Source organism: Nonomuraea zeae (genome assembly GCF_005889725.1).
Taxonomy (GTDB): Bacteria; Actinomycetota; Actinomycetes; order Streptosporangiales; family Streptosporangiaceae; genus Nonomuraea; species Nonomuraea zeae.
In genome coordinates this window covers 1-51,688 of the sequence record NZ_VCKX01000054.1, presented here as the reverse complement: position 1 = coordinate 51,688, position 51,688 = coordinate 1, and the positions used below count along the sequence as shown (strand labels likewise).

Here is a 51,688-nt window from a genome sequence, read left to right as displayed (position 1 = left end):
GAACTCGGCCAGCGCGCTCTCCAGCGGCGTCGCCCGCAGCTTGCCCGCCGTCTCCCTGGCCAGCTCCCACTCGACCTGCGCCGCGCCGCGCTCGCCGGCCGCCAGCAGCGCCTCGGACAGCCGCCAGCGGGCGCGCGCCTCCTCGTAGACGAACCCGAAACCGAACGCCGTCACCACCCGCCGCCACAGGTCCACGTCGAGCCGCCCGTGGACGCGATGCCACTCCGCCTCGGCCCGCAACGCCCAGGCCACCCCCTCGGGCCCCAGGTGGCCGCGCTCGCCGGTGGGCCCGGAGTCGACCGCGAGGCGGGCACGGGCCATCAGCTCGTCGGCGCCCTTGGTGGTGCCCAGCTCGGCCAGCGCCCACAGCCCGACGGAGACCAGCCGCAGCGTGCTCGCATCGCCCTCGACCAGCGGCGCCATGGCCGCGTGGACGTGGTCGAGCGCCGCCGCCGGATCGCCGTGCCACAGCGCGTGCTCGGCGGCGAGGCCCCTGGACATGTAGACGGCCAGCTCGTCGGACCAGAACGGCCGCAGCCAGCTCAGCCGCGCCCCCACCGCGGGCAGGTCGCGCCCCACCTCGATGAACAGCGCGAACGACGACAGGATCGCCTCGGGCAGCGTGCCCACCCGCGCCCCGAACCCGGCCGCGACCACCTCCGCCTCATCCCACTCGCCCGCGACGTAGTGGACAAGGAAGCGCAGGAACCGCAGGTCGGTGCCGTAGGTGCTCCAGTTGAGCCCCGTCTCGACGGCCAGCTTGATGCCTTCGTCGGCCACCTCGGCCGCCTGGGCGAGCAGGCCCTGCTCGTAGTGGATCCGGGCGTGGTGGAAGCGGGCCCGCAGGTCCATGGCCAGGTCGCCGGTGCCCTCGGCGGAGGCGGTCTCGACCAGCTCGTGGGCTCTGTGCACGTCGCCCCGGTGCTCGACGTAGGTGGCCAGCGTGAGCAGCGCGCCCACCTCGGCGTCCTTGGCCCCGGCCGCGCGGGCTGTCTCCAGCGCCCTGGCGGTGAGGTCTTCCACCTCGTGGTGCCGGGCGCTCCACAGCAGCGTGCGGGCCTGGGTGGCCAGGGCGCGGGCCAGCGCGGGCTCGTCAGGCGCGGTCTCGACCGCGCGCTGCGCCGCCGCCATCGCCCCGGCCGGGTCGTCGGCCTCCCAGAGGTAGTAGGCGAGCCGCTCGTCGACCTCGGACGCCTGCGGCAGAGCGCGGAGCTGGGTGATCGCACGGTGGTTGTCGCCGCTGTCGGCCGCCATGACGGCGCTGCGGAAGGCCAGCTCCGCCCGGCTCTCCCCGGCCCGCTCGGCCGCGTCGGGCACCCGCTCCCACAGGCTGAGCGCCTGGTCGTAGTGGCTGTGGGCCTCGGCGGGCGCGCCGAGCCGCTCGGCCAGCCGGCCCGCCTGCGCGGAGGCCGTCAGCGCCCCCGCCAGGTCGTGGCCGGCGAGATAGTGGTGGGCCAGCTCGGCCGGAGCGGTGAGCAGGCGGGCGAACGCGGCGTGCAGGCGGGTGCGCTCACCGGGCAGCAGGTCGGTGTAGACCGCCTCCTGAAGGAGCGCGTGGCGGAAGGCGTAGCCGTAGCCGTCGACCCTGAGCAGGCCGCGCGAGACGATCTCCCTGACCGCCTCCTCGAACTCCGCCAGCGGCAGCCCCGACACCTCGCGCAGCAGCTCGTCCTCCACCCTGCGCCCCGCCACGGCGGCGGCGCGCAGCACCCGCTGCCCCGCCTCGGACAGGACCTCGACCCTGGACATGAGCAGGCTGGCCAGCCCGTCGGGCAGGCTGTCGCCCTCGGCCATGGCCGCGAACAGCTCTTCCGCGTAGAAGGGGTTGCCGTCGGCGCGGGACACGATGAGGCCGAGCTCCTGAGCGTCGACCCGCCCCAACGTGGCGATGTAGTCGGACATGTCGCCGGAGTCCAGTGGCCCCAGCTCCACGTTCGTCACCGTGGGCAGGCGCTTCAGCTCGGCCAGCACCGAGCGCAGCGGATGGCGGCGGTGCAGGTCGTCGGTGCGGTAGGTGCCGACCACGCAGACCCGCTCGGTCTGCACCATGCGGCTGAGGAAGACCAGCAGGTCGCGGGTGGACCGGTCGGCCCAGTGCAGGTCCTCGATCACGAACAGCACCGGCTGCACGTCGGCGAGCAGCCCGAGCAGCGAGCCGAAGAGCCGCTGCTGGGTCAGGCCGGTGGACGGGGCGCTCTCCGTGCCGGGCAGCAGCTGGCCCAGCATGGGATGGGCGGCGGCGGCCTCGCGCACGGCGGGCTCCGCGCCCCGCAGCGCGTCGGCCAGCGGCAGGTAGGGCAGCGCGTCACCGAGCTCGGCGCACTGGCCGACCATCACGTTGAAGCCGCGCTCGCGCGCCTCGGAGACCAGCTCCGTGGTCAGCCGGGTCTTGCCGATCCCGGCATCCCCGCCGACGAGCGCCACCCCGGCCGTGCCCTCGGCGGCGGAGCGGAGCACCCGCACGAGTCTGGCCAGCTCAGCAGAGCGCCCGACGAGAAGACCGTTCACGCAGGAAACTATGCCACGCTCCACCGACATCCGATTGGTCCGGGAAATTGACCCACTATTGGCCTTCTTCGACATACCAAAGCCATTTTACGCTGCTGATTCATGATTCCTCCAATGACTTTCGCCTGGTTCGTGACCGCCTCGCTGGCGTTGGTGCTGATCCCGGGCCCGAACCACCTCTACATCACCGCCAGAGGGCTGGCCCAGGGGCGGGCGGCCGGTCTGGCCAGCGCGTTCGGCGTGGAGGCCGGCACGCTCGTGCACATCGCGGCCGCCGCCGCGGGCCTGTCGTACGTGATCTCGACCTCGGCGACGCTGTTCGCGGTCGTGAAGTGGGCGGGCGTCGCGTACCTCGTCTATCTGGGGATCCGGGCCTTCACCGGCAAACAGGAGGACGGGGTGGCGCCCCCGCCGCAGCCGCTGCGCAAGGTCTTCCTCGAAGGCGTGCTCGTCAACGTGCTGAACCCCAAGGTGGCGCTGTTCTTCCTGGCGTTCCTGCCGCAGTTCGTGGACCCGGGTGCGGGCTCGCCCGCACTCCAGGTGGTGCTGTTCGGCTTGACGCTGCTGCTCCTGGGCCTGGCCTCGGACATCGTGTACGCGCTCACCGCCGGCGCCCTCGCCACCCGCCTCGTCAGGAAGGTCAGAACCCTGCGGTACGTCAGCGGCGTCGTCTACCTGGGTCTCGGCGTGGCCACGGCGTTCGCCGGGAGAAAATGAGCCTTATGGCGCCGAGGAAGCAGCAGGAGATCTTCGATGCGACGCTTCGGCTGGTCGCGGAGAAGGGCTACGACGGCCTGACCGTCGAGGGGGTCGCCGAGCGCTCGGGCGTCAACAAGACGACGATCTACCGCTGGTGGCCCTCGAAGGCCGCGCTGCTCGGAGCGGCGCTGGTGGAGGCCGACGTGCTGGGCTTCGAGCCGCCCGACACGGGCAGCCTGCGCGGCGACCTGGTGGAGCTGGTCGAAGGTATCCAGCGGCTGCTCACCGAGCCGCCGAGCAGCGACATCGCCGTGGCCGCGCTCGGCGCCGCCGTCCGCCATCCCGAGCTGGACGCGCACCGCTTCTTCGCCGACAGGTTCGCGCGGGAGCGGGAGATCTTCGATCGCGCGGTACGCCGGGGCGAGCTCAAGGCGTCGGCCGACCCGATGCTGATCGTCGATCTGCTGGCCGGGGCGGTCTGGATGCGGACGGTGTTCAGGGGCCTGCGCCTGACGGACGACTTCGCCGCCGAGGCCGTCGCCGCGCTCCTCGACGGCATCTGACCCGCCGCCTACCAGCCGCTCCTCGACGGCATCCGACCCGCCTCCGATCGGCCGCCTTGCGTCGGCGTTCAGAGGCCGGCGTTCAGGGGGTCTCGGACAGTGCTTCCGGGATGCGTTCCAGCACCGGGTGGGGCACCAGCCCGTAGGCGTAGAAGTCGACCGCCAGCGCCCCCGCGGCCTTGGCCGCCCGTACCTTGGCGACCAGCCGGTCGATGGAGTCGCTGTCGGGATAGCCGGGCCGCAGCACCGCCCTGACCTCGCGGTCCTTGCCCACGGACCGCAGGTAGGCCCCCACGTCGTCGGCCACCCTGGCCGCGTCACGCGCGTAGGCCAGCACCCCGAAGGCGGGCACGAGGTCCCCCAGCGCCACCAGGTCGACCCCGAGCTGCCAGGCGTCGTGCGCGGCCAGCCCGGGCGTCGGCAGCCCGTCGGTGTAGCCCTTGACCGCCCCGGTCGAGTCGATGAACACCAGCTTGGAGCCCTCTTCGGCCACCGCCGAAGCCACCTCGGACACCAGCGTGGTCACGGTCTCCGAGCGCGCCCGCGCGTAGGCCACGACGTCCGGCCCCGCGTACGCGGTCAGCGCCGCCCTGGTCACCTCTCCCTGCGCGGCCGGGTCGCCGTCGAACACGCCGCCCACGATCCGCGCGCACTCGTCGCGCGCGAGCTCGGCGTCCACGCCCAGGTCGGTCGCCCGGCGCATGCAGTAGTCGCAGAAGCAGAGCCCGAACAGGTAGGCGTCCATCGGCCCGAGCGGCACGAACGAGCGCTGCGGCTTGAGCGGCCTGAAGTGCAGCGACTCCGCCACGACACTGTCGACCCCGAGCCTGGCCACCGCCCTGGCCAGCGCGACCGCGTAGTCGCGCACGTCCGGATGGGCGGGGCACAGGTCGGTGAGCGAGCCGCGGTCGCCGAAGCAGTCGCGTACGGTCACGTCCGGATGCTCGGTGCCGATCGTCGCGTTGCGCAGGAAGACCGTCCATCCGTGGAGCTTCATGGACCGCTTCGCACAAGCTTCGCGGAGCCCGTCGAGAGCGGTCGGATAGCCGGGCACCGGTGACAGCCGGAGCCCGGCGAACAGGTCGGGCGGCGGGGTGAAGTGCGCCCCGTCGTGGCGGACGGTCAGCCGGGACAGCCCGTGCGGGGTGACGTCTCGGGAGGCGTGGTGCACGGCGCCGACGGTGACGCCGGACACGCCGTACCCGCTGATCCTGTCGAGCACCCGCTCGACGCCCTCACCGCGCAGGTCCTCGGCGAAGACGTACACCGAACTGTCCACAGCCTGACCTTAAGCGCTCTTGTGCGCGACGAAGTCGATCTCCACCAGGATGTTCATCAGCTCGGAGCCCACGGTGGTGCGCACCGGGTAAGGCTGGTTGAAATAGCTCTTGTACACCTCGTTGTACGCGGCGAAGTCCCGCTGGAGGTGCTGCAGGTGCACCGTGGACTTGACCACGTCGTCGAACCCGAGGCCGTGCGCGGCGAGGATGGCGCCGAGGTTGCGCATGACCTGGTGCGTCTGGGTGGCCACGTCGTCACCGACGATCTCGCCGGTGTGCGGGTCGAGCGGCCCCATGCCCGAGGTGTAGACGAAGTCGCCCACCACGAGACCCTGCGAGTACGCGCCGACCGGAGCGGCGCCCTCGGTGGTCCTGAGCTCCTTTTTCACGAAATCTCCCTAGAAATTGGTGGTTATCGTGCCTACGACACGGTAGTCCCGGTCCACCAGCGGCAGCACGCGCCACTTGTCGAAAGCGGTGCAGGGATGGGAGATGCCGAATGCGAGCAGGTCACCAGGCCTGAGCCCGTCGGCGCGCACGACGGTGTGCTGGTCCTGCATCTTCGTGATCGTCACGCCGTCGCGCCGCGGGATCGGCAGCCCCTCGTCGTAGGGGGCGTCCCGCTTGCCGATGCCGACGACCGCCAGCCCCGGCTCGGGCGTGGACAGCACATGCCCCCACACCTCCAGCGCGGGCCGCAGCTCGCCCTCGATCCGGTTGAACGGCGTCCGCTCGCGGTAGTAGCCGTCGTCGTGGGTGACGTAGGCGCCGCTGCGCAGCAGGATCCTGGCCTGGGTGGCGACGAGCTCCCTGCCGATCACGTCGAACCACTGGCTGCCGCCGACGGTCAGAATGGGGCTCTTGACCCGGACGTACTCGACGGCCTCCTGCAACGCGCCCAGATAGCTCCTGACCTCTTCCGCGGTCTTCAGCGCGCCCTCGTAGCCGGCGATCCCGGCGAGCTCGACCCCCGGCGTCTCCTGGGCGTAGGAGACGACCTTCAGCAGCTCGTCGAGCGTCCGGCAGCCGGCCCTGCCGCCTTCGTGCCCCAGCTCCGCCAGCACCCGGAACGGCCGCGGCCCGGCATGGCGGGCCAGGATGTCGATCCCGGCCTCGGAGTCGACGAAGCTCAGGAGCTCGAAGCCGGGGTCGCGGGCCAGCTCGCCGGCCGCCCAGGCGAGCCCGGCGGGATCGACGATCTGGTTGGCCACCATGATCCGACCCGCCCCGAACCCTCTGACCACCTCGGCCTGCCGGGTCGTGGCCACGGTGAGCCCCCAGGCACCCGCTTCGAGCTGGAGTGCGGAGATCTCGGCGGACATGTGGGTCTTGGCGTGCGGCGCCAGCTCCATGCCGTGATCGCGGACGAACGCCGCCATCGTCGCGACGTTGTGCTCCAGCGCGTCCCTGTGCACCACCATCAGCGGAAAGCCGAGCCCGCCGTCGAACACCGACTGGCCGAGAATCGCCTGCACAGCACCCCCCGTTTGTCCGCGTCCGACCTTATCTCAACCGATTGATGATCAAGATCGGAGTGCGCGCCCCGGAGTCGCGCCCGTCAGCTCTCCCCCGGCCAGCACCCGGACGCCCGACACGAACACGTCGTCGATCCCGGTCGCGAGCGTGCGCGGAGCCGCGTAGGTCGCCTGGTCGGCCACCGTGACGGGGTCGATCACCACCACGTCCGCCGCGAAGCCGCCCCTCAGCAGCCCCCGGTCCACCAGGCCGAAGCGCCGGGCCGGATGCGAGGCCAGGTGCACCGCCGCCTGCTCCCAGGTCCAGTCGAACAGCTCTCTGACGTGCCGGCCGAGGAACCTGGCGAATGCCCCGAAACCGCGCGGATGCGGATGCCCGCCCACGTAGATGCCGTCGGAGCCGCCGGTGTGGGAAGGGTGGCGGAGCATCCGGCGTACGGACTCCTCGCCCTCGGGGCCCTCGTCGGGACGGGCGGAGACGACGCCCGCCTCCAGGCGCGTCTCCGTCAGGAGGCGGCGGCAGAACTCGGCCGGCTCGACCCCCGCCCGCTCGGCCGCGGCCACCATGGTCAGGCCCTCGGCCCACGCCAGCCCGGGCGCGTGCGAGATGGTCAGGCGCGGCCACGTGCCGGCCAGCGTCGGCCACCAGTCGTCCAGCTCCCGCGAGGCGATCATCTCCAGCGCGAGGTCGGTCTCCGCGCCCGGCACCGACGGCGGCAGCACGATCATCGCCAGGATCGTGTTGCCGCGCAGGTAGGGGTAGGTGTCGAAGGTGAGGTCCACGCCCTTGCCGAGCGCGTCCTCGACCAGCGGCAGCAGCACGGGGGCCGGGCCGTGCAGATGCGAGACGTGCACGGCGGCGCCGGAGCGCTCGGCGATGTCCACGACCTCCGCCATGCCCACCTTGGCCTGGGCTCCGTAGGCCCGCATGTGGGTGACGTAGGGGAGGCCGCCGAGCGGCCGGCACAGCGCGGCCAGCTCCTCGGCGTCGGCGTAGCGGCCCGGCAGGTATTCGAGCCCGCTCGACAGCCCGACGGCACCCTCGGACAGCCCCCGCTCGACGTGCCGCAGCATGCCGGCGAGGTCGTCGCGCGCGGCCGCGTCGGGCGAGGGGCCCATGACGTCGTAGCGGATGGTGCCGTGGGGCAGCAGGTACGCCGTGTTCAGCGCCACCGCGCGGTCGTAGCCGTCGAGCAGCTCCCCCACGCTCACCGGACCGTCGGACGGCGTCTGACCGGCCGGGCTGGCTCCGTTGACGGCGGCGAAGTAGCGCGAGGCGTAGGCGACCGTGGCGGCGGACCCCGGCGCGAAGGACAGGCCGTCCTGTCCCAGCACGAACGTGGTCACCCCCTGCCGGAGCGCCGCCCGCTGCACGCCCGGGTCGAAGACGGCCGCGTCACCGTGCGCGTGGCAGTCCACGAACCCGGGCGCGACCAGCCTCCCGGTCGCGTCGACCACGCTCCCGGCCGCCGCGCCGCCGAGCCTGCCGACCGCCTCGATCCGATCGCCGGTGATCCCCACATCCGCCCGGTACGGTGGCGCGCCCGTTCCGTCGATCACCCTGCCGCCGCTGATGACTACGTCGAACCTCACCCCAGGATTCAATCAGAGCCGCGGGAGGTCTCCGGGTCGCACCGGGCCGAGGAGAGGACGGGCCGCTCCGCCAGCAGGGCGCGGGCCTGGGATCGGGCCAGGTTCCAGCCATTCCACGGGTCGGGGCGGTTCAGCCCGTTCGTCCTGATCACGTCGGCGAGCACGCAGCTGCGCTGCGGCTCCGGCAGCCGGTCCAGCGCGGGCACCGCCTCCGCGCCGAGGTCGCCCAGGTAGTCGGAGTCCATCTTGTGCACGCCGCGCACCTCCACCTGGGTGTAGGCGACCTGGAGGTCCGGGTTCACGATGGCGAACGAGGCCAGCCCGAGCCCGGTGACCAGGACGATCGTCCGCGGCAGCCAGCCGGACCCGCGCCCCGTGAACCTGACCGCGCCGGCGATCAGCACCAGCGCGAACAGCGCGCCCAGCCAGCAGACCGTGGCCTGCACGGACAGCCGCAGCCTGGACAGGCCGTAGGCGTCGGTGTAGAGGTTCATCCGGTGCATGGCCGAGGCCAGCACCACCATGGTCAGCCCGCACAGCACGCCGAGCAGCCCGGCCAGCAGCCAGCGCTCGCGCCGCTCGACCCTGAGCAGCCCGGCGGCGACCGCGACGATGCCCAGCACGAACACGCTGACCACCACGAGCTGGAAGAAGCCCTGCCTGGCGTACTCGGCGTAGGTCAGCCCCGCCGTCCTGAGCACCCACGTGTTGCCGCCGAACAGCGCGGTGATCTGCACCGCCACGAACGAGGCGAACAGCAGGTTCACCGCCGTCAGCGGCAGCAGCCACACGCTCCTGCTGACGGTGAACTTAGTCTCCGGGCCCACGGGGTCGATCACCGGCCTGAGCGCGACCAGCACCACGGCGGCCAGCAGGGCGGCGAAGAGCACGAACAGGATGATCCGCGCCGGCACGGACTCCGCCCACTCCGGCGCCGTGGTCACGCGTTCCAGGTAGGAGGCGAACACCGCGTCCGCCGAGACGAACAGCAGCCCGAACACCAGCAGCAGCACCGCCGTGATGCCCACTGCGGCCAGCATCGGCATGATGCGCCGCCGGGCCGTCAGCCTCTTCATGGGCTGGCCCAGGAACCACGGTACGGGTCCCATCGCGAGCAGCACGGACACGCCGCCCCTGATCACGCCCAGCCAGCCCGCGCCCGCTCCCGACACGGCCAGCGCCCCCAGCGCGGCCCCCGCCACGAGCAGGATCGCGACCAGCCAGTCGGCGTCGCGGACCGCCGCCATGGAGATCAGCAGGTACGCCGTCACCCCGAACGCCACCGTCCACGGTGTCATCCGCCGCAGCACGGCGGGCAGCGCGGCGGCGCCCAGCACCATCGTGACCAGCACGATCCCCAGCCCGACCTGCGCGTCCGGCAGGGCCACCGCGGCGAACACGCCGGCCCCGGCCGCCGCGGGCAGTAGCCAGCGCGGCGGATCCGGCAGCTCGGGGCGCGGGAAGAGCGGCGGCGGCACGTACCGCGGCGGCGGCCCCTGCTGCCCCGGCCCGAACCCCGGCCCGTGTCCCGGCCCCTGCTGCGGACCGGCCCCTTGCCCTTGGTACGGCGCGCCACCCTGATACGGCGCGGCTCCCTGCCCGCCCTGGTAGGCCACCGTCGCGGCCCGCCGCCCGGATCCCGCGCCCAGCGCCACCCCGGTCGCGCCCATGACCGATACGCACGCGACGAACGTGAAGAGCGCCATCCCGTCACCCACGGTCACGCTGGCGAGCACGGCCGCGAACATGCCCACCAGGAAGCCGACCATCAGCCCGATCACGCCGCCCGCGATCATCCTGCCCAGGCTCCCGCCCGAGGACGGGTATCCGGGCCCGGCTCTCCCCGCGACCGGCGCAGGAGCCGCGTTCCCCGGCACGATCACCCCCGTGGCGGCCGTCGGGACGCTCGCCCCTGGCACGTCCGCGGGCCCTGAGGCGGACGCTGCGGCAGACGCTGAGGTTGGCCCCGAGGCAGGCGCTACGGCCGACACCGCGGCGGGCCCTGCGGCGGGCCCTGAGGCCGCCGCGGTGGGCACGGCCGCCGGTGAGGCCGTGACGCTCCTGCGCTCGCCTTCACCCTCCTGAGCGGCGTCCCCGTCCGCCATCGTGGCGCCGGTCACGAGCGCCTCCAGTGCCGCGCGGACGTCCTCGGCCTCCCGCGTGCCCGCCACGGCCAGACTCCCCGCCGCCGGCGGCTCGGCCCCGGCGTCACCCGGGACCCGGGCCGCCTCACCCTGAGCCGGGACGGCGCCCCGCGCCGGGACGGCGTCGCCCTGAGCCGGAACGACGTCCTCGACCGGCGCGACCGAGGCGGCCGGGGAGACCAGGGAGACCGGGGCGGCCGGGGCGGCCGGGGCCACCTGCTCCAGGCGAGCCTCCTCCACCGTTCTCCGCTCGCCCTCCAGCGGCGTGTCCGTCATCGTCGTCCTCCCTGGTAGATCGACCACCATGCGGCATCCCGCGCAGTCGTCGATGCGGATGGAACCCCCGTGCAGTTCGACGATCTCCTTCACGATGGCCAGCCCCAGCCCGGCGCCCCCCGAGTCGGCCGCCCGGCCCGCGTCCAGCCGGGAGAAGCGCTCGAACACGCGCCCCCTGGACGGCACCGGGATCCCCGGGCCCTGGTCGCCGACGGTCAGCCGCATCCCGTCCCCGTCCGCGACGCAGCTCACGGTCACCACGCCGTCGGGCGGGCTGTGCCGTACCGCGTTGTCGAGGAGGTTCGCCAGGACCTGCGCGAGCAGGTCGGGGTCGGCGCACACCGCCAGGTCGGCGGGGACCGCGGCCCGGATCACCACGTCCTCGCGGGCCAGCGCCGCCTCGCGGACCGCCTGATCGACCAGCGGCCCCAGCTCTATGGACTCCGGCTCGATCAGCCGCACGCCGGAGTCCAGCCGCGACAGGTCGAGCAGCTGGGCCACGAGGCGGCCGAGGCGCTCGGTCTGGGCGAGCGCGGTCCGCATGGTGACGGGGTCGGGGGCGGAGACGCCGTCCACGACGTTCTCCAGGACCGCGCGCAGGCCGGTGATGGGGGTGCGCAGCTCGTGGCTGACGTTCGCGACGAGCTCGCGCCGCTGCCTGTCCACCTCGCCGAGGTCGGCCGCCATCGCGTTGAACGCCCTGGCCAGCTCGCCCACCTCGTCCCGCGAGGTGGCGCTCACCCGCAGGGTGTAACGGCCCTTGGCGATCGTCTGCGCCGCGCGGGCCATCTGGCGCAGCGGCTTGGTCATCCCCATGGCCAGGAGCTGCACCATGATCAGCGCCAGGACGACGGCGACCGCGATCCGGGTCTCGCGGGAGAGGCCGGAGTTGATGCCGACCTCGTTCACCACGAACGCCGTGCCCACGGCCAGCACGATCACGATCCCGAGCTTGACCTTGATCCGGCCGAGGAAGTCGAGGGGCCTCATCTTCGCACCAGGGCGTAGCCGACCCCGTGCACCGTGCGCACCACGTCGGAGCCCAGCTTGCGGCGCAGCGCGCGGACGTGGCTGTCCACGGTCCTGGTCGCCGCCGCCTCGGAGAAACCCCACACGTCGGACAGCAGCCGGTCGCGCTCGAAGACCTGCCCGGGCCGCTCGGCCAGGCGGCGCAGCAGGTCGAACTCGGTCCTGGTGAGCTGCGCCTCGATGCCCCGCACGAACACCCGGCGGGCGGCCGTGTCGATCTCGACCTCGCCCACCCTGATCACCGTGTCCTCGACCGCGAGCTGCGAGGCGCGCTCGACCCTGCGCAGCAGCGCGTGGATCCTGGCCACGAGCTCGCGCATGCTGAACGGCTTGGCCAGGTAGTCGTCGGCCCCCACCCCGAGCCCCACCAGCACGTCGGTCTCCTCGCCGAGCGCCGTCAGCATGAGAACGGGCACCGGCCTGGCCGCCTGCATCCGGCGGCACACCTCCAGCCCGTCCAGCCCGGGCAGCAGGCGGTCGAGGATCACCAGGTCCGGATCCGCCTTGCCGTACTGGATCAGGGCGTCGTGCCCGTCGCCTGCCACCCTGACGTCGAAGCCCTCGGCGGCCAGCCTGTTCCGTACGGCCAAGGCGATCGTCGTATCGTCCTCGACCACGAGGATGCGTCGCTGCTCTGCCACGTACGAAAGACTAGAAGCGCGCTGTGCAGACGACACTCCTAAATTTGTGCACATACAGTGCAGACTTGTCGGGGTGAACACAGCCGCATACCTCCACCGCCTCGGTCTGCCCAAGCTGCTCGACGCCCCCACCAGCGCGGAGAACCTGCGGGCGCTGCATGTCGCCCACGTCGAGCAGGTCCCCTACGAGGCGCTGGAGATCTGGCTCGGCCGAGCCACGACCGTCGATCCCGCCGAGTCGGCCGGGCGCATCATCCGGGGCCGCGGCGGCTACTGCTACCACCTCAACGGCGCCTTCTCCGAGCTGGCCCGAGCGCTCGGGTACGACGTGACCAGGCACGTCGGCGGCGTGCAGAGCCGGGGCGGCGAGCCCGGCATCACCGCCAACCACCTGGTGCTCACCGCCCGCGGCCTGCCCTCCGAGGACAACCCCGGCGGCGAGTGGCTGGTGGACCTCGGGCTCGGCGACGCCCTGCACGAGCCGCTCCCGCTGGTCGCGGGCACGTACACGCAGGGCCCCTTCACGTACGTCCTGCGCCCTTCCGAGATCGCGCCCGGCGGCTGGCGGTTCGTCCACGATCCAAGTGGTTCGTTCGAAGGCATGGACTTCGGCCTGGCTCCTACCGGCATGTCGGCGTTCACCGAGATGCATCGGCACCTGACCACCTCGCCGACGTCCGGCTTCGTGCGCGTGGCCACCATCCAGCGGCGCGACGCGTACGGCGTGGACACCCTGCGCGGGCTCCAGCTGTCGCGGATCGGGCACGGCGCCAGCTCGGTCACCCTGAGCAGCGCGCGCGACTACTACGCGGCGCTGGAGGACATATTCCGGCTGCCGCTCGACGACGTGAGCGCCGCTGAGAAGGACAAGCTCTGGGGCAGGCTGCACGACGCTCACGAAGCCTGGCTGGCCGGCGACCCAGTGTGATGGCGGCGTGATGGTCTCGGCGGCGGACGGGCGCTATCGTGCACCTCGACATGGCAGAGACCAGGAAGCTGGCCGGCCGCTACCGGCTGCTCAACCCCCTGGGCGCGGGGTCCGTACGCCTGGCCTTCGACGAGTCCGGACACCGTGACGTCGCGGTCAGGGAGCTGCGCGTCCCCGCCGAGCTGCGCGAGGTGGCGCTGCAGGCGGCGCGCAGGGCGGCCGGGCTGCGGCATCCCCTGATCGTGCAGGTGCTCGACGTGGTGGTCGAGGACGGGACGCCGTGGCTGGTCATGGAGTTCGTCTCGGGGGCGTCGCTGGAGCAGACCGTGCGCTCGCGCCGGCCGCTGCCTCTCGCGCAGGCGGCCAGGGTGGGGGTCTGCCTGCTGTCCGCGCTGTCGGCGGCGCACGCGGCGGGGATCGTGCACGGCCGGGTGGACCCCGGCAACGTCCTGCTCACCACGACGGGCCGGGCGATGCTGAGCGGGTTCGGGTTCCCGAGCCTCAGCATGCTGCCGTCGGCCGATCTGTGGTCGCTGGCCGCCACGCTGCACTTCGCCGTGGAGGGCCGCCCGCCGGGCCAGGTGCCCGCCGAGGGCGCCGACCCGCTCAGAGCGCTGCTGCGGGCGATGCTGCACCCCGCGGGGCCGCCGCCGGACGCGGTGGTGCGCGAGACGCTCGAACGGCTGGCCGTGGACCGCTCCCTGGACGCCGTCCTGGCGGCGTCAGGGCCGCTGCCGCCCGCCCGGGTGGCCGCGATCGGGCTGGCCGTGATCGACCAGTTGGAAGCGGCCGGGGAGTTCCACGGCGGGGTGCAGCCGGGCAACATCATGATCGGCACGGGGACGCGGCTGCTGCCGCTGCTGCGCACGGGGACGCTGCCCGCCTACACGGCCCCGGAGGGCGCCCAGACCCTGGCCGCCGACCTGTGGTCGCTGGGTGCCACGCTCTTCACCGCCGTCGAGGGCGTCCCGCCCGCGCCGGGCGCGCCGCTCACCCGGGCGGGGGCGCTGGCCCCCGTGCTGTTCCGGCTGCTCTCGGGCCACCCGATCGACCGGCCCACCATCGACGAGCTGCGCAGGGACCTGCGCGCGATCACCGGCGAACGGCCGTGAGACGCCGCGCATTTTGCACAACAATTGCGATACATCGCGTTGTGGAACCAGAGCCATGGGTTCGTTCGTTGGACCGGCGACGCAGAATGTGGTTGAGGCGGGGCGTGCGCTCCGCGTTCGGAGGAAGTTGAGGATGTCGCCAGTCCAGAAGTACGCCATTGGCGCAGGCGCCGCCGTGTTGCTCTCGCTGATCTTCTTCGGAACCGGATGGATCACCCTGCTGGTCATCCTCGGCGTGGTCGGAGCCCCGGTGGTCGGTTACCTGATGCTCGACCCGTCGCAGCGCGAGCGGCTCAAGCGAGCCCGCAGGCGCGGCCTCGGCCGCTGAGCTCGCGCGGCGGAGGCCGCTGTCAGGCCTCCGCCGCGGCCTGCTCCGTCTGCACGCGCTGGGTCACCCTGCGCTCGACGTAGAAGGACAGGAACGGCACCGTGCCGCCGAGCATGACGCCGAGCATGTACGGCCAGCTCCAGCGTGCTTTCATGCCCAGGTTCATGACCGCGATCAGATAGATCATGTAGAGCCCGCCGTGGATGGGGGCGATGATCTTGGACATCTCCGCGTTGCCGAAACCGTAACGCAGCACCATGGCGACGCAGAGCACGAGCAGCATGACGCCGACCACGTACGCGAGCACCCGGAAGGGCTTCAGAGCCGATTCCACCGTTAACCTTCCAGAACCATCTCAGGGGACGACTTGCCGCGGTCCCGGTCGCTTCGTACGGCATCGCGGACGAAGTGGAACCACATGAAGACGGCGAATCCAGCAAAGATCCACCAGTTGGCGGCGTAAGCGAGATTACGCCAGGTAAGTGTGCCGCCCACGACCGGCGGCGCGACCTTGACCGGGGCCAGCGCGCCCGACGGCGGCTCCGCCACCACAAATCCGGTGCGCACCTTCTGCCCGGTCCACAGGTTGACCAGCTCGCCCGTGGAGACCGTCTGCACCTGCCCGGCCGGCAGGCCCTCCGTGCGCCGCTGCACGCTGTCGGTGCCCTGCTGCGGCCGTAGCCGCCCGGCCACCGAGACCCGGCCCTCCGGCACGGCCTCAGCCGCGGGGTCGCCGGCCTTGGCCGTCCAGCCCCGCACGACCGGCATCAGCGTGCCGTCGTCGAGCCTCAGCGGCGTGAGCACCCAGTAGCCGTGGTCGCGCGAGACATTGCCGCCCGGGGCGTCGACGTCGGCCCGCCGGTCGGCCACCAGGAGCTGGCGGCCGGCCTCGTAGGAGCCTTCCGCGGTGACCCTGCGGCCCACCACCTCGCCGCTCATCTGCGCGCCCACCGGAGCCAGCGTCGCGACCGCGACAGGCTCGGGATCCACGGCGGTGTGCGGCTTCCCGGAATCCTGGAAGACGCCGAGCTGCCAGCGCCCCAGCAGGATGAACGCCACCAGGACCCCGAGCGTCAGCAGGTGCAGCCCCATGACGCGTGGGGAGAACAGGGTCCTGAGCATGCTTCAAAGCTATCCGCCGGGTGGAGTGGTCCCCTAATCAGCCCATGCCAACAGATCCCACGAAATCGTGCAAATGCGGCAGGAGCTCACGCTAGGCTGCTGACCATGTCTGACCAGCATATCGACCCGGCGGGCAACACCCAGGCTTTCCGCGCGTTCGCGAGCGCGCGCGAGCAGGAGGCCGCCGCGGCCAAGCCCAAGAAGTCGCCCCTGCTCCCGATCATCGCCGTCGTCCTCGCGATCGCGATCATCGGCGTCGCCGCCTTCCTGCTGCTGCAGTAGCCGCCAGGAGGCCACACCCGCTACGGACCACCGTGGCGGGTTTTCGCCGTTCCCTGGGGGGATGTCCAAATGTGACAGGTTTCACCCTGGACGGCAGCGGGAGGCGCTTCTTACATTAGACCCAGCGTCCAATAAGTGCGCACTCCCGGAGGTCACGTGTCTGAGCCAGGGATAGTGATCATCGGTTCCGGCTTCGCCGGGATCGGCATGGCCATCAAGCTGAAGGAAGCCGGGTATCACGACTTCGTCATCCTGGAGAAGGCCCCCGAGCTGGGCGGCACCTGGCGGGACAACACCTATCCCGGTTGCGCGTGCGACGTGCCCTCGCACATGTACAGCTTCTCGTACGAGCTCAACCCCGGCTGGTCACGGATGTTCGCCCCGCAGGAGGAGATCTGGGACTACCTGCGCGCCTGCGCCGCCAAGTACGGCCTCACCCCTCATTTCCGGTTCGGCAAGCGCGTCACGGCCCTGGAGTACGACGACGAGCGGCGCGACTGGTCGATCGCCCTGGAGGACGGCGAGGCCCTGCGGGCGAAGGCCGTGATCTCGGGCATCGGCGCCCTCCATATCCCGAAATTTCCTGAAATTGAGGGGCGGGAGAGCTTCCGCGGCCCCGCCTTCCACTCCGCCGAATGGGACCACTCGGCCGACCTGACCGGCAAGCGCGTGGCCGTCGTCGGCACCGGCGCGTCCGCCGTCCAGTTCATCCCCCAGCTCGCCCCCGACGTCGCCGAGCTGACCGTCTTCCAGCGCACGCCCCCGTGGGTCCACCCCAAGCCCGACTTCGCCATCCCGCCCGCCATGCGGCGCGTCCTGCGGCTGCCGGGGATGGCCAGGACCCTGCGCGACGGGCTCTACTGGGCGCTGGAGTCCAGGGCGCTCGGCTTCGCCGTCGATCCCCGCCTGATGAAGGTCCACGAGAGGCTCGCGCTCAACCACCTGAAGGCCCAGGTCCCCGACCCCGCGCTGCGCCGCGACCTGACGCCCGGCTACCTGATCGGCTGCAAGCGCATCCTCATCTCCAGCGACTACTACCCGGCCCTGAACCGGGACAACGTCTCGCTCGTCACCGACCCGATCAAGGAGATCAGGCCGCACTCGATCGTGACCGCGTCCGGCGCGGAGCACGAGGTGGACGCCATCGTCTACGGCACCGGCTTCAAGGTCGTGGACGCGCTGGCCGAGCAGCGGATCGTCGGCCGGGGCGGCCGCAAGCTCCAGGACGCCTGGCAGGACGGCGTGGAGGCGTACTACGGGATCGCGACCGCCGGCTTCCCCAACCTGTTCTTCCTGCTCGGCCCCAACACGGGGCTCGGGCACAACTCGGTCGTGTTCATGATCGAGTCGCAGGTCCGCTACGTCATGAACTGCCTGCGCCTGCTCGCCAGAACCCAGGCCAGGGCGCTGGACGTCAGGCCGGAGGCGCAGCGCTCGTTCAACCGCGCCCTGCACGAGCGGCTCGACCCCCTGGTGTGGAACGCGGGCGGCTGCTCGTCCTGGTATCTGGACGAGCACGGAGTGAACCGGACGATCTGGCCGGGCTTCACCTTCGAGTACTGGGCGCGTACCCAGAGGGTTCAGCCGGACGCCTACGAGCTCATCTACTAGGCCATACCGCCGGCATACCGCGCCTCACTAGCGTCCCTCGTCAGACAGTGCGTCGGCACCATATGAGAGGGCACCATGCGACTGGCACATCTTGCGGACGACGGCCTTCGTCGGAGCCGCGGTCATGGGGGCATCGGCCCTGGGCGTCACGGGCGCGTCCGCGTCGGCGGCGGGCGACTGGAACTCGGCCGCGCCGACGGCCGCCACCGCGGTGAGCAACGTGTACGAGAAGACGGTCGCCGTCGCCAAGAAGAAGTACACGCTGCAGCTGCGGGTGGGCAAGTGGGGCTCGAACCGCTACTTCTGGGCCCGTGTCCCCAAGAACTCCGGCGCGAACGGCAATTCGCTCTGGCTGTCGGTCTACAACCCGAAGACGGGGAAGTGGACCAGCTCGGGGTGGCGGGCGATCAAGAACACGACCTACAGCGACGCGCACAGGGCGCGCACCGGTTACGGCTACAAGGCCTGCACTAAGCAGCCCGGCCTCGGCGGAAGCGCGGGAGTGTGCACCAGCACCTGGTGGGTGTGACGTCCTGACCGCGCGCCCTCCTGCCGGGACCGGTGGCCGCCCGGCTCCGCCCGCGCTCAGGTCCCGCTCTCGGCAGGAGGGAAGCGGTCCTGCCAGAAGGCGGCGATGGCGTCCCGTCCGGTGATCCAGACGTCGTCGCGCGCGCTGATCCGGTCGAGCACCCGGAGCAGGCCCGCCAGCCGGGCGGGGCGTCCGATGATCCGCGGGTGGAGCCCGATCGACATCATCCGCGGATGGCGCGCGCTCTCCGCCAGCAGGACGTCGAAGCAGTCGATGGCATACCGGGCGAAGTCGTCGGCCGTGAAGAACTGTCCCTTGTAGAACTTGGTGTCGTTGACGTCCAGCGAATAGGGGACGATGAGGAACGGCCGCCCGTCGACCTCGTCCCAGTAGGGCAGGTCGTCGCTGACCGACCCGGCGTCGTAGACGAGCCCGGCCCGCGCCAGCAGCGCGCGGGTGTGCACGGTGTTGGGCGGCCGGGTGAACCAGCCCTTGACCGGTCGCCCGGTGAGGCGCTCCAGCGCGGCGACGCAGTCCTCGATGTTGCGGCGTTCCTGATCCACGGTCATGCCGGTGTGCGGGATCCACCGGTAGCCGTGCCCGACCACGTCGCAGCCCCGCTGGACGATCGCCTCGGTCACGGGCGCGTTGCGCTCCAGCGCGAGGGCCGAGGCGAACACGGTGGGGACGACACCGTGGTCGTCCAGCGCCTGGAGCAGCCGCCAGATCCCGACCCGGCTGCCGTACTCGAAGGTCGACTCGGCGAAGAGCTCGCGCTCGCCGTCGGGGACGTCGTACTTCGCCTCGACCAGGGTCTCGCGGGTGGTGTCGCCGTCGAGCGCGTTGCGCTCCGCGCCCTCCTCGTAGTTGACCACGAAGTTGACGGCGAGCCGGGCGCCGTTCGGCCAGGTGAACTCCGGCGGATTCTGGCCGTATCCGACGAAGTCACGCGTTCCGGTCACGATCAGCTCCTTCACCGCCAGGCGGCGTGGTGGGGTACGTACGGGGAGGGAAGAGGTCCTCGGCGGGCAGGCCGGCGGACAGGCCGAAGAGCAGCCGGAGCCGGGCCTTGGCCGGCGACAGGATCCGCGCCGCGAGCACGCCCTCGCCGAGCAGGTGCGTCTCCGACCCGGGGCCGCCGTAGGTCCGCCGCAGGATCGGGCCGTCGGCGCAGCGGCTGGTCAGGACGACGGGCCGGCCCGACCGCACCACCCGCAGGACCGCTTCGGCCAGCGCCGGGGAGAGATGCCCGCCGCCGGTGCCCGCGACGACGAGCCCCGCCACGTCGCCGGCGATCGCGTCGACCAGCGTCCCGTCGGAGCCGGCCACCGCGACGACGAGCTCCACCTTCCGGTCCGGCGGAGCGGCGGCGGTCAGCCGGTCGGGCTCCGGCGCAGGCCCGAGCAGGAGCTCGACCTCGTTCTCGATCACGAATCCGACCGGTCCCGCGGACGGGGAGGCGAAAGCCGCGACCCGGGCGCTGTGCTGTTTGGTCACCAGCCGGGCCACGTGGATCTCGTCCTGGAACACCACCACCGGGCCGTACCGCGCCAGGGGCTCGTGCAACGCCGCGGCGACGGCGGCGACGAGGTTGGCCTGCCCGTCGGCGCCGGGCAGATGCGGCGCGCGCATGGCCCCGGTGAGCACGACGGGGACGGGGGTGTCCACGAGCAGGGCCAGCGCGTAGGCCGTCTCCTCCAGCGTGTCCGTGCCGTGCGTGATCACGACGCCGTTCGCGCCGCCGGCGATCTCGCGGCGGACGGCCTCGGCGAGCGCCCACATGTCCGCCGGCGTGACCGCCCGGCTGGAGACGGTACGCACGTCGCCCGTCCGGAGCTCGACCGGCAGGGCCCTGAGCAGGCCGGCGAGCTCGGCGGCTCCGTGGCGCGGCGTGGCCCTGCCCGCCGATGGCGCGTTGGCGATGGTGCCGCCCATCGCCAGCAGGCTCACCACCGCCCTGGTCACGGCGCTCCCCCTGACGGGCCCGCGCCGTCCGGGTCCGCCTCCAGGAGGCTGGCGCAGTCGGAGACCGTGAGCAGCCCGCCGAGCCGCTCCCACCAGGCCGCCGCCGTCCGCCGGTCGCCGACGAGCGCGGCGAACTTCTCCTGGTGCTCGGCCTCGGTGAGGGGGCGCGTGTGGTGGCCGCGCGGGTTGCGTACGGTCTCGGCGGCGGATCCGCCGCCGGTCACCACGGTCACCCGCGCCGGGGCGGAGTCAGGCCATTCGGCCTCGAACTCGGGCAGCACGCTCACCCGCACCTTCTCGGCCACGGCGGCGATCTCGGGGCGGAAGCGGAACGCCTCCACGTCGCTGCGGCCGAGCACGAGCGCCGTCGCCACGGCGTACTGCAGCGAGAACCGGCCGGACAGGTCGTTGGCGACCGGCTGCCGGTCGATCTTCAGGTTGACGGACACCGTTTCGACCAGCACCTCGCGGATCTCCTCCGGGCGGACGGGCGCGAGGGCCAGCCCCGCCTCCACGGCGCTGTGCGACAGGGCGCAGGCGCTGTGGACCTTGAAGTAGTTGCGGGTGATGCCGAGGTCGTCGTAGCGCAGCGGCGCGGTGAGCGCCGCCTCGTCGGCGAGCTCGCCGGCCACCTGGCCGAACGCCACCTCCAGCGCGCCGGCCGAGCCGGTGAACCCGGCTCGGGCCAGGGCGGAGGCCCGCACGCCGCTCTGCGCGGCGTGGCCGGTGTAGGCGTTGCGCGCCGTCGCGCCGTCGTAGCAGGACTGCCACACGGACAGCAGCGGGCTCGTCGCCGCGATTTCGGCCGCCGTCACCGGATCGGTCCCGTCGAGAAGTGCCACGGCGACCGCGGCGCCGACCGCGCCGATGTGCCCGTGCGGGTGGACGCCCTGCCGCAGGCGGAACGCCCGGAAGAGCCGGCTGCTGACCTCATACCCAGCGAGGACCGCTCGTACGAGGTCGGCGCCCGTCGCGTGCGCGCGTTCGGCGACCGCGAGGGCCGCGGGGATCACGTGCATCCCGGGATGGCCGGTGGGCCGCATGCCCTCGTCGAGTTCGAGGCTGGTTCCCGCGGTCGCGTTGATGAACGCGGCGTGCGCCGGATGCGCCCGCCGATGAGGCGTCGTGAGCACCGTCGCCGTGTGCCCCGCCCCGGCCCGATCCACCGGGGTCACCAGCGCGTCGTGCTCGTCGAGAGCCACCAGCGCGGCGATCTCCGGCGTCCTGGCCCCGGCGGTGGCGACCGCGACGGTGTCGGCGATGACGAGCAGGGCCCGGCGCAGCGTCGGCTCGGGAACGTGCGCGAGGTCCAGCTCGCTCGCCACCCGGACGGCGGTGTCGATGGCGTGCGCGGAGCCGCTCACCGTTCGAGCTCCAGGTGCCGGGTCTCGCCGAGGATCCACACGGCGACGGCGCTGATGACGGTGACCAGCACCACGTAGGCGCCGACGGCGTACATCCCGACCGCGCCGAACAGCGCGATGGCGATGAACGGGGCCACCGCCGCGCCGAGCAGCGATCCGGCCTGGTTGGCGGCGGTGATGCCCGAATAGCGGGTCGCGGTGGGGAACAGCTCGGCGAAGTAGACGCCGATCGGGGCGTAGGCGCAGCCCACGGGGAAGGCGAGAATCGCCAGGCCGACGGCGAACAGGATGGGCGAGCCGGTCTCGATGAGGGCGATCGCGGGGAAGACGATGACCAGGATCCCGCCGAACCCCAGCAGCAGCGCCGTACGCCTGCCGCGCTTGTCGGCGATCCCGGCGGACAGCCGCAGGCCGATGCTGTACGACCCCGCCGAGACGAGCACCGCGGTGAGCGCCGCCGCCTGATCGATCTTCAACGGCCCGGTCGCGTGCGAGAGCAGGAAGACGAAGGCGACGTAGAAGGTCGCGCTCACGGTCACGTACGCGAGGGTCGCGAGTGCGACGGTGCGCCGCGCCTCGCGCAGCACGGTCGCGATCGGCAGCCGGGTGCCGGTGGTGCCGCCGGCCTTCTTGCCGGCCTCGAAGATCGGCGACTCGTCGATGCGCAGCCGCATCACCAGCCCGACGACGATCAGCACGGCGCTGGAGAGGAAGGGCAGCCGCCAGACCCACTCCACGTAGGTCTGGTGCGGGACCAGGAGGGTAACGACCAGCAGGACGGCCGTGGACAGCGCGAGCCCGGCGGTGACGCCCTGTTGCGCCCAGCTCGACAGCCGCGCCCGCCGGTCCGGCGGCGCGAACTCGGTCGCCATCAGCACGGCGCCACCCCATTCACCGCCCACCGCGGCGCCCTGCACGAAGCGGAGCACGACGAGCAGGATCGGGGCCAGCGCGCCGGCCGTGGCATAGGTCGGCAGCACGCCCACGAGCACCGTGCTGGCGCCCATCAGCAGCAGGGACGCGATCAGCGTCGTCTTCCTGCCGACCCGGTCGCCGTAGTGGGCGAAGATCAGGCCGCCGATCGGCCGGGCGATGAAGGCCACCGCGATGGTCGCGAAGGAGGCGAGCGTCGCCGCGACCGGGGACATCGCGGGGAAGAACTGGGTGCCGAACACGAGCGTCGCGGTGCTCGCGTAGATGTAGAAGTCGTACCACTCGATCGTGGTCCCGATGAACGCCGCCTTGGCGACCCGGGAGGCCTCTGCCGGAGTGGGGGTTCTGCTGTCGAGGCCGCCGTCGCTGGTGCCTGTCCGCGTCATCGTCGTTCTCCTTCAACATCCGGCGAGGAACCTCGCAGGCGAGCGGCTATGTCGGCGAACGCCCGGTTTTGAGCGTCCGGATCGATGTGGACGTCGAACAGGACCGGCCCGGTCTCCTCGGCGAGCACCTGCGACAGGAGGGGGAGATCCGTGGCGCATCCGATGGAATGCGCGGGTATCCCGAAGCCTCTGGCGATGCTCGCGATGTCCGGCCACGTGTGCTCGGACTCCGCGATGGGGAACCCCTTGGCCCTGAGGCTGTGACGCTCCTGGCCGTACCCCCCGTCGTTCATGACCACCACGGTCAGCGGCAGCCCGTAACGCCGGACCGTGGCGAGCTCGTTGAGGCTCATCATCAGGCACCCGTCGCCGAGCACCACCGTGACCCGCTCGCCCTCCCTGGCGAAGGCCGCGCCGATGCTCACGCCCAGGGCCTGGCCTATCGCGCCGAAGTCGTGCGTGAAGGCGTAGCGGCGGGGATCCCAGCTGCGCAGCGTCTGCTGCGCGTAGGAGCCGAAGTGGCCGGCGTCGACGACCAGCAGGCGTTCCTCGGGCAGCGCGGCGTCGAGGGCGTCCACGACCTGCTGCGGGTGGACCGGTGACGTGCCGGCCGGGGACGAGGCCCCGGCGCTCTCCTCGGCGGGAGGCGTCCAGCCGGCGCGCGGGCCGGCGGCGGCCAGCCGGTCACGCAGGACGGCCGCGGTCTTGACGGCGTCACCGACGACGGAGACGTCCGGCCGCGAGTGCCGGCCCATCGCCTCGGCGTCGTGATCGACGTGCACGATCACGCCCCCGGTCAGGCCGCCGTCGGTGGTCCACTGGTTCGCGGTGGCGCCCAGCACGAGAACGCAGTCGGCGGCGGCCAGCGCGCGGGAGGCGGCCCGGGTGCCGAGCCCGCCGGCCACGCCGAGGCTGCGAGGATGGCGGGCGAGCAGGCCCTTGGCCTTGAGCGAGGTCGTGATCGGCGCCCCCAGCAGGTCGGCGAGCTCGCCGACCGGCTCGGCGCCGGCGCCCGGCGGCACGCCGCGGCCGACGAGGATCACCGGCCTGCGCGCGGCGGTGAGCGCCGCCACGGCCGCGTCCACGGCCGTGGGATCCGGTGCCGGGCCCGCCGGCGGCTCGTCGGCCGGCTTGTAGGGCTCGGTGTCCGGGGGCACCGGGGCGAGCAGGACGTCGGTGGGGGCGTTCAGCACCGCGGGGCCCTTGCCGTACCGGACGTGCCGGAACACCGCGCCGGTGTCGGCGTGCACCGTGCCGGGCCGGTGGAGCGGCCGGAACATGGCGCCCGTGGACCGGATGAACGCCTGCTGGTCGAACCGCTGCGGATGGTTCAGGTCTCCGGTCGGCGTGTCGGGGGCGATGAGCACGACGGGCGAGCGGGCGGCCACCGCGGTCAGCAGCGACGTGGCCGTGTTGCTCAGCCCGGGGCCGTGGGTCACGCTCGCGACTCCGGGCTTGCCGGAGAACCGGGCGTAGCCGTCGGCCATCGCGACCGCGCCCTGCTCGTGGCAGGCGTGCACCAGTTTGATCCGCCCGGTCATCGAGACCTTGGTGAGCAGATCCAGGTTTCCGTCTCCCATCAGTGCGAAGACCACCTCGGTGCCTTCGGCGATCAGCGCTGCTGTGACAGCATCCACAACCGTTCCATCTCGCATGGGATGCGACTGTACTCGACCGTATTCATAACTACAAGGAAAAGTTTTCCCTTGGATAGGAGGCCTTTCAACTGCGGAAACAGCTCGTTCACGGCCCGACATCCCCTGGTTTCCAGCCCGTTGCCGAGGTTGGCTGACAGGCTTGGAGTACCCCGGGATTCAGTTGTATTCTGTGACCTATGGACGAACCTCTACCACCTCGCGACGACGCGCCGGCGATCACGCTCCCCGGCAACAGGCCCATCGCCGACGAGCTGTACGAATACCTGCGGCAGGCGATCATCCGCGGCGAGCTGCCCGAGGGCATGCGCGTGGTCGAGGGCGACATCGCGGCGCGGGCCAACGTGAGCCGCACGCCCGCGGGGCAGGCGCTGCGCCGCCTCCAGTCGGACGGCCTGCTGCGCGCCTCCCAGCACGGCCTGCTCGTCAACGAGCTCTCCGCGGACGAGCTGTCCGAGACGTGCACCGTCCGCGACGCGCTGGAGGCGCTGGCCGCCCGGCTCGCCGCCTCCACCCGCACCGATCTGGACATCGCGCTGATGGAGGAGCTCACCGAGCGGTTCGAAGCGGCCATGGGCGGCGACGTCTCCGAGATCGTCGAGCTCAACCACGCCTTTCACGACGCGGTGTGGGACGCGGCACGCAACTCATCGCTCAGGCGTTTCCTGCAGCAGACGCGCTCCCTGATCGAACGGCTCAACTCCACCACGCTGAGCTCGGAGGCCCGCCAGAAGCAGGCGCTGGAGGAGCACCGGGCGATCCTGGCGGCGATCGCCGCGCGCGACGCCGACACCGCGGAGAGCGTGACGCTGCAGCACTTTCACAAGGCGACGGCCATCCGGATCCTCTCCAAGCGAGTCCACGCCCGGTCGAATCCGACGGCCGGCTGACCCTTCCCCACCCGGACTCTGCGCGGGCCCGGGTACGAAGCCCGAGGCGTCTCCCGCGACCAGGCCGGCGAGGTGATGCCGGGGTTGTTCGCCGCCGGCCTGGTAGCGGGGAGACGGGGCTAGGGGCTCATCTGCCCGGCGCCACCACCATCGCGCTGCCGCCGCCGCGCCTGACCGGCTCGGCCACCGCCTGGATCCGGCCGCGTCCGACGAACTCCAGCGCCGTGGCGGCGCCGATCTCCGGGTTGAGCACGAAGCTGTGCCCCTTGGCCTCCAGCTCGGCCCGGTACCTGTCCAGGAATGCCTGCTCGGCCTGCGTCTGCGCGGTGTTGCGCTGGGTGGCGCGCGGCGCGGCGAGGGCGTCCGGCAGGCTCATGCCGAGCTCGTAGCGGTTGACGAGGATCTGCAGCACGGTCGTGATGATCGTCGAGCCGCCGGGCGAACCGGCCGCCAGCACCGGCTTGCCGTGGTCGAACACCAGCGTCGGCGCCATCGACGAGCGCGGCCGCTTGCCGGGGGCGGGCAGGTTCGGGTCGCCGGGGGCCGGGCCGAACGTGAAGTCGGTCAGCTCGTTGTTGAGCAGCACGCCGCGCCCCGGCACGACGATGCCGTTGCCGCCGGTGGACTCGATGGTCAGGTTGTAGGCGATCACGTTGCCCCAGCGGTCGGCGACCACCAGGTGGGTGGTCTCCGGTCCCTCGTCCGCGACCGGGGTGGCGGTGCCCGTCGGCCGGGCGCACGACTCGTACGAGCCGTCCGGGTTGCCCGGGGCGGCCGGGTGGGCCATCGCCGTGGCGCCGACCAGGCAGGACCGCTCCTTGGCGAAGCCGTCGGACAGCAGCTCCTTGAGCGGGACGCCCGGGAGGTCACCGACGTACTTGCCCCGGTCGGCGAAGGCCAGCCTGGACGCCTCCAGATATTCGTGCAGGCCGACGCTGGGCAGCGCTTCGAGGATGTTGAGCGCCTCGCCGACCGTCGAGCCGCCGGAGGACGGGGGCGCCATGCCGTACACGTCCAGGCCGTTGTAGGAGATCTTGGTGGGCTCGCGCAGGAGCGCCCGGTAGGCCCGCAGGTCCGACAGCTCCATCAGGCCGGGCCGGACGTTGCGGGCGCTGCCGGGGGTGACCGGCGGCTGCTTGACGGTCGCCACGATCTCCGCGCCGAGCCGGCCGCCGTACAGCCAGTCGGGGCCGCGCTTGCCGAGCTCCCGGTACGTGGCGGCGAGCTCGGGGTTCTTGAAGACCGAGCCGACGGGTGGCGGGGCGCCGTTCGGCAGGTAGAGCTTGGCCGTGGTCGAGATGTCCGCGAAGCGGGCGGCGTTCGCGGCGGTCTGGTCGTAGAAGGTCTGGTCCACGACGAAGCCCTTGGAGGCGACCTCGATCGCGGGCTGGAGTGCCTGTTTGAGGGAGAACGTACCGAATCGGCGCAGGGCCAGGTCCCAGTTCGCGACCGTGCCCGGCACCCCGGCCGACAGGCCGCTGGTCACGCCCTCCTCGAACGGGATGCCTTCCAGCGTCGTCGAGGTCATGGCCTGCGGTGCGGTCTCGCGGCCGTCGATCGTGAAGACCTTACGCTGCCTGGCGTCGTAATAGACCATGAAGCCGCCGCCGGCCAGGCCCGCGGAGTACGGCTCCGTGACGCCGAGCACCGCGCCGGCGGCGACGGCGGCGTCCACGGCGTTGCCGCCCTTCCTGAGCACGGCGATGGCGGCCTTGCTGGCGTCGAGGTCGACGGTGGCGACGGCACCGCCGTACCCCTCGGCGACCGGGACTTTCTGCTGTGGTTGTGCCAGCGCGGGTGGCGCGGACACGAGAGAGACGAGGACTGCTGCTGCGGGAACGATCACTCGGCGCATGGTGTCCACGATGGCCCAGGTACGCCCATCGTGGTAGGGCCCCCTCACACGCAGGGGTGATGCGCTGGTCAGAGGGGTGATCTAGCGTAGGGGCGTGCGTGGGAAGTATGGATTCGACCCCTATCTCGCCCTGATCGTGGCCGCCGCCCAGATGGTGATCGCCAAGGGCGCCTCGTGGGGGCAGCAGGCGTTCAGGGAGCCGCTCGACCCCTACGCCTACGCGCTGCTGCTGGTCGGGCCGCTGGCGATCCTGGCGCACCGCCGCTTCCCGCTGGTCTCGACCGCCGCCGCGCTCGCCGCGTGCGACCTGTTCCTCGTCGGCGGGTACGCCTACGGCCCGAGCTTCATCAGCCCGGGAGTCCTGCTGTTCCTGCTGGTCACGCGGGGCAAGCGGGTGATCGCCTGGGGCATGGCGGGGATGACGCTGCTGTCGTTCCTCAGCTACGCCTGGCTGGTCGGCAACCGCGACCTCTTCCACAACGTGTGGATACTCACCTTCATCATGCTGCTGATGGTGCTGGCCGAGCTGGTCAGGATCGTCAAGGAGCGGCGGGCCGAGCGCGGGCGCACCGCCGAGGAGGAGGCCAGGCGGCAGGCCAGCGAGGAGCGCCTGACCATGGCGCAGGAGCTGCACGACGTGCTCGCGCACAACATCTCGCTCATCCATGTCCAGGCGTCGACCGCGCTGCACCTCATCGACGACAACCCCGAGCAGGCCCGCACCGCCCTGGCCACCATCAAGACGGCCTCCAAGGAGGTACTCGGCGAGATGCGCTCGGTGCTCAACGTGCTGCGCGAAGGCGCACCCCGCTCCCCGACCGCCGGGCTCGACCGCCTCGACGAGCTCGTCGAGCGCTCGGGGCTGCAGGTGACGCTCAAACGCGTGGGCTCGCGCCCGCTGCCGCCGCAGGTCGAGCGGGCGGCGTACCGGATCGTGCAGGAGTCGCTCACGAACGCCGCCCGCCACGCCCCCGGCTCCGAGGTGACCGTGCGCCTGGAGTACGGCACCCAGGAACTGGCCGTCCTCGTGCGGGACAGCGGCGCGACCACGCCTGCGGTACTGTCCGAGTCCGGCAGCGGCAACGGCATCCCCGGCATGCGCGAACGGGCTTCCGCGCTGGGCGGCTCGCTGGTCGCGGGCCCGCTGCCGGTCCCTGGGGGCACCGGTTTCCAGGTCGAGGCCCGCCTGCCACTACCCGAGGAGACGTCATGATCAAGGTGCTGCTGGCCGACGACCAGGCGCTGGTCCGGGCGGGGTTCAAGGCGTTGCTGAACGCCCAGCCGGACATGACCGTGGTGGCCGAGGCCGCCGACGGCGCCGAGGCGGTGCGGCTGGCCGGCGAGCACCAGCCTGACGTGGTGCTGATGGACATCCGCATGCCGGGCACCGACGGGCTGACCGCCACCCGCATGATGCCGCCGGGGCCGCACATCATCATCCTGACGACGTTCGAGCTGGACGAGTACGTCTTCGAGGCGCTGCGCGGCGGGGCCAGCGGCTTCCTGGTCAAGGACACCGAGCCGGCCGAGCTGATCCAGGCGGTCCGGGTGGTGGCGGCGGGCGAGGCGCTGCTGTCGCCCAGCGTGACCCGCCGCCTGATCGCCGAGTACGCCTCCCGCGCCAAGGAGCCGATCGCCGCCGACGGCCTCGACCAGCTCACCGACCGCGAGCGCGAGGTGCTCTCCCTCGTCGGCACCGGCATGACCAACGACGAGATCGCCGCGAAGCTGTTCATGTCGCCTGCCACGGCCAAGACGCACGTGTCGCGGGCGATGATGAAGCTGCACGCGCGCGACCGCGCCCAGCTCGTCGTGATCGCCTACGAGTCCGGCCTGGTCAAACCCGGCTGGCTCTGAGCCCGCTCAGGCGTGGGCGGGTGCGCCGGCGAACCACTTCCCGGCGGCCTGGGCCAGCCCGTCCGTGCCCGCCCAGGCCACGTACCCGTCGGGGCGGATCAGCAGCGCCCCTGCGGGCGGATCGTCGCAGCGGGCGCGGACGACGTCGATCCAGCCGGCGCAGTCGCCGGGCACGGTGCCGCCGCCGCCCAGGTCGAGCAGCACGGGCCGGGCCGCGCGCATCAGCTCGGCCACCCGCCGCCCGTCCGCCAGCACCAGATCCGGGACGAACCGGCCGACCAGCGGATGCTCGCCGCCTGGGAGATTGCCGGAGCCGTAGCGGGTGTCGGAGCCGTGCAGCATCGCGGCCAGGTGGCGGGCGGCCTGCTCGTGCGCGAACACCTCGGTGAGCAGGGCCCGCAGCGCCTCGCCGTCCTCGCCCTCCACCCGGTCGAGCGCCGCCTGCGCCCGGGTCTGCATCAGCGCCCGCTCCGCGACGGGCCTTCGCTCGGACTCGTACGTGTCCAGCAACCACTCCGCCCCCCGCCCGCGCAGCCTGGCGGCCAGCTTCCAGGCGAGGTTGGCCGCGTCCGTCATCCCGACGTTGAGCGCCGAGCCACCGGCCGGGAACAGGTGAGCCGCGTCCCCCGCCAGGAACACCCGCCCCGCCCGGTACCGCTCGGCCAGCCTGGCCTGCGAGACCGTGGCCGACAGCCAGATCGGCTTGCCCAGCGGCAGGTCCTCGCCCAGCACCCGGCGTACGGCCGCCATGAACTCCTCCCGCGTCACGGGCCCGCCCGAGTACGCCCCCTTCTCCCGCACCCCGGCGATGACCACGCCCGGCTGGAGCGAGGTGAGCAGCACGCGGCCGTACGGCCTCCGATTCCAGCCCGGTTGCAGGCCGCTCACCTGCGGGGACTCGAAGACGCTCACGTCGGCGGCGAAATGCCCCATCCGCAGCACCTCGTCGTCGGTGGTGCCGGGGAAGCCGACGCCGGCCAGCTCACGCAGCCGGCTCCGCCCGCCGTCGCCGCCCACGACGTACCGCGCCCGCACCTCCCGGCGCCCGCCTTCGACGCCCGGCCCGTCTCCGGCGCCCGGCCCGCCTTCGACGCCTGGCCCGACTTCGATGCCCAGGGTCACGCCGTGCTCGTCCTGGGCCAGCGAGACCACCTCCTGCCCGCGCCTGATCTCGGCCCCGAGCTCGGCCGCCCGCTCGGCCAGCAGCCGCTCCAGCCTGGGCTGCTGGATCATCAGCAGTCGCAGCGGGATGTCGTCCAGCCCCGCGAACCGCAGCGGCACCGACCCGAACGGGAACCCGGGAGCCCGCCCGGAGAACGGGCTCCCGGCGCTGAAGCGCTCCAGCAGGCCGCGATGGTCGAGCAGGTCGATGATCTGCCCGCCCAGTCCGTTCGCCTTGGGGAGGTCGCCGGGCTCCGGTCTCTTGTCCAGCACGATCGGGCGGATCCCCGCCAGGCCCAGCTCGCACGCGAGCATGAGGCCGACAGGGCCCGCACCTACGATCAGCACATCTTCCATGCCTGTCAGGCTAGATTGACAAAATCCGAGCTGTCAAGCTAGCCTGACAACGTGGACGTAACAGAGCTGTCCGAGCGGATCAGGTCGAGCGACCCCGCCATGGGCCTGCGGGCGGTGGGCGCGCTGCACCGGCTGGCCGAGCAGGTCGAGGCGATGTCGGTGGCGCTGGCCAGGGAGCAGGGCTGGACCTGGGAGCAGATCGGCGACGCGCTCGGCATGTCGCGGCAGTCGGTGCACGCCAAATACGGAAAGTGAGGGTCACACCATGTTCGGCAGCAAGAAGAGCCCGTTCGCGGTGGTGGTCAAGGCCGCGTTCGAGGAGGCGAGGCAGCGCGGCGACCGGCGCCTCGGCACCGAGCACCTGCTGCTCGGCCTCCTGCACCACGGCGACTCCGCCCAGGCGCTGGGCGTCGACCTCGCCACCGCGCGCACGGCGCTCGACGAGCTCGACCGGGCGGCGCTGCGCATGCTGGGCCTGGAGGTCGGCGACATGCCGCCGGCCAAGGCGCCGCGCAAGCATCCGGCGGTCCCCGGCACCGCGCTCACGTCGAGCGCCCGCGCGGCCATCAACCGCGCCATCAAGGCCACGACGTCGAAGACCCGCTCCGCCCAGGCTCCCCGCCAGCTCGTCCTCGCCCTGCTGGCCCAGGACCGCCCCGACCCGGTCGCCGAGCTGGTCGACCAGCTCGGCATCGACCGGTCGGCCGTACGCAGCCGAATCGAATAGCGCGACGAACGGCCCGCGCCCGCCGCATCGAAAGATGCGGGCCCACACCTCCCAAGCCGCCGTGTCGAATACACGGGCTCCCAACCCCGAGCGGCCGTACGCCCGCCGCGTCGCAAGACGCGGGCGCGCACCCCGGGGGTGACCACAGCGTGGGGGAAATTTGGTTGTACGCCCATCGATGGCCCTGACAAGGTCAAAGAATGCGCCGCACATACGACGATCTCGTCCAAGAGGCGGACACCGTCTCCGTGGACGGCTGGGACTTCTCGTGGCTCGACGGCCGGGCCACCGAGGAGCGGCCCTCGTGGGGTTACACCAGGCTCCTCGGCCGGCGGATGGCCGATGCGCGGGCCGCGCTCGACATCCAGACCGGCGGCGGCGAGATCCTGGCCGGGCTGCCGGTCCTGCCGCCCGTGACCGTCGCCACCGAATCGTGGCCGCCCAACCTGAAGCTGGCCGCCTCCCGGCTGCGCCCGCGCGGCGCGTGGGTGGTGGCCGACGACGAGGAGCCGCGGCTGCCGTTCGGCAGCGAGGTCTTCGACCTGGTGACCAGCCGCCACCCCGTGGAGACGTGGTGGACGGAGATCGCCCGCGTGCTGCGGCCCGGCGGGACCTACTTCTCCCAGCAGGTCGGGCCGTGGAGCGTCGCCGAGCTGACCGACTACTTCTACGGTCCGCACGACGGCTCCAGCCGCGATCCGGGCAGGGCCCGGCAGGCGGCCGAGTCCGCCGGGCTGGAGGTGGTGGACCTGCGCTCCGAGCGGTTGCGGATGGAGTTCCGCGACATCGGAGCGGTGATCTACTTCCTGCGGAAGGTGATCTGGATCGTGCCGGGGTTCTCCGTCGCGCGCTACCAGGACAAGCTGCGGGCGCTGCATGACCGCATCGAGGCCGACGGGCCGTTCATCGCGCATTCGTCCCGGTTCCTCATCGAGGCGAGGAGACCCGGTGGCCAGGCTGCGTGACGTCGTGGTCGACTGCGTGCACCCGGCGTCGCTGGCCAGGTTCTGGGCCGCGGCGCTCGACGGTTACGCCGTGGCGCCCTACGACGAGGCCGAGCTGGCGCGGCTGCGCGGCAAGGGGGTCGAGGATCCGGAGGACGATCCCACGGTCCTGGTCGAGGGCGGGTCGCCGCGGCTGTGGTTCCAGCGGGTGCCCGAACGCAAGATCGTCAAGAACCGCCTCCACCTCGACCTGCGAGCCGACCACCTCGATACCGAGATCGACCGGCTGACCGGGCTGGGGGCGACGTTGCTGGCCACGCACGACGACTGGGTGGTCATGGCCGACCCGGAGGGCAACGAGTTCTGCCTGGCCTAGGCGCTAGGCGAAGTCGGCCGCGTGGTCTCTGGCCCACTGCGCGAACGTACGGGCGGGGCGTCCCGTCACCTCCTCCACCGTCGTCGTGAGCGCGGGCGGCGGGCCGTCGAACATCCGGGCGTAGCCGTCGAGCAGCGCGTCGGCGAACGAGTCCGGGAAGGAGCCGTCGGCCAGCAGCCGCCGCCGCTCCTCCGCGCGGGTCAGCTCCTGCCAGCGCAGCGGGCGGCCGAGCGCCTCGCCGATGATCCGTACCTGTTCGGCTTGGGTCAGCACCTGCGGGCCGGTCAGCACGAGCCGGGCCCCGTCATACCCCGGCGAGGCCACGGCGCGGCCAGGAGAGGCCCCGGCGCGGCCAGGAGAGGCCCCGGCGCGGTCCGGCGCGGTCCCGGCGGGGTCCGGCGCGGTCAGGGCTCGGGCGGCGACGGCGGCGATGTCGCGCTCGTGCAGCATCGCCATCGGCACGGCCCCGTACGCGCCACGCACCACGTTCCCCGCCCGGATCTGGCCGGCCCACCAGAGCACGTTCGCCGCGAACGTGCTCGGCCGGAGTATCGTCCAGGCCGGCCCCGCCTGCTCGACGCACTGCTCGACCTCCTGGTGCGAGCGGCCGACGAAGGAGTCGGGCTGGTCGCGTACCGCGCCCGACGACAGCAGGACGATGCGGCGCGCGTGCCGCCCGATCGCCTTGACCACGGCGGGCGCGGCGTCGGCGGTGTGGAAGGGCCAGACGAGGAACGCGGACTCGACGCCGTCCAGGCAGTCGCCGATGGTTTCGAGGTCGCCCCGCACGACCTCGGCCGCCCGCGGCAGTCCGGCGGTGGCGGGGTCGCGCCGGGTCAGGGCGCGTACGGGCAGGCCCGCTTCGACGAGCTGGTGGACGAGCGGCCGGCCGACGTTCCCGGTGGCTCCTGTTACGAGGATCATGCGGTCAAGCCTGGCCACGGCACCCGGCGAGCCGCGCTTCCAGGCGAGGTTCCGGCCGATATCCTCCAGCCGCATAGGCTGATGCGATGGAATCCGCCACCCTCGACGGCACCGACCGCGCCCTGGTGCACGCGTTGCAGCTCGACGGCCGGGCCCCGTTCGCCAGGATCGCGGACGTGCTGGGCGTCTCCGAGCAGACCGTGGCCCGCCGCTACCGGAAACTGTCGGCGGCCGGCGTGATCAGGGTGGTCGGCGGGCTGGACGGCGCGCGGCTCGGCCACACGCCGTGGACCCTGCGCGTACGCTGCACCCCCGACGCGGGGACGGCCGTGGCCGAGGCGCTGGCCAGGCGGCCGGACACGTACTGGGTGCACCTGCTGTCCGGCGGCACCGAGATCTCGTGCTTCACGCAGTCCCCCGACGCGGTCCTGCTGGAGAAGCTGCCGCGCACCGGCCGAGTCCTGGACATGACCGCGCACGCGCTCCTGCACGGCTTCGCCACGCCGGACGGCTGGCCGGGCCTGGCCTGTCTGAGCGAGGAGCAGGCCGCGCGGCTGCGCCCCGCGCCGCCGGACGGGCGCGACGGCCTCCTCCCCGAGGAGGAGGACCGCCCCCTCCTCGACGCGCTGGCCAGGGACGGCCGGGCCGGGTACGCCGAGCTGGCCGGGGCCACCGGCTGGTCGGAGTCGACCGTCAAGCGCCGGCTCGGCCTGCTCAGGGCCTCGGGCGCGCTCCGCGTCCAGCTCGACTACTCCCCCCGGCTCCTCGGCTACCGCGCCGAGGCCAGGTTGTGGGTGTCCGTACGCCCGTCCGCGCTGCTCGACGTGGCCAGGACCCTGTCGGGCCATCCAGAGATCTCCTTCGCCGCCGTCACCACAGGCCCGACGAACCTCCTCGCCACCGCCGTCTGCCGCGACAACGCCGGCCTGTACCGCTACCTCACGGAGCGGGTCAGCGCACTCGACGCGATCCAGACCCTGGAGACCGCCCCGGTCCTGCGGACGATGAAACGCACCGGCGTCCTACCCCCGCAGGCGTACGGCCGGCCCGCCTGAGCACTCCCCGGGGCGCAGCGAGAACGCCGCCCGGTGTCCGATTCGGCGCGTCCCCGTCCGGCGGACCCTTGGAGTACACGTCAAGGAGGAGACATGCACACCATCACCGAATGGGGCACGCAGTGGGGCCCGCACTGGGCCGGCGGCGGCTTCTCGCCGATCGTCCCGCTCGTCTGGGGCCTGTTCTGGGTCGCCGTCGTCGCGTTCGCGATCACGGCCAGGCGCAGGGGCTGGTGGGGCTCCCGCCACGCGCCCGCACCCGCCGCGGCCGGCCCGACCGCCGCCGCGGAGCAGATTCTCGCCGAGCGGTACGCTCGCGGCGAGATGAGCGACGACGAATACCTCGAAAAGATATCCGTTCTCAAAGGCGGCTCAGCATAAACATCACTAAGGGTGCAATTAGTGTCACTGGCCGCATCCATGATGCCGCGTTACGTTTCGTATACGGCTTCATAGAGAGTGGGGACAAGAATGCAGTCCATCGCCAGGTTCTGCGGCCAGTGCAGTTGCGGGTGCCCCGAGCTGTTCGTCGACCACACGGCGCCTGAGGAGCGCCAGGTGGTCATCACCGACGACTTCGGGCAGCGGGTCGAGATGAGCCTCGACCAGTTCGGCTCGATCGTGGAGGCCGCCAAGAGCGGCGCTCTGGACGGCCTGGCGCTCGTCCACTGAGCGCTCAGGTCGCCGCCCTGCTCGCCGGCGGAGTAGCCGCCGGGCTCCTGGCAGGGACCGCCACGTGCACGGCGACGCAGGGCGGGCTGCTCATGGGCCTGGTCGACCACTGCCACGGTCGCGACCCCGCGCTGGTGGGCTGGTTCCTGGCGGGGCGGCTGGCCTCCTACACCACGGGCGGGGCGCTGCTCGGCCTGCTCGGCTCGGTCGTCAGCCTGCCGCCCCAGGTGCGGGCGGTGCTGCTGGTCGCGGCCGGCCTCACCGTGATCGTTTTCGCCGTCCGGCTCATGAGACGCGGGCGCTCCGACTGTGCGGCGCCGTCACACGCCGTGTCCTCCCGCTACAAGGCGCCCCTGCTGGGCGCGGCCACCATCCTGGTGCCCTGCGGCGTCACGCTCGGCGTGGAGATGATCGCGATCTCCAGCGGCTCCCCCGTGGCGGGGGCGGCGGCCATGGCGGGGTTCGTCGTCGGCACCGCGCCCGCGTTCGCGCTGCTCGGATACGTGCTGCGGCGCATCTCGCGGACCCGGCTGGCCCGGTTCGCCGGGGTCGCGGCCATCGCCGCCGGGCTCTGGACGGCGGGCGCGGGGGTGAACCTGGGCGGCTGGCTCCCCGGCCCCGCCGCGCCCCCGGCGGCCGGCCCCGGGGCCGAGACGGTCACGATCTTCGCCACCCGCGAGGGCTACCGGCCCGCGATGGTGACGGCGCGCGCGGGCGTGCCGGTCGAGGTGGTCTTCAAGCTGGTGGACCAGGGCTGCACGGGCACGGTGACGATCGACGGGCGCGACGTGACGCTGCCCGCCACCGTGCGCCTGCCGCCGCAACGGCCCGGGTCGCTGCGGTACGTCTGCGGGATGGGCATGTATACGGGCTTCATCAACTTCTCGTAAGGCTTGTCGGCGATTACCGTTCGCGAGCGCACGATCACGTGCCAGTCTGTCGCCATGTCCTGGCAAGGAGAGGTGGCGGCGCCGGCCGTACCGGCCCCGCGCGTGGGAGACGAGCCCGAATTGCTGAGCGCCGCGCGGGCGGGCGACGCGCAGGCCGCGCACCGGCTGGGCAAGCTCTACGCGCAGCACGGCGACCGGGCGGCGGCCAGGCTCTGGTGGGAGCGGGCCGCCGCGGGCGGAAACGTCGACAGCGCCTACAACCTGGGCATCTGGCACGAGAAGCACGGCAGCCTGGAGGAGGCCGTCACCTGGTACGAGATCGCCGCCGGCACCGGCGACGCCGAGGCCGCGGCGAACCTGGCCACGCTCCTGCTGGAGCAGCGCGGCGACCTCGACGCCGCCAGGGGCTGGTTCGAGAGCGCGGCGCGCGCGGGGTCCAGGACCGCCGCGCGCAGGCTGGCGCTGCTGTGCGAGGACGCGGGCGAGCTCGTGGCGGCACGCGAGTGGCATCGGCAGGCCGCCGTCGACGGCGACGTGGCCTCGGCGCACGACCTCGGCTTCCTGGCCTACTCCTCGGGCGACGACGAGGAGACCGTGCGCTGGTGGGAGTACGCGGCCAGGGGCGGCCACCCGGACTCCGCGTACTGCATGGGCCTCTACCTGCACGCCAGCCGCGACCCCGAGGGCGCGGAGGCCTACTACCGGCTGGCCGCCAAGAGCGAGCACCCGGGGGCCGCCTCCCGGCTCGGCGGGGTCGCGCTGTCGCGGGGCGACCTGCGTACGGCCCGCGCCTGGTTCGAGCAGGCGGCCGGCGCCGGGCGGGTGGAGGATCAGCGGATGGCCGGGTTCGTGTGCGTGGAGCTGAGCGACTGCGCGGCGGCCAGCCACTGGTTCGGCCGGGCGGCGGCGGGCGGGGACGCCGAGTCCGCCTTCAACTACGGGCTGCTGCTCATCGCCGAGTTCGGCGACCTGGCCGGTGGACAGCACTGGTTCAGGCAGGCGGCCAGGGCCGGGCACCACGGGGCCGCGGTCGAGCTGGGCGGGCTGCTGTCGGTGGCCGGCGAGCTCGGCGAGGCGCAGGAGTGGCTGTCCGACCCGCCGCCGCCCGTGTGGGGGCGGCCCGCCGAGCCCGAGCTGGCCGCCAGGGCCGAGCTGGCCTCCATCGCCACCGGGCGCAGGGGTGACGTCCCGCTGGCCGTCGCCGACCTGACCGAGGTGCTGGCCACCTGGGATCTGGTCACCCGGCCGCTGCACGACCATTCGGACGTGATCGGATGGCTGGTCGAGCGGAGCGGGGTGCACATGAGCGCGATCGAGCATCTGGCGTCGGTGCGCGGCACGCTGCTGCGGCCCGGCAGCGCGCCGTGGCCGGGGGTCGGGGAGATCGAGCACGTCCTGGCCACGGCCCGGGACCTGCGGCGGCGGCTCGGGGTGCGCTGAGAGCGCGGGGCACGGCGGTGGCGACCGTGCCCTCTGCCGTCTTCTGTCCTTCGGTCAGACCAGCTCGGAGACCGGCGTGAACGAAAGCCCGAGCGCCTGCGCGACCGGCTCGTTGGTGAGCAGGCCGTCGTACGTGTTGAGCCCCCCGGCGAGCCCGGCGTCCGCCTTCAGCGCCTCGCGCCAGCCGAGGTTGGCCAGCTTGACCGCGTACGGGAGGGTCGCGTTCGTCAGGGCGTAGGTGGAGGTGTTGGCCACGGAGCCGGGCATGTTCGCCACGCAGTAGAAGACCGACTCGTGCACCTTGTACGTGGGCTCGGCGTGCGTGGTCGGACGCGAGTCCTCGAAGCAGCCGCCCTGGTCGATGGCGATGTCCACGAGCACGGAGCCCGGCTTCATCCGGGAGACGAGGTCGTTGGAGACCAGCGTCGGGGCCTTGGCGCCCGGAATCAGCACCGCGCCGATGACCAGGTCGGCCTGCAGGACCTCCTGCTCGATCGCGTACGACGTCGAGACCAGCGTCTTGAGCCGGCCCTGGTAGACGGCGTCGATGAAGCGCAGGCGGTCGATGTTCGTGTCGAGCACGGTGACGTCGGCGCCCATGCCGACGGCGATCTGCGCGGCGTTCAGCCCGGACACGCCGCCGCCGATCACGACCACCTTGGCCGGGGCCACGCCGGGCACGCCGCCGGGCAGGACGCCGCGGCCGCCGTTGAACCGCATCAGGTTGTACGCGCCCACCTGCGGCGCCAGGCGCCCCGCGACCTCCGACATCGGGGCGAGCAGCGGCAGCGTGTGGCCCACCTGCACGGTCTCGTACGCGATGCCCGTGGTCCTGGCCGCGAGCAGCGCGTCCGTGCACGGCCGGGAGGCGGCGAGGTGCAGGTACGTGAACAGCACCAGCCCCTCGCGCAGCCGGTGGTACTCCTCGGCGATCGGCTCCTTCACCTTGAGCACCATGTCAGCCCCGCCCCACACGGCGTCGGCGCTGTCGAGGATCTTCGCGCCCGCCGCGAGATACTCCTCGTCCGTGATCTGCGAGCCGAGCCCCGCGCCCCGCTGGACGGTGACGTCATGGCCGTTGCGCACCAGCTCGTGAACGCCGGCCGGCGTGGCGGCGACACGATATTCGTGGTTCTTGACCTCGGCGGGGACGCCGATCTTCATGAGGTGGATCCTTTCGGGAACCGGCACTCCGTCGTACCGGATTGGAGGGTGTTCTGGTGGGCCGCCACGAATGGCGGCTCCGCCCCTAGAGGCGTGCCCACGCCTCGGTGAGCACGTTCCGGAGGATCGACGAGATCTCGTCGAACTCCTTCTGGCCCGCGATGAGCGGGGGCGAGAGCTGGATGACAGGGTCGCCGCGGTCGTCGGCCCGGCAGTAGAGCCCGGCGTCGTACAACGCCTTCGACAGGAAACCGCGTAGCAGCCGCTCGGACTCCTCCGCGTCGAACGTCTCCTTTGTAACCTTGTCCTTGACCAGCTCGATACCCCAGAAATAGCCCGAACCACGTACGTCGCCGACGATCGGCAGGTCGCTCAGGCTGTCGAGCGCGGCCTTGAACAGCGGCTCGTTCTTGGTGACGTGGCCGAGCAGGTCCTCGCGCTCGAAGATGTCGAGGTTGGCGAGCGCCACGGCCGCGGAGACGGGGTGGCCGCCGAACGTGTAGCCGTGGGCGAACATGGTGTCGCCGTTCTTGAACGGCTCGAACAGCCGCTCGTGCGCGATCATGGCGCCGATGGGCGAGTAGCCGCTGGTCATGCCCTTGGCGCAGGTGATGATGTCGGGCACGTAGTCGAACTTCTGGCTGCCGAACATCGTGCCGAGCCGGCCGAAGGCGCAGATGACCTCGTCGGAGACGAGCAGGACGTCGTACTCGTCGCAGATCTCGCGCAGGCGCTGGAAGTAGCCGGGGGGCGGCGGGAAGCAGCCGCCCGCGTTCTGCACGGGCTCGGCGAAGACGGCGGCCACCGTGTCGGGGCCCTCCATCTCGATCGCGCGGGCCACGCGCTCGGCGGCCCAGAACCCGTACTCCTCGGGCGTCATGCCCTTGACGCCGGTGATCTCGTCGGCGCGGTAGTGGTTGGTGTTCGGCACGCGCACCGAGCCCGGCACGAGCGGCTCGAACATCTGCTTGAACGCCGGGATGCCGGTGATCGACAGCGCGCCCTGCGGGGTGCCGTGGTAGGCGATCTGGCGGCTGATGACCTTGTGCTTGAGCGGCTTGCCGACCAGCTTGTAGTACTGCTTGGCCAGCTTCCACGCGGACTCGACCGCCTCGCCGCCGCCGGTGGTGAAGAAGACGCGGTTCAGCTCGCCGGGAGTGTAGGAGGCCAGACGCTGGGCCAGCTCGGCCGCCTTCGGGTGCGCGTAGGACCACAGGGGGAAGAAGGCCAGCTCCTGGGCCTGCTTCGCGGCGGCCTCGGCCAGCTCGTGGCGGCCGTGGCCCACCTGGACCACGAACAGCCCGGCCAGACCGTCGAGGTAGCGCTTGCCGTGGATGTCGTAGACGTAGGACCCCTCGCCGCGGACGATGGTCGGGATCTCGGACTGCTCGTACGCGCTGTGCCTGGTGAAGTGCAACCACAGGTTGTCCTGCGCGGCCTTCAGGACGTCGTTTTCCGGCTGCGTCATGGTTATCTTCCCTCGTGTCTGAACTCATCACAGTCTGCCGCTTCACCTGCGGTTTGCCAAGCGAATCGGTGGCAGCACTATGCAAGAAAATCGAGATCCGCAGAACCGCCATGTAACGGCAACGAAATCCGCAGGTAGATTTACGCGCGGGTCATGCCCGTTACCGCACGGTGGAACCTTCTGTGATCCAATGAGAGCAAACTGTCCACATCTGTAGAGAACAACCCCCGGGGGACCGTCCCGTGACTCCTGACCAGATAGAGAGCGCTGTCGCCGCCGCGATGCCACAGGCCGTGGAGGAGCTGAAGAGGCTCGCCGCCATCCCCTCCGTGGCCTTCCCGGGGCACCCGGAAGAGCCGGTGTTCGCCGCCGCGGCCGCCACCGAGGAGCTGCTGCGCTCGGCCGGCCTGCCGCACGTCCAGCAGGTCGCGGTGGAGGGCAGCTTCCCCGCCGTCTACGGCGAGGCTCCGGCCCCGCCCGGCGCGCCGACCGTCCTGCTCTACGCGCACTACGACGTGCAGCCGGCGGGGGACCCGGCCGCGTGGCGTACTCCGCCGTTCGAGCCGACCCTGATCGACGGCAAGCTGTACGGGCGGGGCTGCGCCGACGACAAGTCCGGCGTCATCTCGCACGTCCTCGCCCTGCGTGCCTTCCAGGGGCAGTTCCCCGTGGGTATCAAGGTCATCATCGAGGGCCAGGAGGAGTACGCGGGCGAGCGCCTGGAGGCGTTCGTCGAGCGCAACCCCGACCTGCTGCGCGCCGACGCCATCGTGGTGGCCGACACCGGCAACCCGCGCGTCGGCGACCCGGCCGTCACCACGTCGCTGCGCGGCATGGCGGCCTTCACCATCGAGGTCCGCACGCTGCGCGAGGCGCTGCACAGCGGCTCCTTCGGCGGCGCCGCCCCCGACGCCCTCGCCGCGCTGATGCGCATGATGACCGCCCTGCACGACGACAACGGCGACATCCGCGTTCCGGGGCTGCCCCGCGGGACGTTCCTGGGCCAGGGACCCTCGGAGGAGGAGTTCAGGAACACGGCGGGCGTCCTCGACGGGGTTTCCCTGGTGGGCTCCGGCTCGCTGGCGGACCGGTTGTGGTCGTCGTACGCGATCACCGTGACCGGCCTGGACGTGCCGAACGTGTCGGGCGCGGTCAACGCGGTCCAGCCGGCGGTCCGGGCCAGGGTCACCGTACGCATCCCTCCGGCCGGGGATCCGAAGACGACGGTGAACGCGGTCGTGGAGTTCCTGCGTCAGGTGGCGCCGTGGGGCGTCCAGGTGACGTTCGGGGACTTCACCGTGGGGTCGGGCTTCCAGGCGGACTCGGGCGGCAAGGCCCGCGCCGCCCTGAACCGCGCCATGGAGCGCGCCTTCGGCCGCCCGCCGCGCGACGTGGGAGCCGGCGGCTCGATCCCGCTGGTGAACACGCTGCTGAAGCAGTTCCCCGCGGCGGAGATCCTGTTGTTCGGGGCGGAGGACGAGGACGCGGCCATCCACGCGCCCAACGAGCGGGTGGACCTGGAGGAGCTGCGCCGGGTCGCCACCACGGAGGCGCTGTTCCTGCGCGAGCTCAGCCTTCCGTCAGCCCTCGGGGTGTAGCCCGCTGCGTCGGCCGCGGGCCAGCCCGGCCCGCGGCCACCAGCCCCTCCTCCGGGGCTCGCTCAGCCACCGATCCCTCCTCCTCCTCGCGCTCGCTCAGGGCCGGGAGCACAGCGCGAGCAGCTGCCGATGCGACGGCTGGACCTCGTCGGGCAGCCGATCAGGATCGAACCACCTCGCCTCCAGCACCTCCACCGGGTCGATCTTGAGCGTCCCCCCGGCGAGCGCGGCCTCGTAAGCCACCTCCACCCGCAGCCTGAACCCGCTCTTCACCTGCAGAAGCCGCCCTGCCCGCACGCTCAGCCCGGTCTCCTCGAAGACCTCACGCTCGACGGTGGCCTGGAACGTCTCGGACCTGTTCGCATAACCGGTGGGAAACCCCCACTGGCGGCCCTCCGGCCACAGGCGGTGCTTGAGCAGGAGCACCCGCCCCTCGTCATCCCGTACGACGCCGGTGACACCGATCATGAACGTGGCATGCTTCAGCCACACCAGCCGCCACTGCAGGCGGCCACCCAGCGATCTCCACACCCGGGTGAGAAGCCGTAGCACCGTGTCCTCCTTCGCGCCTTCGAGGATCTTGACACGAGTCGCGTCCCGCCCGCGGGAAAGAGGGGAAGCCGCGCATTGGGCAGCGACTTGCCGGAAATCTCATGGAACCGCGAAGAGCGCTCGCGGCAATTACTCGTGTCATGACTGAGACCCCCGAAAGGCACCAGATGCGACACGAGAGCCGGGCGGGCGCGCCACCCTGGCCCGAGGCCGCGCCACCGGACGAGAGCGGTGGCGCGGAGATCGTACGGATCGGGCCCGACCCCGAGCGTTTCGCCACGCTGTTCACCAGCCACGCCCCCGAGCTCAAGCGCTACGTCATCCGCCGGCTCGGGCTCGAACCGGCCGACGACATCGTGGCCGAGACGTTCGCGGTCGCGTTGCAGAGCCTGGAGTCGTACGACGTGAGCCGGGGAGACGAGCGCTCATGGCTGTACGGCATCGCCACCAACCTCATCGGCCGGCACCGTCGGCGTGAGGTCGGCCTGTACAAGGCACTGAGCCGCACGGGGGCCGACTCGGTGATCGAGCCGTTCACCGACGAGGTGGACCGGCGGGTGGCCGCGGACGGCGCGCGCAGGCGGCTGGCCAAGGCGCTGGCCGGTCTGTCCCAGAAGCATCGGGACACGCTGCTCCTCGTGACGTGGACGGAGCTCACGTACGAGGAGGCCGCGGTCGCGCTCGGCGTGCCGGTCGGGACGGTGCGCTCAAGGATGAACCGGGCTCGGAGCAGGCTGCGCCGGGTGCTCGGTGACATCGATCCAACCGCTGCGGACGAGGAAGGGAGCAAGCAATGGTGAACGAGATCGAGCTGCTCAGGAAGATGCGCGACGAGGTACCCAAGGACGTCGATGTGCGGGGGGTGGAGCAGCGGCTGGCCGCGATGCGGCGGGACGGCCCCCGTGGCGCGGGAGCGCGGCGGCCGCCGGTGCGGCGGGTGCGGGTGGGGTTCGCGCTGGCCGCGGCCTGCGCGCTCGCGGTCGGCGGGGTCGCCGTGGCCCGCTCGGGCGGGGAGCGGGCGCCGGCCGTCCGGCAGGCGGAGGTGCGCTCCCCCACTGCGGCGGTGGTGCTGGAGAACGCCGCGCTCGTCGCCGACCGCAGCCGGGCCACCGAGATCCGGCCCGACCAGTGGTTCTACGTCAAGGAGTCGCAGCACCTCTGGGGCGGCGACCTGCCGACGTTCGAGCACTGGAGCCGGATGGACGGCCGCAAGGAGGCCATCAGGGAGGAGGGGAAGGAGCTCCGGATCACTGCCGCCGAGAAGGGGCCGACGCACTCGGGGCGTACGCAGGAGGAGATCGAGCGGCTGCCCGCCGACCCTGACGCGCTGCTGGCGCACTTCCGCGGGCTCGGCAAGGATCTGACGCCGCTGTCGGTCTGCCAGCCCCACTGCGCTCCGGAGATCGCGGACAGCGTCAAGGTGTTCGGGGCGATCGGGTGGTACCTCAAGTACGGCCCCATGATCCCGCCCGACACGGCGGCGGGGATGTACCGGGCGCTGGCGAAGATCCCGAAGGTGACGATCGAGGAGAACGCCACGGACGGAGACGGGCGCACGGGGATCGGGGTCGTGCTGGACACGGGTACGACCGGAAAGGCGTACTACATCCTCGATGCCCAGGACTATCGCTACATGGGGACGAAGGTGGTGAACGAGGACGGGACCGGCGCCATGTCCGTGCTCGGCTCCGGGATCGTGGACCGGCCGGGAGATGTGCCTTGATCAGGCCCGGTGCCAGGCGATCAGGGACAGGAGGCGTTCGGCCTGGGCTCGGTCCGCGGCGGCCAGCGTGATGCCCTTGACGAGGGTCAGCAGGTCGCGGACGTCGAGGTCGGCGCGTACGGCGCCCGCCCGCTTGGCCGCCTCCAGCAGGGACGAGGCGGTGGTGAGCATGGATTCGTGCCAGCCCGCGAGCAGGGCCGTACGCTGCGGGCCGGCGGCGCCATCGCGGGCGGTGCCTACGTCTCGGCCAGCAGCGCCATCGCGGGCGGTGCCTACGTCTCGGCCAGCAGCGCCATCGCGGGCGACACCGCCTTCGTGGTCAGCGGCGCCGGTGCGACGGGCGGTGGCCGGGATGTCGTCCGTGATGGCCGTGGCCAGGTCGCGCTTGGAGATGACGTGGTCCATGAACCGCCGCAGCCACTCGTGCAGCGCCTCGCCCGGCGACTCGGCGGACAGCAGCGTCGCGCCGATGGCGCAGAGCTGGGCGACCTCGTCGGCGTAGACGGCCACCAGCAGGTCTGAACGAGTCGGGAAATGTCGGTACATGGTGGCGTTCCCGACCCCAGCCCGGCGGGCGACCTCGTCGAGAGGCGCGTCGGCCCCCCGCTCGGCGAACACCCGCGCGGCCGCCGCCAGCAGCAGGTCATAGTTTCGCTGCGCATCCGCCCGGCGAGGACGCGATCCCATCGGTCTCCTTGTTAAGTGGGGAATTCCCCGGTTAGTGTAGCCGCAGAACAAAAACGGGGAGTTCCCCACTTAGCTGGAGGAGGCGGCGCCGTGCTGACAGCGGGCGAAGTGCATCGGCGGATCATCGAGCTCTATCCCGAGGTGCTGGCGAGCGGCCGGATGGACGAGGCGCTCGCGCTCATCGACCCCGACGTGATCGACCACCGGGGCGGCACCGACGGCGACCACCACGGCCTGCGCGACTGGCGGGCCAAGTGGGAGCAGGCATTCTCCGGCGAGACGGGCTTTCACGATGTGTCCGTCACGGTCGAGCAGAACATCTCGACGGACGACTTGTCATCCAACATCTACCTCAGTCGCGGCACCCACACGGCCTCAGGCCGCCGGTACGAGGTGCGCGGCATGGACATGATTCGCGTACGGGACGGCAGGATCGTCGAGCACTGGGCCATCCGCGACACCGTGGCCATGCGCCACCAGCTCGGTCTCGACTAACCGGCGGTGGTCCGGTGCACGAGCCGGAGGCCCGTCTCCACCAGGGCCCAGCCCAGACGCGTCTCCCACTTGCGGACCGCCGAGCCGGACGGCCTGGACAGCCGGTGACGCTCCGCTTCGGCACGCAGCTCGCCGGCTCGCACCTTCTCGGCGTACAGGAATAACTCCGGATACATCAGTCCTCCTCAGATAAGGAAGGGGAAGCCGTACAGGTGCGCGGCGACGTTCTCGCGCCCCTGCGTGTCCCCTGATTCGCGGGCCGCCTTCCCGTGCGCGCGCCACTTCTCGATGACCTCGTTGATCTCCGCGCCGAGCCGGCGCAGCTCGTCGGACGTGAGCGCCAGCAGGTATTCGGAGGCGAAGGCCGAGTTGCGCCAGCCGTCGTCCCAGGACTCCTTGGAGTCGAGGTAGGCGTCGTACATCTCGGTGCGCTGATGGGCGTAGAGCCGCGACACGGCGGTGTGGACGGCGACGCGCTCGGGCTCGTCGCGCCAGTCCTCGTCCCGGGTGGAGATGACGGTCGACACCGGCTGCCACCAGCGCTCCCTGGCGTCGCCGCGACCGTCCTTCGCCTCCTCGATGATGCCGTGCGAGGCGAGCTTGCGCAGGTGGTAGCTGACCAGCGAGACGGCCTCGCCGACCTGGTCGGCGAGCTGTGAGGCGGTGGCCGTGCCCGCCACGAACAGGGCGCGGTAGATCTTGATGCGCAGGGGGTGCCCCAGCGCCTTGAGGGTGTCGACGTCCGTGACGCGGTGGGTCTTCTCCTCGGCCATGACTCCACCGTAGATAGGAAAGGAAATTTGCGCAACACAGTTTGCGCAAATTTCCTTTCCTATCTGGCCAGGGGCTACCGGAAGCGCCAGCGGGTCTGGCTGTAGTCCCCCTTGCGGAAGCCCAGCACCTTGGCGGGGGCCACCTTGAACACGAGGGCGGGCCCGCCCGCCACGTTCACGAACACGCCGTCGCCGACCTCGAAGTGCCAGTCCGCGCCGTACTTTGCCTCCCAGGCCGCGGCCAGGCGCTTGAGGTCGCCGGGGTCGGTGACCCGCTCGGCCACCCCCTCCACCACCAGGTCCAGCCCCTCGCTCAACGAGCTGGCGCCGGTCGTCAGCGCGACGTTGCGGTTGGCTTCGAGGTTCTTGCCCTTCTGCTCCTCCGCCCCGGTGCAGAAGTAGATCGCGTCGTCCCGCCAGACCGCCAGCAGCGTGGTGACGTGCGGGCGGCCGTCCGGGCGCACGGTGCTCAGCCAGTACGTGCCGGCCCGTTGCAACTGGTCGCGGGCCTGCGCCCAGGGCGTAGGAGTGGCGTTCTCCGCGCTGAACCGGGCGTCCAGCTCCGTGGTCGGTTCCATGATCGCTCCCTTCGGTAAGGTCCTGCGCCTAGGCAGACTCCCCCGGCGCCCGGAACTCATCGCCGGACAGGGGAACAGCTCCAGGAACCGGAGCACCACCTCCCTGCCACCTTCCACGGCCGCGCCGCCGCAGTCCAGCGAGCCGCCGACCCGCCAAGCCGTCGGCGCCGCGGGCGCGGCCATAGGCTGCGGGCGCGGCCATAGGGCTATTCCGGAGGAGGTACGCAGATGGCGACGTTCGCGCTGATCCACGGCGGAGGGGGCTCCGCCTGGGACTGGCACCTGCTGGAGCCCGAGCTGCGCGGCAGAGGGCACGACACGGTGGCGGTGGACCTGCCGGTCGAGGACGAGTCGGCGAGCCTGTTCGACTGCGCCGACACCGTGGTCGAAGCCGTCGGGGACCGCGGTGACCTGGTCGTGGTGGCTCATTCGTGGGGCGGCTTCGTCGGCCCGCTGGTCTGCGCCCGCCGCCCGGCCGGGCTGCTCGTCATGGTCACGGCCATGATCCCGGCACCGGGCGAGCGGCCGGCCGACTGGTGGCGCAACACGGGCTTCGGCCATGTGGACATGACCGACCCGATCGGCCTGTTCCTGCACGACGTGCCCAAGGAGCTGGCCGAGGAGTCCCTGGCGCGCAGCCGGTCGCATGCGGACAAGGCGATGGACGAGCCCTGGCCGCTGGACGGGTGGCCGGACGTCCCGACGAAGTTCCTGCTGTGCACGGACGACCGGTTCTTCGCGCCCGGCTTCATGCGGGAGGTCGTCCGCGATCGGCTCGGCGTCACGCCCGACGAGATCGGCGGCAGCCACGCGCCCATGCTCGCCCGGCCCGCGGAGCTGGCCGATCGGCTGACGGGCTACCTGACCGGCAGGTCGTAGACGCGGCGCACGCTGCTGCCGAGCCGGCCGACGTTCGCCCCGTACACGTGCAGGGACACCCCCACCTCCGCGCTCGTGTTGCGCACCATGTGGATGTCCCCGGGCGGGGCGAACCCGCTGACCTCGCCCGGCCGGTTGTCGGCGCGCCCGATCTCGACCAGGTGGTCGCCCATGTCCCGGTAGAGCGTCTCGTGCTCGATCCCGCTGAGGATCCCGAACGTGCACCAGGACACGTGGTCGTGGATCACCGTGTGCTGGCCGGGTCGCCACACGACCGCGACGATCGAGAAGTCGTCCTGCGCGTGCAGCAAGTGGGACACGTACTGGACGGGCGAGCCCGCGCGTTCCTGCTCGGTGAGGAGGTCGAGGCCGGGCAGCCGGTCACGGAGCAGGTCGGCGACGGCGTACGCGGTCTCGCGGGGCTCCTGGCGCTGGGCGACGATGCCGGAGATGCCGGTCACGAGCGCGTCCAGTCCCGGTCTGACTGCGGTGACGGTGGCCGTATTCATGCTGTCCCCCTCGGGAAAACGGATAATCTGCCTTCCCCTTCTACGGTCCTCCCTCCCGACCGATAGGTCCAACAGAAGTTTTCTGGCCCATCGATAGATACGATTGATGAATGCTGGACGTCGTACGCCTGCGGGTCCTCGTCGCGGTGGCCCGCAAGGGCTCGCTGACCGCGGCCGCGAAGGAGCTCCACTACTCCCAGCCCTCGGTCAGCCACCACCTGGCCCGGCTGGAGGCGGAGACCGGCGCCCGGCTCATCCAGCGCGCCGGGCGTGGCATCAGGCTCACGGAGGCCGGCCGGCTGCTGGCCGAGCGGGCCGCGGAGATCATCGGCCGGCTCGACGCCACGGCCGACGAGCTCGCCGCCCACGTCGGCCTGCGGTCCGGCCGCGTCCGCCTGGCCGGCTTCCCGTCCGCGCTGGGCACGTTCATCCCGAAAGCGGCCAAGGTGCTGGCCCGCGAGCACCCGGGGCTGCGCCTGCACCTGACGGAGACCGAGCCGCCGGAGGCGCTCAGGCTGCTGCGGGCGGGCCGGGTGGACGTCGCGGTGATCTTCCGGTACGACGACACCGCCCCCGAGGACGGCGGCCTGCACCTGATCCACCTCCTCGACGACCCCAGCTACCTGGTGTCGAGCACTCCGGCGGGCGCCATCGCCGACCATGCGGAATCGCCGTGGATCGCCGGCTGCGACCGGTGCCGCAGCCATTTGCTGGACATCTGCGAGAAGGCGGGGTTCGAGCCGCAGATCTCGTTCACCAGCGACGACATCGTGGCCGTGCAGGCGCTGGTGGCGGCGGGTCTCGGGCTGACCATGCTGCCGGGGCTCGCGCTCAGCGCGCATCGCAACCCGGAGGTGGAGGTGGCGGAGGTGCCCGGGTCCACCAGGCACGTGTACGCCGCCGTCTACGGCGAGCCGCCGCACCCTCCGGCCACGGAGGCCCTGCTCCAGTCCTTGCGGGAAAGCCTTTGACGCCGCCTTTGCGCCGGCTGCCCCGGGAGTGGTTCGTGGTTTGATGACTGTCGATATATCGCCCTTTCAAGAAGGCCCGACAAGCCGCGAAATTTCTGGGCCATAGTGCGATAGTGAGATCACAAGCTGATCGGGGGGACGGCACGTCCGGACGTAGCGCATAGGCGGACCCCATGGACACGCCACCACACCGCCTCGGGCTCGAACGGGTCGTCGAGGTCTACTCGGGTCATGACGACCTCGTCGGCATGACCGGGTCGGGTTACGCGATCGGTGCCGATCTCGTGCTGACCTCCGGGAGCGTGGTCGATCCCGGCGCGCCGTGTCACGTCCGCCCGCCGTGGTCCGCCCGCTGGGTGGCGGCCGAGCAGGTGTGGCGCGGGCGTGGCGGGTCGGGCGCGGTGCTGCTGCGGGTGGCCGACGCGCCGTGGGGCGAGCTGCCCGGCATCGAGCACGTGCGCTGGGCCCGGGTCGCCGGCGAGCGGTCCGGCTACCGGCTGCGCTGCGTGGCCCGAGGCTTTCCGCAGGCGCGGCAGCGGGCCGGGTTCAGGCCGGCGGAGACGCTGTCCGGCCTGGTCGACACCCCGACAGGCGCGGTGTCGAAGGCGCTGGGGGTCAGCGTGCTCAGCCCCGAGCCCGAGTCGGTGCCCGCCTCCCTCTGGCACGGCATGTCGGGCGCCGTGCTGCTCGCCGAGCCCGCCGGACAGCTCATCGGCGTGATCACGGCCGGCCCCGCCGGATACATCCAGCGCCGCCTCGACGCCGTCCCCGTGACGGCGCTGCTGGGCGACGAGCGCTTTCGCGAGCTGGCCGGCGTGGCGCCCGGGCAACTGGAGAGCGTGGCGGAGGGCGAGCCTTCTGTGACCCTCTCCGGCCTGCTGTCACCGGCTCGCCTCCCGCTGCCGCCGGACTGCCCCGACTGGATGCTGCTGATGGCGCGGCACGCGGTGGTGCCGTTCCTGGGGCGGAAGGAGGAGCTGGCGCAGCTGCGGGCCTGGGCGGCCGAGCCCGCCGCGCTGTCGATCGCGGTCCTGACCGGCCGCGGCGGCACGGGCAAGACCCGGCTGGCGGGCGAGCTGTGCGCGGAGCTGGCGGAGGCGGGGTGGGACGCCGGGTTCCTCCCGCTGGACGCCGTCTGCGGCCCCCTGGCCGAACGCGCCACCACCCTGAACGCCTTACGCCCGGCCCTGCTCGTCATCGACCACCCCGAGCCGTCCGCGCCGCTGGTGGGCGAGCTGGTACGGCGGCTGGCCAAGCACGGGCGCAACCCCCTGGTACGGCTCCTGCTGGTGACCCGCGAGCCCGCCGAGGCGGAGTGGCGGCGGCGCCTCGACACGGCCTCGGGCGGGTGGCTGAGACGGCTCACGACCACGACCATCCAGCTCAACGGCCATCCGCTCACCCTGGGCGAGCGCGCCGAGCACGCGCGGGCCGCCATGAAGGCGTTCGCGCCCAGCAGGGCCGTGCTGCCCGGCCCGCCGCGCCTCGACGACCCGGACCACGGCCTGCCGCTGCACGTCCACCTGGCCGCGCTGATGCGGCTGCGCGACGGGGGCGAGGACGCGGAGCCGGAACGGGAGGAGGCGCGCGGACCCGGCACGGGCGTGGTCGGCGGAGAGCTGCTCGAACGGTTCCTGGCCCGCGAGTGCGCTCAATGGGCGCGAGTCTGGCCGCAGGGGTACGAGCGGGTGGATGACGTGACGATGCGGCAGGCCGTGGCGGTGCTCACCCTGACCGCGCCCACGACGGCGGAGCTGCCCGGCCTGCTGACGGCCGTGCCGGGGCTCCGGGGCCGGGCGATGAGCACGGCCGGGCTCCGTGGCCGGGCCGCGCACATGGGCGGCTGGCTGGGCCAGATCTTCCCCGGCGCCGAGCGGCTGTCCCCGCTCGGTCCCGACGTCGTGGCCGAGCAGCTCCTGGACGAGACGGACGGTCTGGACGCGCTCGTGCTCGCCCTGCACGACGATGAAGGCCGCACGCTCCGGCACCTCGTGCGGATGCTCGACGTCCTGCGGCTGGCCGCGAACAGGGAGCGGGTCAGGTCGGCGCTGCGTTCGTTGCTCTCGGCCAGGATCGGCCGGCTGACCGCGGAGGCCGCGGCCGCGCCGGGGACGCGGCTCGGGGACGTGCTCAACGCCGTGCTGGGGCTGTTCCCCGGCCTGCCGGAGCCGGCTGGGGAGGTGGCGGGAGCGGCCGGGGCCTCGACGCCGCCGCGGCGGGACACGTCGCTGGGGTCGCGTGCCCTCGGGGTGACGCTCGCCGAGCTGGCGGTCCGGCATCGGCGGGTGTCGGGTGAGCCGACCGAGCTGGCCGGGGCTCTGTCCCTGCTGTCGGGCCGGCTGGCGGCCGTGGGCCGGGTGGGCGAGGCCGTCGTCGCGGCCGCCCAATCGGTGGAGATCTTCGCCGCGGCTCCCCCGTACGAGGAGGCCGCCGGGCACGCCGAGGCGCTGTTCAACCTGGCGGCCTGCCTGCTGCTCGCGAGCGAGCCCGGCAGCGCGCTCAAGACGGCGCAGGAGGCGGCGACCAGGTATCGCATCCTGGCCGAGTACGACCCGAGGTACGCGGACGCGGCGGCGCGGGCGCACCACAACCTGGCGTGCGCGCTGCTGGAGGTCGGGCGGCTGGGCGAGGCCGTCCAGGCGTTCGAGGCGGCGGGCGGTGACGCGGCGTTCGCGGCGGATCTGGCGGGCGTGCTGTCGGTCCTGCCCGCCGAGACCGCC

The 51,688-nt window shown here is 72.2% G+C and carries 52 protein-coding genes; 27 read left to right on the top strand and 25 right to left on the bottom strand.

The genetic code is table 11. The features are described from left to right. Window positions 1–2,508: ATP-binding protein (locus ETD85_RS19375; protein WP_240779245.1), on the bottom strand; the 2,508-nt coding region annotated here is incomplete at its 3' end. Window positions 2,509–2,622: 114 nt separating this feature from the next. Between ETD85_RS19375 and ETD85_RS19370 the strand changes: the two genes are divergently transcribed. Together ETD85_RS19370 and ETD85_RS19365 are read left to right on the top strand one after the other, a co-directional pair. Then, on the top strand, window positions 2,623–3,225 hold the full coding sequence (locus ETD85_RS19370) for a LysE family translocator (protein WP_240779244.1): 603 nt from the start codon (window positions 2,623–2,625) through the stop codon (window positions 3,223–3,225). 5 nt (window positions 3,226–3,230) lie between these two features. Then, the gene (locus ETD85_RS19365; RefSeq protein WP_138691137.1) at window positions 3,231–3,770 is read left to right on the top strand and encodes a TetR/AcrR family transcriptional regulator; all 540 of its coding nucleotides are present in this window, start codon (window positions 3,231–3,233) and stop codon (window positions 3,768–3,770) included. Between the two features lie 82 nt (window positions 3,771–3,852). Here the strand turns inward: ETD85_RS19365 and ETD85_RS19360 are convergent, their stop codons facing one another. The 6 genes from ETD85_RS19360 to ETD85_RS19335 are packed head-to-tail and all read right to left on the bottom strand — an operon-like array spanning window position 3,853 to window position 12,208. Beyond that, window positions 3,853–5,049, bottom strand: coding sequence for a hypothetical protein (locus ETD85_RS19360; protein ID WP_138691136.1), 1,197 nt, complete (start codon window positions 5,047–5,049; stop codon window positions 3,853–3,855). A gap of 9 nt (window positions 5,050–5,058) precedes the next feature. After that, on the bottom strand, window positions 5,059–5,439 hold the full coding sequence (locus tag ETD85_RS19355) for a RidA family protein (RefSeq protein WP_138691135.1): 381 nt from the start codon (window positions 5,437–5,439) through the stop codon (window positions 5,059–5,061). A gap of 9 nt (window positions 5,440–5,448) precedes the next feature. Continuing rightward, complete coding sequence (locus tag ETD85_RS19350; RefSeq protein ID WP_240779243.1) at window positions 5,449–6,525, bottom strand: alanine racemase; 1,077 nt, start codon at window positions 6,523–6,525, stop codon at window positions 5,449–5,451. Window positions 6,526–6,573: 48 nt separating this feature from the next. After that, window positions 6,574–8,118 carry an N-acyl-D-amino-acid deacylase family protein gene (locus tag ETD85_RS19345; protein WP_138691134.1) on the bottom strand — a complete coding sequence of 515 codons (1,545 nt, stop codon included), beginning with the start codon at window positions 8,116–8,118 and terminating at the stop codon, window positions 6,574–6,576. 8 nt (window positions 8,119–8,126) lie between these two features. Next, complete coding sequence (locus ETD85_RS19340; RefSeq protein ID WP_138691133.1) at window positions 8,127–11,528, bottom strand: DUF4153 domain-containing protein; 3,402 nt, start codon at window positions 11,526–11,528, stop codon at window positions 8,127–8,129. After that, window positions 11,525–12,208 carry a response regulator transcription factor gene (locus ETD85_RS19335; RefSeq protein ID WP_276617232.1) on the bottom strand — a complete coding sequence of 228 codons (684 nt, stop codon included), beginning with the start codon at window positions 12,206–12,208 and terminating at the stop codon, window positions 11,525–11,527. The genes ETD85_RS19340 and ETD85_RS19335 overlap by 4 nt, the downstream gene beginning before the upstream one ends. 73 nt (window positions 12,209–12,281) lie before the next feature. Between ETD85_RS19335 and ETD85_RS19330 the strand changes: the two genes are divergently transcribed. From ETD85_RS19330 to ETD85_RS19320, 3 genes are all read left to right on the top strand, one after another. Beyond that, window positions 12,282–13,136, top strand: coding sequence for an arylamine N-acetyltransferase family protein (locus ETD85_RS19330; RefSeq protein ID WP_206058407.1), 855 nt, complete (start codon window positions 12,282–12,284; stop codon window positions 13,134–13,136). Window positions 13,137–13,186: 50 nt separating this feature from the next. Next, entirely contained in the window at window positions 13,187–14,248 is a 1,062-nt protein-coding gene (locus tag ETD85_RS19325; protein WP_138691130.1) for a protein kinase domain-containing protein, read from the top strand. Window positions 14,249–14,381: 133 nt separating this feature from the next. Then, window positions 14,382–14,576, top strand: coding sequence for a hypothetical protein (locus ETD85_RS19320; RefSeq protein ID WP_138691129.1), 195 nt, complete (start codon window positions 14,382–14,384; stop codon window positions 14,574–14,576). A 22-nt stretch (window positions 14,577–14,598) separates the two neighbouring features. Here ETD85_RS19320 and ETD85_RS19315 read toward each other — a convergent pair whose 3' ends face one another. Together ETD85_RS19315 and ETD85_RS19310 are read right to left on the bottom strand one after the other, a co-directional pair. Next, on the bottom strand, window positions 14,599–14,910 hold the full coding sequence (locus tag ETD85_RS19315; protein ID WP_138691128.1) for a DUF3817 domain-containing protein: 312 nt from the start codon (window positions 14,908–14,910) through the stop codon (window positions 14,599–14,601). A 2-nt stretch (window positions 14,911–14,912) separates the two neighbouring features. Beyond that, window positions 14,913–15,698, bottom strand: coding sequence for an SURF1 family protein (locus tag ETD85_RS19310; RefSeq protein WP_170246748.1), 786 nt, complete (start codon window positions 15,696–15,698; stop codon window positions 14,913–14,915). Between the two features lie 105 nt (window positions 15,699–15,803). Between ETD85_RS19310 and ETD85_RS63185 the strand changes: the two genes are divergently transcribed. The 3 genes from ETD85_RS63185 to ETD85_RS19300 all read left to right on the top strand — a co-directional run bounded on the left by ETD85_RS63185 (window position 15,804) and on the right by ETD85_RS19300 (window position 18,120). Then, complete coding sequence (locus tag ETD85_RS63185) at window positions 15,804–15,980, top strand: hypothetical protein (protein WP_170246747.1); 177 nt, start codon at window positions 15,804–15,806, stop codon at window positions 15,978–15,980. Window positions 15,981–16,136: 156 nt separating this feature from the next. Next, complete coding sequence (locus ETD85_RS19305; protein WP_138691127.1) at window positions 16,137–17,591, top strand: flavin-containing monooxygenase; 1,455 nt, start codon at window positions 16,137–16,139, stop codon at window positions 17,589–17,591. A 124-nt stretch (window positions 17,592–17,715) separates the two neighbouring features. After that, on the top strand, window positions 17,716–18,120 hold the full coding sequence (locus ETD85_RS19300) for a hypothetical protein (protein WP_138691126.1): 405 nt from the start codon (window positions 17,716–17,718) through the stop codon (window positions 18,118–18,120). Window positions 18,121–18,176: 56 nt separating this feature from the next. Here ETD85_RS19300 and ETD85_RS19295 read toward each other — a convergent pair whose 3' ends face one another. From ETD85_RS19295 to ETD85_RS19275, 5 genes are read right to left on the bottom strand one after another with little or no spacing between them, the layout of a single operon-like run. Then, window positions 18,177–19,082 carry a polysaccharide deacetylase family protein gene (locus ETD85_RS19295; RefSeq protein WP_138691125.1) on the bottom strand — a complete coding sequence of 302 codons (906 nt, stop codon included), beginning with the start codon at window positions 19,080–19,082 and terminating at the stop codon, window positions 18,177–18,179. Then, complete coding sequence (locus ETD85_RS19290; protein ID WP_138691124.1) at window positions 19,066–20,085, bottom strand: asparaginase; 1,020 nt, start codon at window positions 20,083–20,085, stop codon at window positions 19,066–19,068. Before ETD85_RS19290 ends, ETD85_RS19295 begins: the two co-directional genes overlap by 17 nt. Then, complete coding sequence (locus ETD85_RS19285; protein ID WP_170246746.1) at window positions 20,082–21,449, bottom strand: MmgE/PrpD family protein; 1,368 nt, start codon at window positions 21,447–21,449, stop codon at window positions 20,082–20,084. The genes ETD85_RS19290 and ETD85_RS19285 overlap by 4 nt, the downstream gene beginning before the upstream one ends. Beyond that, window positions 21,446–22,768 carry an MFS transporter gene (locus tag ETD85_RS19280; protein ID WP_138691122.1) on the bottom strand — a complete coding sequence of 441 codons (1,323 nt, stop codon included), beginning with the start codon at window positions 22,766–22,768 and terminating at the stop codon, window positions 21,446–21,448. The genes ETD85_RS19285 and ETD85_RS19280 overlap by 4 nt, the downstream gene beginning before the upstream one ends. Then, window positions 22,765–24,405, bottom strand: a complete 1,641-nt coding sequence (locus tag ETD85_RS19275; RefSeq protein WP_170246745.1) for a thiamine pyrophosphate-binding protein — start codon at window positions 24,403–24,405, stop codon at window positions 22,765–22,767. The genes ETD85_RS19280 and ETD85_RS19275 overlap by 4 nt, the downstream gene beginning before the upstream one ends. A 197-nt stretch (window positions 24,406–24,602) precedes the next feature. Between ETD85_RS19275 and ETD85_RS19270 the strand changes: the two genes are divergently transcribed. Next, window positions 24,603–25,313 carry a GntR family transcriptional regulator gene (locus ETD85_RS19270; RefSeq protein ID WP_138691120.1) on the top strand — a complete coding sequence of 237 codons (711 nt, stop codon included), beginning with the start codon at window positions 24,603–24,605 and terminating at the stop codon, window positions 25,311–25,313. A 127-nt stretch (window positions 25,314–25,440) separates the two neighbouring features. On the opposite strand, the gene ETD85_RS19265 is transcribed toward ETD85_RS19270, so the two are convergent. Continuing rightward, window positions 25,441–27,168 carry a gamma-glutamyltransferase family protein gene (locus ETD85_RS19265; RefSeq protein ID WP_138691119.1) on the bottom strand — a complete coding sequence of 576 codons (1,728 nt, stop codon included), beginning with the start codon at window positions 27,166–27,168 and terminating at the stop codon, window positions 25,441–25,443. A 94-nt stretch (window positions 27,169–27,262) separates the two neighbouring features. Between ETD85_RS19265 and ETD85_RS19260 the strand changes: the two genes are divergently transcribed. Continuing rightward, window positions 27,263–28,381, top strand: coding sequence for a sensor histidine kinase (locus tag ETD85_RS19260; RefSeq protein ID WP_138691118.1), 1,119 nt, complete (start codon window positions 27,263–27,265; stop codon window positions 28,379–28,381). After that, window positions 28,378–29,025, top strand: a complete 648-nt coding sequence (locus tag ETD85_RS19255) for a response regulator (RefSeq protein WP_138691117.1) — start codon at window positions 28,378–28,380, stop codon at window positions 29,023–29,025. Before ETD85_RS19260 ends, ETD85_RS19255 begins: the two co-directional genes overlap by 4 nt. 6 nt (window positions 29,026–29,031) lie before the next feature. Here ETD85_RS19255 and ETD85_RS19250 read toward each other — a convergent pair whose 3' ends face one another. Next, entirely contained in the window at window positions 29,032–30,543 is a 1,512-nt protein-coding gene (locus ETD85_RS19250) for an FAD-dependent monooxygenase (RefSeq protein WP_138691116.1), read from the bottom strand. A 51-nt stretch (window positions 30,544–30,594) separates the two neighbouring features. Here ETD85_RS19250 and ETD85_RS19245 point away from each other — a divergent pair, with 51 nt between their 5' ends. The 4 genes from ETD85_RS19245 (at window position 30,595) to ETD85_RS19230 (ending at window position 32,590) form a co-directional block, all read left to right on the top strand. Continuing rightward, window positions 30,595–30,798: a helix-turn-helix domain-containing protein gene (locus ETD85_RS19245; RefSeq protein WP_138691115.1), complete on the top strand. Its 204-nt coding sequence runs from the start codon at window positions 30,595–30,597 to the stop codon at window positions 30,796–30,798. A 10-nt stretch (window positions 30,799–30,808) separates the two neighbouring features. Next, window positions 30,809–31,270: a Clp protease N-terminal domain-containing protein gene (locus tag ETD85_RS19240; protein ID WP_138691114.1), complete on the top strand. Its 462-nt coding sequence runs from the start codon at window positions 30,809–30,811 to the stop codon at window positions 31,268–31,270. A 200-nt stretch (window positions 31,271–31,470) separates the two neighbouring features. Then, complete coding sequence (locus ETD85_RS19235) at window positions 31,471–32,235, top strand: class I SAM-dependent methyltransferase (protein WP_138691113.1); 765 nt, start codon at window positions 31,471–31,473, stop codon at window positions 32,233–32,235. After that, a complete protein-coding gene (locus tag ETD85_RS19230) occupies window positions 32,219–32,590 on the top strand; it encodes a VOC family protein (protein ID WP_138691112.1) in 372 nt (123 codons plus the stop codon). The genes ETD85_RS19235 and ETD85_RS19230 overlap by 17 nt, the downstream gene beginning before the upstream one ends. A 3-nt stretch (window positions 32,591–32,593) precedes the next feature. Here ETD85_RS19230 and ETD85_RS19225 read toward each other — a convergent pair whose 3' ends face one another. After that, window positions 32,594–33,589 (bottom strand): NAD(P)H-binding protein, encoded by a 996-nt coding sequence (locus ETD85_RS19225; RefSeq protein WP_240779241.1) that lies wholly within the window; start codon window positions 33,587–33,589, stop codon window positions 32,594–32,596. A gap of 11 nt (window positions 33,590–33,600) precedes the next feature. Here ETD85_RS19225 and ETD85_RS19220 point away from each other — a divergent pair, with 11 nt between their 5' ends. The 5 genes from ETD85_RS19220 (at window position 33,601) to ETD85_RS19200 (ending at window position 37,571) form a co-directional block, all read left to right on the top strand. After that, window positions 33,601–34,569, top strand: a complete 969-nt coding sequence (locus ETD85_RS19220) for an Lrp/AsnC family transcriptional regulator (RefSeq protein ID WP_138691111.1) — start codon at window positions 33,601–33,603, stop codon at window positions 34,567–34,569. A 93-nt stretch (window positions 34,570–34,662) separates the two neighbouring features. Continuing rightward, entirely contained in the window at window positions 34,663–34,950 is a 288-nt protein-coding gene (locus ETD85_RS19215; protein ID WP_138691110.1) for an SHOCT domain-containing protein, read from the top strand. A gap of 90 nt (window positions 34,951–35,040) precedes the next feature. Beyond that, on the top strand, window positions 35,041–35,241 hold the full coding sequence (locus ETD85_RS19210) for a hypothetical protein (RefSeq protein ID WP_138691109.1): 201 nt from the start codon (window positions 35,041–35,043) through the stop codon (window positions 35,239–35,241). Continuing rightward, the gene (locus tag ETD85_RS19205; protein ID WP_206058408.1) at window positions 35,238–36,131 is read left to right on the top strand and encodes an urease accessory protein UreH domain-containing protein; all 894 of its coding nucleotides are present in this window, start codon (window positions 35,238–35,240) and stop codon (window positions 36,129–36,131) included. Before ETD85_RS19210 ends, ETD85_RS19205 begins: the two co-directional genes overlap by 4 nt. A 54-nt stretch (window positions 36,132–36,185) precedes the next feature. Continuing rightward, window positions 36,186–37,571: an SEL1-like repeat protein gene (locus ETD85_RS19200; protein WP_138691107.1), complete on the top strand. Its 1,386-nt coding sequence runs from the start codon at window positions 36,186–36,188 to the stop codon at window positions 37,569–37,571. Between the two features lie 54 nt (window positions 37,572–37,625). On the opposite strand, the gene ald is transcribed toward ETD85_RS19200, so the two are convergent. Continuing rightward, complete coding sequence (gene ald / locus ETD85_RS19195) at window positions 37,626–38,735, bottom strand: alanine dehydrogenase (protein ID WP_138691106.1); 1,110 nt, start codon at window positions 38,733–38,735, stop codon at window positions 37,626–37,628. 85 nt (window positions 38,736–38,820) lie between these two features. Further along, on the bottom strand, window positions 38,821–40,203 hold the full coding sequence (locus tag ETD85_RS19190; RefSeq protein WP_138691105.1) for an aspartate aminotransferase family protein: 1,383 nt from the start codon (window positions 40,201–40,203) through the stop codon (window positions 38,821–38,823). A 242-nt stretch (window positions 40,204–40,445) separates the two neighbouring features. Here ETD85_RS19190 and ETD85_RS19185 point away from each other — a divergent pair, with 242 nt between their 5' ends. After that, window positions 40,446–41,801 (top strand): dipeptidase, encoded by a 1,356-nt coding sequence (locus tag ETD85_RS19185; RefSeq protein ID WP_138691104.1) that lies wholly within the window; start codon window positions 40,446–40,448, stop codon window positions 41,799–41,801. Between the two features lie 96 nt (window positions 41,802–41,897). Here the strand turns inward: ETD85_RS19185 and ETD85_RS19180 are convergent, their stop codons facing one another. Then, window positions 41,898–42,353, bottom strand: coding sequence for an NUDIX domain-containing protein (locus ETD85_RS19180; protein ID WP_138691103.1), 456 nt, complete (start codon window positions 42,351–42,353; stop codon window positions 41,898–41,900). 140 nt (window positions 42,354–42,493) lie between these two features. On the opposite strand from ETD85_RS19180, the gene ETD85_RS19175 reads away from it, so the two are divergent. Both ETD85_RS19175 and ETD85_RS19170 read left to right on the top strand, forming a co-directional pair. Next, window positions 42,494–43,153 (top strand): RNA polymerase sigma factor, encoded by a 660-nt coding sequence (locus ETD85_RS19175; protein WP_240779239.1) that lies wholly within the window; start codon window positions 42,494–42,496, stop codon window positions 43,151–43,153. Next, a complete protein-coding gene (locus ETD85_RS19170; RefSeq protein ID WP_138691102.1) occupies window positions 43,147–44,076 on the top strand; it encodes a CU044_5270 family protein in 930 nt (309 codons plus the stop codon). The genes ETD85_RS19175 and ETD85_RS19170 overlap by 7 nt, the downstream gene beginning before the upstream one ends. On the opposite strand, the gene ETD85_RS64685 is transcribed toward ETD85_RS19170, so the two are convergent. Continuing rightward, window positions 44,077–44,763: a TetR/AcrR family transcriptional regulator gene (locus ETD85_RS64685; RefSeq protein ID WP_206058406.1), complete on the bottom strand. Its 687-nt coding sequence runs from the start codon at window positions 44,761–44,763 to the stop codon at window positions 44,077–44,079. A gap of 90 nt (window positions 44,764–44,853) precedes the next feature. Between ETD85_RS64685 and ETD85_RS19160 the strand changes: the two genes are divergently transcribed. Further along, entirely contained in the window at window positions 44,854–45,258 is a 405-nt protein-coding gene (locus ETD85_RS19160; protein WP_240779238.1) for an ester cyclase, read from the top strand. Here ETD85_RS19160 and ETD85_RS19155 read toward each other — a convergent pair. The 3 genes from ETD85_RS19155 to ETD85_RS19145 form a co-directional block, all read right to left on the bottom strand. After that, entirely contained in the window at window positions 45,255–45,434 is a 180-nt protein-coding gene (locus tag ETD85_RS19155) for a hypothetical protein (protein ID WP_138691101.1), read from the bottom strand. The two genes, ETD85_RS19160 and ETD85_RS19155, sit on opposite strands and share 4 nt — an antisense overlap. A gap of 9 nt (window positions 45,435–45,443) precedes the next feature. Beyond that, complete coding sequence (locus ETD85_RS19150) at window positions 45,444–46,031, bottom strand: winged helix-turn-helix domain-containing protein (protein WP_138691100.1); 588 nt, start codon at window positions 46,029–46,031, stop codon at window positions 45,444–45,446. A 74-nt stretch (window positions 46,032–46,105) separates the two neighbouring features. Beyond that, window positions 46,106–46,609, bottom strand: coding sequence for a pyridoxamine 5'-phosphate oxidase family protein (locus ETD85_RS19145; protein WP_206058405.1), 504 nt, complete (start codon window positions 46,607–46,609; stop codon window positions 46,106–46,108). Between the two features lie 228 nt (window positions 46,610–46,837). Here ETD85_RS19145 and ETD85_RS19140 point away from each other — a divergent pair, with 228 nt between their 5' ends. Then, window positions 46,838–47,488, top strand: a complete 651-nt coding sequence (locus tag ETD85_RS19140) for an alpha/beta fold hydrolase (protein WP_138691099.1) — start codon at window positions 46,838–46,840, stop codon at window positions 47,486–47,488. Here the strand turns inward: ETD85_RS19140 and ETD85_RS19135 are convergent. Then, window positions 47,467–47,997 (bottom strand): cysteine dioxygenase family protein, encoded by a 531-nt coding sequence (locus ETD85_RS19135; RefSeq protein ID WP_138691098.1) that lies wholly within the window; start codon window positions 47,995–47,997, stop codon window positions 47,467–47,469. The genes ETD85_RS19140 and ETD85_RS19135 overlap by 22 nt on opposite strands. Before the next feature lie 110 nt (window positions 47,998–48,107). Here ETD85_RS19135 and ETD85_RS19130 point away from each other — a divergent pair, with 110 nt between their 5' ends. Together ETD85_RS19130 and ETD85_RS19125 are read left to right on the top strand one after the other, a co-directional pair. Further along, window positions 48,108–48,968, top strand: a complete 861-nt coding sequence (locus ETD85_RS19130) for a LysR family transcriptional regulator (RefSeq protein ID WP_138691097.1) — start codon at window positions 48,108–48,110, stop codon at window positions 48,966–48,968. 173 nt (window positions 48,969–49,141) lie between these two features. Then, a partial coding sequence (locus ETD85_RS19125; RefSeq protein ID WP_138691096.1) for a hypothetical protein occupies window positions 49,142–51,688 on the top strand: 2,547 nt, incomplete at its 3' end.

Excerpts from the sequence above, each read along its gene's own strand:
- ETD85_RS19235 (WP_138691113.1), top strand. The coding sequence starts at position 31,471 with ATGCGCCGCACATACGACGATCTCGTCCAAGAGGCGGACACCGTCTCC.
- ETD85_RS19220 (WP_138691111.1), top strand. The coding sequence starts at position 33,601 with ATGGAATCCGCCACCCTCGACGGCACCGACCGCGCCCTGGTGCACGCG.
- ETD85_RS19280 (WP_138691122.1), bottom strand. The coding sequence starts at position 22,768 with ATGACGCGGACAGGCACCAGCGACGGCGGCCTCGACAGCAGAACCCCC.
- ETD85_RS19240 (WP_138691114.1), top strand. The coding sequence starts at position 30,809 with ATGTTCGGCAGCAAGAAGAGCCCGTTCGCGGTGGTGGTCAAGGCCGCG.
- ETD85_RS19320 (WP_138691129.1), top strand. The coding sequence starts at position 14,382 with ATGTCGCCAGTCCAGAAGTACGCCATTGGCGCAGGCGCCGCCGTGTTG.
- ETD85_RS19370 (WP_240779244.1), top strand. The coding sequence starts at position 2,623 with ATGACTTTCGCCTGGTTCGTGACCGCCTCGCTGGCGTTGGTGCTGATC.
- ETD85_RS19130 (WP_138691097.1), top strand. The coding sequence starts at position 48,108 with ATGCTGGACGTCGTACGCCTGCGGGTCCTCGTCGCGGTGGCCCGCAAG.
- ETD85_RS19225 (WP_240779241.1), bottom strand. The coding sequence starts at position 33,589 with ATGCGGCTGGAGGATATCGGCCGGAACCTCGCCTGGAAGCGCGGCTCG.
- ETD85_RS19210 (WP_138691109.1), top strand. The coding sequence starts at position 35,041 with ATGCAGTCCATCGCCAGGTTCTGCGGCCAGTGCAGTTGCGGGTGCCCC.
- ETD85_RS19310 (WP_170246748.1), bottom strand. The coding sequence starts at position 15,698 with ATGCTCAGGACCCTGTTCTCCCCACGCGTCATGGGGCTGCACCTGCTG.
- ETD85_RS19215 (WP_138691110.1), top strand. The coding sequence starts at position 34,663 with ATGCACACCATCACCGAATGGGGCACGCAGTGGGGCCCGCACTGGGCC.
- ETD85_RS64685 (WP_206058406.1), bottom strand. The coding sequence starts at position 44,763 with ATGGGATCGCGTCCTCGCCGGGCGGATGCGCAGCGAAACTATGACCTG.
- ETD85_RS19300 (WP_138691126.1), top strand. The coding sequence starts at position 17,716 with ATGGGGGCATCGGCCCTGGGCGTCACGGGCGCGTCCGCGTCGGCGGCG.
- ETD85_RS19325 (WP_138691130.1), top strand. The coding sequence starts at position 13,187 with ATGGCAGAGACCAGGAAGCTGGCCGGCCGCTACCGGCTGCTCAACCCC.
- ETD85_RS19145 (WP_206058405.1), bottom strand. The coding sequence starts at position 46,609 with ATGGAACCGACCACGGAGCTGGACGCCCGGTTCAGCGCGGAGAACGCC.
- ETD85_RS19135 (WP_138691098.1), bottom strand. The coding sequence starts at position 47,997 with ATGAATACGGCCACCGTCACCGCAGTCAGACCGGGACTGGACGCGCTC.
- ETD85_RS19250 (WP_138691116.1), bottom strand. The coding sequence starts at position 30,543 with ATGGAAGATGTGCTGATCGTAGGTGCGGGCCCTGTCGGCCTCATGCTC.
- ETD85_RS19365 (WP_138691137.1), top strand. The coding sequence starts at position 3,231 with ATGGCGCCGAGGAAGCAGCAGGAGATCTTCGATGCGACGCTTCGGCTG.
- ETD85_RS19150 (WP_138691100.1), bottom strand. The coding sequence starts at position 46,031 with ATGGCCGAGGAGAAGACCCACCGCGTCACGGACGTCGACACCCTCAAG.
- ETD85_RS19270 (WP_138691120.1), top strand. The coding sequence starts at position 24,603 with ATGGACGAACCTCTACCACCTCGCGACGACGCGCCGGCGATCACGCTC.
- ald (WP_138691106.1), bottom strand. The coding sequence starts at position 38,735 with ATGAAGATCGGCGTCCCCGCCGAGGTCAAGAACCACGAATATCGTGTC.
- ETD85_RS19255 (WP_138691117.1), top strand. The coding sequence starts at position 28,378 with ATGATCAAGGTGCTGCTGGCCGACGACCAGGCGCTGGTCCGGGCGGGG.
- ETD85_RS19265 (WP_138691119.1), bottom strand. The coding sequence starts at position 27,168 with ATGCGCCGAGTGATCGTTCCCGCAGCAGCAGTCCTCGTCTCTCTCGTG.
- ETD85_RS19190 (WP_138691105.1), bottom strand. The coding sequence starts at position 40,203 with ATGACGCAGCCGGAAAACGACGTCCTGAAGGCCGCGCAGGACAACCTG.
- ETD85_RS19340 (WP_138691133.1), bottom strand. The coding sequence starts at position 11,528 with ATGAGGCCCCTCGACTTCCTCGGCCGGATCAAGGTCAAGCTCGGGATC.
- ETD85_RS19170 (WP_138691102.1), top strand. The coding sequence starts at position 43,147 with ATGGTGAACGAGATCGAGCTGCTCAGGAAGATGCGCGACGAGGTACCC.
- ETD85_RS19155 (WP_138691101.1), bottom strand. The coding sequence starts at position 45,434 with ATGTATCCGGAGTTATTCCTGTACGCCGAGAAGGTGCGAGCCGGCGAG.
- ETD85_RS19175 (WP_240779239.1), top strand. The coding sequence starts at position 42,494 with ATGACTGAGACCCCCGAAAGGCACCAGATGCGACACGAGAGCCGGGCG.
- ETD85_RS19140 (WP_138691099.1), top strand. The coding sequence starts at position 46,838 with ATGGCGACGTTCGCGCTGATCCACGGCGGAGGGGGCTCCGCCTGGGAC.
- ETD85_RS19200 (WP_138691107.1), top strand. The coding sequence starts at position 36,186 with ATGTCCTGGCAAGGAGAGGTGGCGGCGCCGGCCGTACCGGCCCCGCGC.
- ETD85_RS63185 (WP_170246747.1), top strand. The coding sequence starts at position 15,804 with ATGTCTGACCAGCATATCGACCCGGCGGGCAACACCCAGGCTTTCCGC.